The 57,671-nt window shown below is 33.3% G+C and carries 56 protein-coding genes (1 of these 56 only partly in view); 42 read left to right on the top strand and 14 right to left on the bottom strand.

Annotation, left to right across the window (positions count from 1 at the left end):
- Positions 1-1,715: the end of an efflux RND transporter permease subunit gene (locus ACFQ0S_RS10475; RefSeq protein WP_379757325.1), read on the top strand. It extends 1,747 nt beyond the left edge of the window; 1,715 of the gene's 3,462 nt are visible here — the last part of the coding sequence; its start codon lies off the left edge, out of view; the stop codon is at positions 1,713-1,715.
- 287 nt (positions 1,716-2,002) lie between these two features.
- Here ACFQ0S_RS10475 and ACFQ0S_RS10480 read toward each other — a convergent pair whose 3' ends face one another.
- Positions 2,003-2,347, bottom strand: coding sequence for a toxin-antitoxin system YwqK family antitoxin (locus tag ACFQ0S_RS10480; protein ID WP_379757328.1), 345 nt, complete (start codon positions 2,345-2,347; stop codon positions 2,003-2,005).
- A 216-nt stretch (positions 2,348-2,563) separates the two neighbouring features.
- Here ACFQ0S_RS10480 and aspS point away from each other — a divergent pair, with 216 nt between their 5' ends.
- The 20 genes from aspS to ACFQ0S_RS10580 all read left to right on the top strand — a co-directional run bounded on the left by aspS (position 2,564) and on the right by ACFQ0S_RS10580 (position 21,719).
- The gene (gene aspS, locus ACFQ0S_RS10485; RefSeq protein WP_379757331.1) at positions 2,564-4,345 is read left to right on the top strand and encodes an aspartate--tRNA ligase; all 1,782 of its coding nucleotides are present in this window, start codon (positions 2,564-2,566) and stop codon (positions 4,343-4,345) included.
- A 130-nt stretch (positions 4,346-4,475) separates the two neighbouring features.
- On the top strand, positions 4,476-4,676 hold the full coding sequence (locus tag ACFQ0S_RS10490; RefSeq protein ID WP_151106850.1) for a cold-shock protein: 201 nt from the start codon (positions 4,476-4,478) through the stop codon (positions 4,674-4,676).
- Positions 4,677-4,953: 277 nt separating this feature from the next.
- Complete coding sequence (locus ACFQ0S_RS10495; RefSeq protein WP_379757334.1) at positions 4,954-5,319, top strand: NADH-quinone oxidoreductase subunit A; 366 nt, start codon at positions 4,954-4,956, stop codon at positions 5,317-5,319.
- A gap of 74 nt (positions 5,320-5,393) precedes the next feature.
- Positions 5,394-5,942 (top strand): NADH-quinone oxidoreductase subunit B, encoded by a 549-nt coding sequence (locus tag ACFQ0S_RS10500; protein WP_151106852.1) that lies wholly within the window; start codon positions 5,394-5,396, stop codon positions 5,940-5,942.
- 4 nt (positions 5,943-5,946) lie between these two features.
- On the top strand, positions 5,947-6,465 hold the full coding sequence (locus tag ACFQ0S_RS10505) for an NADH-quinone oxidoreductase subunit C (protein ID WP_379757338.1): 519 nt from the start codon (positions 5,947-5,949) through the stop codon (positions 6,463-6,465).
- A 26-nt stretch (positions 6,466-6,491) separates the two neighbouring features.
- The gene (locus tag ACFQ0S_RS10510; RefSeq protein ID WP_379757341.1) at positions 6,492-7,730 is read left to right on the top strand and encodes an NADH-quinone oxidoreductase subunit D; all 1,239 of its coding nucleotides are present in this window, start codon (positions 6,492-6,494) and stop codon (positions 7,728-7,730) included.
- A gap of 3 nt (positions 7,731-7,733) precedes the next feature.
- Positions 7,734-8,264, top strand: coding sequence for a complex I 24 kDa subunit family protein (locus ACFQ0S_RS10515; protein WP_379757344.1), 531 nt, complete (start codon positions 7,734-7,736; stop codon positions 8,262-8,264).
- Between the two features lies 1 nt (position 8,265).
- The gene (gene nuoF / locus ACFQ0S_RS10520) at positions 8,266-9,633 is read left to right on the top strand and encodes an NADH-quinone oxidoreductase subunit NuoF (RefSeq protein ID WP_379757347.1); all 1,368 of its coding nucleotides are present in this window, start codon (positions 8,266-8,268) and stop codon (positions 9,631-9,633) included.
- Positions 9,634-9,639: 6 nt separating this feature from the next.
- Complete coding sequence (locus tag ACFQ0S_RS10525) at positions 9,640-10,395, top strand: hypothetical protein (RefSeq protein WP_379757350.1); 756 nt, start codon at positions 9,640-9,642, stop codon at positions 10,393-10,395.
- A 90-nt stretch (positions 10,396-10,485) separates the two neighbouring features.
- Positions 10,486-11,535, top strand: coding sequence for a 2Fe-2S iron-sulfur cluster-binding protein (locus ACFQ0S_RS10530; protein WP_379757353.1), 1,050 nt, complete (start codon positions 10,486-10,488; stop codon positions 11,533-11,535).
- Positions 11,528-12,580, top strand: coding sequence for an NADH-quinone oxidoreductase subunit NuoH (gene nuoH, locus ACFQ0S_RS10535; RefSeq protein WP_379757356.1), 1,053 nt, complete (start codon positions 11,528-11,530; stop codon positions 12,578-12,580). The genes ACFQ0S_RS10530 and nuoH overlap by 8 nt, the downstream gene beginning before the upstream one ends.
- Positions 12,581-12,692: 112 nt before the next feature.
- The gene (locus ACFQ0S_RS10540) at positions 12,693-13,238 is read left to right on the top strand and encodes a NuoI/complex I 23 kDa subunit family protein (protein WP_379757359.1); all 546 of its coding nucleotides are present in this window, start codon (positions 12,693-12,695) and stop codon (positions 13,236-13,238) included.
- A complete protein-coding gene (locus ACFQ0S_RS10545) occupies positions 13,238-13,750 on the top strand; it encodes an NADH-quinone oxidoreductase subunit J family protein (RefSeq protein WP_379757363.1) in 513 nt (170 codons plus the stop codon). The genes ACFQ0S_RS10540 and ACFQ0S_RS10545 overlap by 1 nt, the downstream gene beginning before the upstream one ends.
- A gap of 1 nt (position 13,751) precedes the next feature.
- Entirely contained in the window at positions 13,752-14,072 is a 321-nt protein-coding gene (gene nuoK / locus ACFQ0S_RS10550) for an NADH-quinone oxidoreductase subunit NuoK (RefSeq protein WP_151106862.1), read from the top strand.
- 6 nt (positions 14,073-14,078) lie between these two features.
- On the top strand, positions 14,079-15,962 hold the full coding sequence (gene nuoL, locus ACFQ0S_RS10555) for an NADH-quinone oxidoreductase subunit L (protein WP_379757366.1): 1,884 nt from the start codon (positions 14,079-14,081) through the stop codon (positions 15,960-15,962).
- A 10-nt stretch (positions 15,963-15,972) separates the two neighbouring features.
- The gene (locus ACFQ0S_RS10560; RefSeq protein WP_379757369.1) at positions 15,973-17,412 is read left to right on the top strand and encodes a complex I subunit 4 family protein; all 1,440 of its coding nucleotides are present in this window, start codon (positions 15,973-15,975) and stop codon (positions 17,410-17,412) included.
- Between the two features lie 11 nt (positions 17,413-17,423).
- Positions 17,424-18,794, top strand: coding sequence for an NADH-quinone oxidoreductase subunit N (locus tag ACFQ0S_RS10565; RefSeq protein WP_379757372.1), 1,371 nt, complete (start codon positions 17,424-17,426; stop codon positions 18,792-18,794).
- 128 nt (positions 18,795-18,922) lie between these two features.
- Positions 18,923-19,918 (top strand): Gfo/Idh/MocA family protein, encoded by a 996-nt coding sequence (locus ACFQ0S_RS10570; RefSeq protein ID WP_379757375.1) that lies wholly within the window; start codon positions 18,923-18,925, stop codon positions 19,916-19,918.
- A gap of 95 nt (positions 19,919-20,013) precedes the next feature.
- Positions 20,014-21,288 (top strand): Y-family DNA polymerase, encoded by a 1,275-nt coding sequence (locus ACFQ0S_RS10575; RefSeq protein WP_379757378.1) that lies wholly within the window; start codon positions 20,014-20,016, stop codon positions 21,286-21,288.
- Entirely contained in the window at positions 21,279-21,719 is a 441-nt protein-coding gene (locus ACFQ0S_RS10580) for a LexA family protein (protein ID WP_379757381.1), read from the top strand. The genes ACFQ0S_RS10575 and ACFQ0S_RS10580 overlap by 10 nt, the downstream gene beginning before the upstream one ends.
- Before the next feature lie 174 nt (positions 21,720-21,893).
- Here the strand turns inward: ACFQ0S_RS10580 and ACFQ0S_RS10585 are convergent, their stop codons facing one another.
- From ACFQ0S_RS10585 to ACFQ0S_RS10595, 3 genes are all read right to left on the bottom strand, one after another.
- Positions 21,894-22,553 (bottom strand): aspartate kinase, encoded by a 660-nt coding sequence (locus ACFQ0S_RS10585; RefSeq protein ID WP_379757384.1) that lies wholly within the window; start codon positions 22,551-22,553, stop codon positions 21,894-21,896.
- 65 nt (positions 22,554-22,618) lie between these two features.
- Positions 22,619-22,978, bottom strand: coding sequence for a YraN family protein (locus tag ACFQ0S_RS10590; protein WP_379757387.1), 360 nt, complete (start codon positions 22,976-22,978; stop codon positions 22,619-22,621).
- A 7-nt stretch (positions 22,979-22,985) separates the two neighbouring features.
- Positions 22,986-23,957 carry a S66 peptidase family protein gene (locus ACFQ0S_RS10595; protein WP_379757390.1) on the bottom strand — a complete coding sequence of 324 codons (972 nt, stop codon included), beginning with the start codon at positions 23,955-23,957 and terminating at the stop codon, positions 22,986-22,988.
- Positions 23,958-24,109: 152 nt separating this feature from the next.
- Here ACFQ0S_RS10595 and metG point away from each other — a divergent pair, with 152 nt between their 5' ends.
- The 4 genes from metG to ACFQ0S_RS10615 all read left to right on the top strand — a co-directional run bounded on the left by metG (position 24,110) and on the right by ACFQ0S_RS10615 (position 29,039).
- A complete protein-coding gene (metG, locus tag ACFQ0S_RS10600; RefSeq protein WP_379757393.1) occupies positions 24,110-26,200 on the top strand; it encodes a methionine--tRNA ligase in 2,091 nt (696 codons plus the stop codon).
- Positions 26,201-26,251: 51 nt separating this feature from the next.
- Positions 26,252-27,757, top strand: coding sequence for a hypothetical protein (locus tag ACFQ0S_RS10605; RefSeq protein ID WP_379757396.1), 1,506 nt, complete (start codon positions 26,252-26,254; stop codon positions 27,755-27,757).
- A 12-nt stretch (positions 27,758-27,769) separates the two neighbouring features.
- A complete protein-coding gene (locus ACFQ0S_RS10610) occupies positions 27,770-28,462 on the top strand; it encodes an HAD family hydrolase (RefSeq protein ID WP_379757399.1) in 693 nt (230 codons plus the stop codon).
- A 64-nt stretch (positions 28,463-28,526) separates the two neighbouring features.
- Positions 28,527-29,039, top strand: a complete 513-nt coding sequence (locus ACFQ0S_RS10615) for a ferritin (RefSeq protein ID WP_379757402.1) — start codon at positions 28,527-28,529, stop codon at positions 29,037-29,039.
- Positions 29,040-29,363: 324 nt separating this feature from the next.
- Here the strand turns inward: ACFQ0S_RS10615 and ACFQ0S_RS10620 are convergent, their stop codons facing one another.
- On the bottom strand, positions 29,364-29,696 hold the full coding sequence (locus tag ACFQ0S_RS10620; protein WP_379757405.1) for a single-stranded DNA-binding protein: 333 nt from the start codon (positions 29,694-29,696) through the stop codon (positions 29,364-29,366).
- A gap of 228 nt (positions 29,697-29,924) precedes the next feature.
- On the opposite strand from ACFQ0S_RS10620, the gene ACFQ0S_RS10625 reads away from it, so the two are divergent.
- The 8 genes from ACFQ0S_RS10625 to ACFQ0S_RS10660 all read left to right on the top strand — a co-directional run bounded on the left by ACFQ0S_RS10625 (position 29,925) and on the right by ACFQ0S_RS10660 (position 38,137).
- The gene (locus ACFQ0S_RS10625) at positions 29,925-30,275 is read left to right on the top strand and encodes a hypothetical protein (RefSeq protein WP_379757408.1); all 351 of its coding nucleotides are present in this window, start codon (positions 29,925-29,927) and stop codon (positions 30,273-30,275) included.
- Positions 30,276-30,378: 103 nt separating this feature from the next.
- Positions 30,379-30,888, top strand: coding sequence for an ORF6N domain-containing protein (locus ACFQ0S_RS10630; protein WP_379757411.1), 510 nt, complete (start codon positions 30,379-30,381; stop codon positions 30,886-30,888).
- A gap of 3 nt (positions 30,889-30,891) precedes the next feature.
- Positions 30,892-31,695 (top strand): NAD(P)H-binding protein, encoded by an 804-nt coding sequence (locus ACFQ0S_RS10635; protein ID WP_379757414.1) that lies wholly within the window; start codon positions 30,892-30,894, stop codon positions 31,693-31,695.
- On the top strand, positions 31,695-32,639 hold the full coding sequence (locus tag ACFQ0S_RS10640) for a DMT family transporter (RefSeq protein WP_379757417.1): 945 nt from the start codon (positions 31,695-31,697) through the stop codon (positions 32,637-32,639). Before ACFQ0S_RS10635 ends, ACFQ0S_RS10640 begins: the two co-directional genes overlap by 1 nt.
- A gap of 72 nt (positions 32,640-32,711) precedes the next feature.
- The gene (locus ACFQ0S_RS10645) at positions 32,712-33,389 is read left to right on the top strand and encodes an SCO family protein (protein WP_379757420.1); all 678 of its coding nucleotides are present in this window, start codon (positions 32,712-32,714) and stop codon (positions 33,387-33,389) included.
- 71 nt (positions 33,390-33,460) lie between these two features.
- Positions 33,461-33,694: a FeoA family protein gene (locus ACFQ0S_RS10650; protein ID WP_379757423.1), complete on the top strand. Its 234-nt coding sequence runs from the start codon at positions 33,461-33,463 to the stop codon at positions 33,692-33,694.
- Between the two features lie 6 nt (positions 33,695-33,700).
- Entirely contained in the window at positions 33,701-35,803 is a 2,103-nt protein-coding gene (gene feoB / locus ACFQ0S_RS10655; protein WP_379757426.1) for a ferrous iron transport protein B, read from the top strand.
- A gap of 105 nt (positions 35,804-35,908) precedes the next feature.
- Positions 35,909-38,137 (top strand): TonB-dependent receptor family protein, encoded by a 2,229-nt coding sequence (locus ACFQ0S_RS10660; protein ID WP_379757429.1) that lies wholly within the window; start codon positions 35,909-35,911, stop codon positions 38,135-38,137.
- 176 nt (positions 38,138-38,313) lie between these two features.
- On the opposite strand, the gene ACFQ0S_RS10665 is transcribed toward ACFQ0S_RS10660, so the two are convergent.
- Both ACFQ0S_RS10665 and ACFQ0S_RS10670 read right to left on the bottom strand, forming a co-directional pair.
- Positions 38,314-39,132 carry a ZIP family metal transporter gene (locus tag ACFQ0S_RS10665; protein ID WP_379757432.1) on the bottom strand — a complete coding sequence of 273 codons (819 nt, stop codon included), beginning with the start codon at positions 39,130-39,132 and terminating at the stop codon, positions 38,314-38,316.
- A gap of 2 nt (positions 39,133-39,134) precedes the next feature.
- Entirely contained in the window at positions 39,135-39,782 is a 648-nt protein-coding gene (locus tag ACFQ0S_RS10670) for a metal-dependent transcriptional regulator (RefSeq protein ID WP_379757435.1), read from the bottom strand.
- An 89-nt stretch (positions 39,783-39,871) separates the two neighbouring features.
- Between ACFQ0S_RS10670 and ACFQ0S_RS10675 the strand changes: the two genes are divergently transcribed.
- From ACFQ0S_RS10675 to ACFQ0S_RS10715, 9 genes are all read left to right on the top strand, one after another.
- The gene (locus ACFQ0S_RS10675) at positions 39,872-41,923 is read left to right on the top strand and encodes a TonB-dependent receptor plug domain-containing protein (protein WP_379757438.1); all 2,052 of its coding nucleotides are present in this window, start codon (positions 39,872-39,874) and stop codon (positions 41,921-41,923) included.
- A gap of 46 nt (positions 41,924-41,969) precedes the next feature.
- Positions 41,970-43,112, top strand: coding sequence for a lycopene cyclase family protein (locus tag ACFQ0S_RS10680; protein ID WP_379757441.1), 1,143 nt, complete (start codon positions 41,970-41,972; stop codon positions 43,110-43,112).
- 100 nt (positions 43,113-43,212) lie between these two features.
- The gene (locus ACFQ0S_RS10685; RefSeq protein ID WP_379757444.1) at positions 43,213-43,623 is read left to right on the top strand and encodes a BrxA/BrxB family bacilliredoxin; all 411 of its coding nucleotides are present in this window, start codon (positions 43,213-43,215) and stop codon (positions 43,621-43,623) included.
- 212 nt (positions 43,624-43,835) lie between these two features.
- Complete coding sequence (gene trhO, locus ACFQ0S_RS10690; protein WP_379757447.1) at positions 43,836-45,221, top strand: oxygen-dependent tRNA uridine(34) hydroxylase TrhO; 1,386 nt, start codon at positions 43,836-43,838, stop codon at positions 45,219-45,221.
- Between the two features lie 149 nt (positions 45,222-45,370).
- Entirely contained in the window at positions 45,371-46,642 is a 1,272-nt protein-coding gene (locus ACFQ0S_RS10695) for a PSP1 domain-containing protein (protein ID WP_379757450.1), read from the top strand.
- Positions 46,626-47,108, top strand: a complete 483-nt coding sequence (locus tag ACFQ0S_RS10700; protein ID WP_379757453.1) for a gliding motility lipoprotein GldH — start codon at positions 46,626-46,628, stop codon at positions 47,106-47,108. Before ACFQ0S_RS10695 ends, ACFQ0S_RS10700 begins: the two co-directional genes overlap by 17 nt.
- Positions 47,109-47,114: 6 nt before the next feature.
- Positions 47,115-49,406 carry a penicillin-binding protein 1A gene (locus ACFQ0S_RS10705; RefSeq protein ID WP_379757456.1) on the top strand — a complete coding sequence of 764 codons (2,292 nt, stop codon included), beginning with the start codon at positions 47,115-47,117 and terminating at the stop codon, positions 49,404-49,406.
- 99 nt (positions 49,407-49,505) lie between these two features.
- Positions 49,506-50,204: a CoA transferase subunit A gene (locus tag ACFQ0S_RS10710; RefSeq protein WP_379757459.1), complete on the top strand. Its 699-nt coding sequence runs from the start codon at positions 49,506-49,508 to the stop codon at positions 50,202-50,204.
- A 146-nt stretch (positions 50,205-50,350) separates the two neighbouring features.
- On the top strand, positions 50,351-51,007 hold the full coding sequence (locus ACFQ0S_RS10715) for a CoA transferase subunit B (RefSeq protein ID WP_379757462.1): 657 nt from the start codon (positions 50,351-50,353) through the stop codon (positions 51,005-51,007).
- On the opposite strand, the gene ACFQ0S_RS10720 is transcribed toward ACFQ0S_RS10715, so the two are convergent.
- The 7 genes from ACFQ0S_RS10720 to hemB all read right to left on the bottom strand — a co-directional run bounded on the left by ACFQ0S_RS10720 (position 50,997) and on the right by hemB (position 57,611).
- Positions 50,997-51,386 carry a hypothetical protein gene (locus ACFQ0S_RS10720; protein ID WP_379757465.1) on the bottom strand — a complete coding sequence of 130 codons (390 nt, stop codon included), beginning with the start codon at positions 51,384-51,386 and terminating at the stop codon, positions 50,997-50,999. The genes ACFQ0S_RS10715 and ACFQ0S_RS10720 overlap by 11 nt on opposite strands.
- 93 nt (positions 51,387-51,479) lie before the next feature.
- Positions 51,480-53,081: a fumarate hydratase gene (locus ACFQ0S_RS10725; RefSeq protein WP_379757468.1), complete on the bottom strand. Its 1,602-nt coding sequence runs from the start codon at positions 53,079-53,081 to the stop codon at positions 51,480-51,482.
- 272 nt (positions 53,082-53,353) lie between these two features.
- A complete protein-coding gene (locus ACFQ0S_RS10730; protein ID WP_379757471.1) occupies positions 53,354-54,793 on the bottom strand; it encodes a nucleoside recognition domain-containing protein in 1,440 nt (479 codons plus the stop codon).
- Positions 54,794-54,937: 144 nt separating this feature from the next.
- Positions 54,938-55,651 (bottom strand): 3'-5' exonuclease, encoded by a 714-nt coding sequence (locus ACFQ0S_RS10735; protein ID WP_379757474.1) that lies wholly within the window; start codon positions 55,649-55,651, stop codon positions 54,938-54,940.
- A gap of 68 nt (positions 55,652-55,719) precedes the next feature.
- On the bottom strand, positions 55,720-56,190 hold the full coding sequence (locus ACFQ0S_RS10740) for a methylated-DNA--[protein]-cysteine S-methyltransferase (RefSeq protein ID WP_379757477.1): 471 nt from the start codon (positions 56,188-56,190) through the stop codon (positions 55,720-55,722).
- A gap of 53 nt (positions 56,191-56,243) precedes the next feature.
- Positions 56,244-56,618 (bottom strand): c-type cytochrome, encoded by a 375-nt coding sequence (locus ACFQ0S_RS10745; protein WP_379757480.1) that lies wholly within the window; start codon positions 56,616-56,618, stop codon positions 56,244-56,246.
- A gap of 3 nt (positions 56,619-56,621) precedes the next feature.
- On the bottom strand, positions 56,622-57,611 hold the full coding sequence (gene hemB / locus ACFQ0S_RS10750; RefSeq protein WP_379757483.1) for a porphobilinogen synthase: 990 nt from the start codon (positions 57,609-57,611) through the stop codon (positions 56,622-56,624).
- Between the last annotated feature and the right edge of the window lie 60 nt (positions 57,612-57,671).

Below are 57,671 nucleotides of genomic sequence, written 5' to 3' on the forward strand. Positions count from 1 at the left end.
GTAAAATTCTAAAAGGTAGAAATGCTTGGTTTGCACTAGTAGGAATTATTGGAATGTTATTTTTATCTGTTTTTCTTTTAGGTCTTTTTCCAAGAAAAGTATTGTTTTTCCCCGATAATATTCCAAGACAAATCATTACTTACATCGAATACCCTCAGGGGACTGATATTCAAAAAACAAACAAAGCCACTTTGTTCGTAGAAAAACAAGTGTTTGAAATAATGAATAAATATATCGATCCAACAACCGATAAAAACTTCTTGGCTGAAAGTATCGTTTCGCAAGTTGGTATTGGCGCAGGAAACCCAAATGTAGATGCGGGTTCGGCTAATGAAACTCCTTTTAAAGGAAAAGTTACCGTTAACTTCTCTGAATTTAAATTCCGAAGAGGCATCAATACTTCTGACGTTTTAGATGAAATTAGAAATCGTGTAAAAGGAATTGCTGGCGCAAAAGTAACCGTTGAAAAAGATGCCAATGGGCCACCAGCTGGGTATCCAATCAGTATTCAATTAACAGGTTCTGCCGGTGCAGATTATGATGTAATGCTCAAAGAAGCTGACAAGATGATTGCTTTTATCGATTCTAAGAAAATTCCTGGTATAGAACGATTAAATGTTGATGTTAACAAAGAAAGCCCTGAACTTGAAGTAAAGGTTGACCGAGTTAATGCTGGAAGTTTAGGTGTTTCGACAGGTCAATTAGGATTTAATTTGCGTCGCTCTGTTTATGGTCAGGAAATTTCTACTTTTAAAGAAGGTGATGACGATTATAATATTGTGGTTCGTATGCAAGACGACCAACGCAAAAACGAAAACATTCTTTTCAATCAGTCGTTAACGTTTAGAAATCAGACTAACGGTCAAATGATGCAAGTGCCCATTTCTGCGGTTTCTAATACTGAGAAAACGAACACCTATAATCAAATAAAAAGAAAAAACTACAAACGAATAATGACCATTTATTCCAATGTATTAAGCGATGCTAATGGCGATGAAATTACGAAACAAATAGCAATCGAATTAAAAGGATATCAATTACCAAAAGGAATTTCCTATTCTTTCTCTGGCGTGCAAGAAGAGCAAGGCAAAAACCAAAGCTTCTTGATGTATGCGCTTTTCCTTGCCATGGCAGGAATAACAATAATTATAGTTTTACAATTTAATTCAGTTTCAAAAACGTTAGTAATCTTATTTACGGTATTGTTGAGTTTTAGTGGTGTTTTTTATGGTTATGTAATTGCCAACATGGATTTTGTAATCCTAATGACCATGATGGGAATCATTTCCTTAGCGGGAATTGTGGTTAAAAACGGAATTGTATTAATGGACTTCTTCGTATTGCTTTTAGATAAAAAAGTTGCCGATAAAGGACTAGAAAGCCACAATGATTTATCACTAGTTGAAATTGAAGAAATCATTATTGAAAGCGGTAAAAACCGTCTGCGACCAGTTTTGTTAACTGCATTAACCGCGATTTTAGGATTAATTCCGCTAGCAATTGGGTTAAACTTTGACTTTTTTGGATTGATTACCGATTTAAATCCGCATTTATATATGGGTGGCGATAATGTTATTTTCTGGTCGCCGTTAGCATGGACAATTATTTTCGGATTGACTTATGCAACAATCCTAACATTAGTAATGGTACCAGTAATGTTCTTCCTAGTAAAACGAACGAAATACTGGTTGAGAGATAGACGAAATGTTGCTTAAATTAAAATAGAATAAAAAACAAAACCGTCTCGAAATTATATTTTGAGACGGTTTTGTTTATGTAAAAACTAATTCAGACTATTTAACATTTACTAAACGAAACGATTCTTTTGAAAAAAGGCAACAGTACTAACATTAGTATTGGTTCCCGTGAAATTCTTCATGAAAATTACTTTAATATTGGCTAAGTAAAAAAATGAATTTGTACCCAAAAATCATTTTAGAAGTAGCCACAAAAAAACCCGAAACAATTAAATTATTTCGGGTTTATATTTAAAACGTAAAAATTAATTTACCGCCAATGATTCTTGTTTCCAATTCTTAACAAATGTAATTTGATTATTAGAATAATCTACTTCACTCAAGATAACGTCATTCCAAAAAAACCAACTTCCTGTTTTTTTACCGTTTTTATATTCACCAACCGATTTTTTGTTTCCTTTCATATCAAAAGCAACCCATTTACCTTCTAATTTTCCGTCTTTTAGAAATCCTTGTTGCTGAACTTGACCATTATCATAGTAATATGTTGCTTTTACTTCATTTCCAACTACCTCTAATTTTGGCTGTTTTGCTTGTGCGAAAATCATACTTGAAATTAACACTGCTCCGATAATCATATACTTTTTCATAGTGTAGGTTTTTAATAGTTCATAATAACATAACAAATATAATAATTAATTTACAATAAAAAAACTTTTGCTTAACAATTTGGTAACATTGAGCAAAAACTTAACATTGGAATATTTACATAATAATTAAATCTAGGCTAATAATTTAAAAACTCAAACAAAAAATTGATATTTAATACTAAATTTGCCACCAAATCGAAATAAAAATTCAAAGTAATGCATAGAAGTCATAATTGTGGAGAACTTAACGCCTCCCACATCAATACCAATGTTACACTTGCCGGTTGGGTGCAAAAATCGCGTGATAAAGGATTTATGAATTGGGTTGATTTAAGAGATCGTTATGGCATTACACAATTGGTTTTTGATGAAGGTCGTACCCAAAAAGCGGTTTTCGAATTGGCTAAAACCCTTGGTCGCGAATTTGTGATTCAAGTAAAAGGAACTGTTATTGAGCGTGAAGCCAAAAACAAGAAGATGATTACTGGCGATATCGAAATTTTAGTTTCTGAATTAACGATACTAAATGCTTCAATTACCCCTCCGTTCACTATAGAAGACGAAACCGATGGCGGAGAAGATATTAGAATGAAATACAGATACTTAGACATAAGAAGAAATCCTGTAAAAAACAGTTTGCTTTTTCGTCATAAAGTAGCACAAGCCGTCAGAAATTACCTTTCAAATCTAGATTTTTGTGAAGTTGAAACGCCTTACTTAATAAAGTCTACACCTGAAGGGGCAAGAGATTTCGTAGTGCCAAGCAGGATGAACGAAGGGCAGTTTTATGCTTTGCCGCAATCTCCTCAAACCTTCAAACAATTGTTAATGGTGGGTGGCATGGACAAATATTTTCAAATCGTAAAATGTTTTCGTGACGAAGATTTACGTGCCGACAGACAACCGGAGTTTACACAAATAGATTGCGAAATGGCTTTTGTTGAGCAAGAAGATATTTTAAATGTATTTGAAGGCTTAACCCGTCATTTACTGAAAGAAATAAAAGGCATAGAAGTAGATAAATTTCCAAGAATAACTTATGATTACGCCATGAAAACCTACGGAAATGACAAACCAGACATTCGTTTCGGTATGGAGTTTGGCGAATTAAATGCTTATGCAAAACATAAAGATTTCCCCGTTTTCAATGGCGCAGAATTGGTTGTCGGAATCGCCGCCCCTAATTGTTCAACATACACACGTAAAGAAATAGACGCTTTAATTGATTGGGTAAAACGGCCTCAAGTTGGTGCGTCAGGTATGGTTTATGTAAAATGTGAAGCAGATGGAACATTCAAATCATCTGTAGATAAGTTTTACGATCAATCTGATTTGCAACAATGGGCTTCAATTACAGGTGCTAAAGCCGGCGATATGATTTTTGTGCTTTCTGGTCCAGCCGACAAAACGAGAACCCAACTTTCTGCACTTAGAATGGAATTAGCAACTCGTTTAGGATTGCGTAATCCAGCCGAATTTGCACCACTTTGGGTTGTAGATTTTCCTTTATTAGAATTGGATGAAGACCCGAGCCAAACTGGCGAACAGGCGCAGCATTCTGGAAGATGGCATGCCATGCACCATCCGTTTACATCACCAAAACCAGAAGACATGCACTTATTAGCAACCAATCCAGGAAAAGTTCGTGCTAATGCGTATGATATGGTTTTAAACGGAAACGAAATTGGCGGTGGTTCTATCAGAATTCACGATAAAGCTACACAACAATTAATGTTCAAATATTTAGGATTTACTGAAGAAGAAGCAAGAAATCAATTTGGTTTCTTAATGGATGCTTTTCAATACGGAGCACCACCACACGGCGGATTGGCTTTTGGATTAGACCGATTGGTTGCTATCTTAGGAGGACAAGAAACCATACGTGATTTTATAGCGTTTCCAAAAAATAATTCAGGAAGAGATGTTATGATTGATGCACCATCAGTTATTGATGAAAGTCAATTGAAAGAGTTGCACATTCAATTGGATTTAAAGTAATCTTCACCCATTTCAATGAACCGAAAACGCTGACTATCAATAATTTTTATAAAAATTTAAGGTCTAGTTGTCTTTCGTATTGTATTAAAGATTACATTTGCGACATTATAAATTATTTATTACTATTACAATGCGTACAGGTACAGTTAAATTTTTCAATGAATCTAAAGGTTACGGATTCATTACAGACGAAGAAACAGGAAAAGACATTTTTGTTCATGCTTCAGGAATCAACGCGGAAGAACTTCGTGAAGGTGACAGAGTGAGCTATGAAGAAGAAGAAGGTAGAAAAGGGAAAGTTGCTGCCAAAGTAGCAGTTCTTGAGGACTAAAATATATAGATTATTTTTGTTACCCAAAATTTTTAAACGTTTCGATTTACTTCGAAACGTTTTTTTTTGATAAATAAATAAAACTATTTTCTTTCAATAACTATGATAATCAACAAAGGTTAAAAAGTTCTTAAACCAAACTTAATTTGTTATTTATAATTAATAAAAATTGTAAATTTACCGCTTAACTGATAAAAGGATTTTTCAATTTTTATTGCTAATTAATTATTGACTGTTATCTTTGTGGCAAAAATAAAATTGAATTAAAAATTACTTTATGCATTCAACTCAATTAGATTATTTTCCTATATTACTTCAATTCATTTTAGCTGTCGGTTTTGTTGTTGGAATGATTATTATTTCTGGTAAATTAGGCCCAAAAAGAAATTCAGCAATAAAAGATAAAAACTTTGAGTGCGGCATAGAATCTATAGGAAACGCACGTATTCCTTTTTCTGTAAAATATTTTCTAGTCGCAATTTTGTTTGTTCTATTCGATGTAGAGGTAATCTTTCTTTATCCTTGGGCAATAAACTTCAAGGAATTGGGAATGGAAGGAATGGTTAAAATGGTCTTATTTATGGCTTTGCTTTTAGTTGGTTTTTTCTATATCATCAAAAAGAAAGCATTAGAATGGGAATAAAAAATTAAGATTTAATAGAAATGGTTTGTTTTTAGTATTAATCCTAAATTTAAATCCTAAATCTAAAATTAAATATGAGTGATTCAAATATAAATATGGTTGCGCCACCTGAAGGAGTTGTTGGGGAAGGTTTTTTTGCAACAAAACTAAACGATGTAGTAGGATTAGCTAGAGCCAATTCACTTTGGCCGTTGCCATTTGCCACTTCCTGTTGTGGAATTGAATTTATGGCAACAATGGCGTCACATTATGATTTAGCACGTTTTGGTTCTGAAAGAGTAAGTTTTTCGCCTCGTCAGGCCGATATGCTAATGGTGATGGGAACTATTTCTAAAAAAATGGGACCTATTTTACGTCAAGTATACGAGCAAATGGCTGAACCACGTTGGGTAATTGCCGTTGGAGCTTGTGCTTCATCTGGAGGAATTTTTGACACATATTCTGTATTGCAAGGTATAGATAAGGTAATTCCTGTAGATGTATACGTGCCAGGTTGCCCGCCAAGACCAGAACAAATTGTAGACGGCGTAATGAAATTGCAGGAATTAGTTAGAACAGAATCTGTTCGAAGAAGAAGCTCTCCTGAGTATCAAGAATTATTAGCCTCATATAACATCAAATAACGAAATGGCTTTAGAAAATTCAGACATTCAAAATAAATTAACCGAAACATTTGGTGAAAATGTTTTCAATTTTCAACAAGAAAAAGACATTTTTTCTTTTGAAATAAAATCGGATAAAAACACAGCAGTGATTTTATTTCTAAAAAACGACCCAACTTTACGATTCCATTTTTTAACCGACTTGTGTGGTATTCATTATCCAGATAATGATGAGAATCATCAGTTTGCAGTAGTGTATCATTTGCATAATTGGTACGAAAACAAACGAATTAAAATCAAAGCCTATCTTAACGAAACTCCTTCTATAAAAACAATTTCAAACATTTTCCTAAGCTCCAATTGGATGGAAAGAGAAACTTGGGATTTTTATGGTATTGATTTTATTGGTCACCCGCAATTGAAACGTATTTTGAATATGGATGAAATGATTTCGCATCCAATGCGAAAAGAATTTCCGATGGAGGATTCAGGAAGAACAGATAAAGACGATCGTTTCTTTGGAAGAACAACAACTAATAGCTAAAAAATATAATTTTTCACATTCTATAAATGTCAGAACTATTATTACCACCAGAGCATCGATATGCTAAAATTATAAAAGAGAAACTAAATGATGACGGAAGCGAGCTTTCCATTCTGAATTTAGGACCGACTCATCCTGCAACACATGGCATTTTTCAAAATATTTTGTTGATGGATGGAGAACGAATTCTTGAAGCCGAACCAACTATTGGTTACATTCATCGTGCGTTTGAAAAAATTGCTGAAAACCGCCCATTTTACCAAATCACGCCTCTTACTGACAGAATGAACTATTGCTCCTCTCCTATTAATAATATGGGGTGGTGGATGACTTTAGAAAAATTACTAGACATTGAGGTTCCTAAAAGAGCACAATATCTTAGGGTTATTGTAATGGAGTTAGCAAGAATTACCGATCATTTAATCTGTAATTCTATACTTGGTGTAGATACTGGTGCCTATACTGGCTTCTTGTATGTTTTTCAATTTAGAGAAAAAGTATACGAAATCTACGAAGAAATTTGTGGTGCACGTTTAACTACAAACATGGGAAGAATTGGTGGTTTCGAAAGAGATTGGTCGCCAAAAGCCTTTGAGTTATTAAATACATTCCTTGAAGAATTTCCGGTTGCTTGGAAAGAATTCGAAAACTTATTTGAAAGAAATAGAATTTTCATTGATAGAACTGTAAATGTAGGAGCAATCTCTGCCGAAAAAGCCATGGCTTACGGATTTACTGGTCCAAATTTACGTGCAGCAGGTGTCGACTATGATGTTCGAGTTGCACAACCTTATTCTTCTTATGAAGATTTTGATTTTATTGTTCCCGTAGGAAAATCAGGTGACACTTACGATCGTTTTTGTGTTCGTAATGCCGAAGTTTGGGAATCATTAAGTATCATTAAGCAAGCCTTAGCAAAAATGCCAGCTGGTAACGAATATCACGCTGACGTTCCAGATTACTATCTTCCTCCAAAAGAAGATGTATATCATAATATGGAATCATTGATTTATCATTTTAAAATTGTAATGGGAGAAGTTCCTGTTCCAGTTGCCGAAATTTACCATCCCGTAGAAGGAGGAAACGGAGAAATAGGTTTTTATCTAGTTACCGATGGAAGTAGAACTCCTTATAGATTACATTTCAGAAGACCTTGCTTTATTTATTATCAAGCCTATCCAGAAATGATAAAAGGAGCATTATTATCTGATGCGATAGTAATTTTGTCAAGTTTAAATGTTATTGCTGGAGAATTAGACGCATAAATTATGGAACATACACACTACAAACAAGAAATAAATATAACTGATGCATTGATGACTCGAATCAATGAATTGATTAGTCATTATCCAGAAGATAAAATAAAATCGGCTTTATTGCCAGTTTTACATGAAGTTCAAGATGCCCATGACAATTGGTTGAGCATCGAATTGCAAAATAAAGTTGCCGAAATACTTAAAATAAAGCCTATTGAAGTATATGAAGTGGTAACTTTCTATACCATGTTTAATCAACGTCCCATAGGAAAATACATGTTCGAATTTTGTCAAACTTCTCCTTGTTGCTTAAACGGCGTGGAAGATTTGATGGATTATACCTGTTCTAAATTAGGCGTAAAAATAGGAGAACCAACATCTGATGGTCTATTTGAAGTTCGTGGAGTAGAATGTTTAGGTGCTTGTGGTTATGCCCCAATGATGCAATTGGGAGATTTTTACAAGGAACATTTGAATAAAGAAAAAGTAGATCAACTAATTGCTGATTGTAAAGACAATAAAATAGTTTTACACGATAAATAATATGTCACAAAAAATATTATTAGACAAAATAAACGTTCCCGGAATTAAAACCTACGAAGTGTATCGCAAAGAAGGCGGGTATGCATCTGTAGAAAAAGCCATAAAAAAAATGACTCCTGATGAAGTAGTCGAAGAAGTAAAAACTTCTGGATTACGAGGTCGTGGTGGAGCTGGTTTTCCAGCTGGAATGAAATGGAGTTTCATTGATAAAAAATCTGGGAAGCCAAGACATTTGGTTTGCAATGCTGATGAATCAGAACCAGGCACTTTTAAAGACCGATATTTGATGGAATTTATTCCTCACTTATTGATTGAAGGGATGATTACATCTAGTTATGCTTTAGGAGCAAATCTATCCTATATCTATATTCGCGGAGAGTATATGTGGGTTTATAAAATTTTAGAAAAAGCCATTGCAGAAGCAAAAGCTGCAGGTTGGTTAGGAAAAAATATTTTAGGTTCAGGTTACGATTTAGATTTGTACGTTCAAATTGGTGGAGGTGCCTACATCTGTGGAGAAGAAACCGCATTAATTGAATCTTTGGAAGGAAAAAGAGGAAATCCTCGTATTAAACCACCTTTTCCAGCAGTTTCAGGACTTTGGGCAAATCCAACAGTAGTAAATAATGTAGAAACTATTGCCGCTGTGCCATGGATTGTGAATAATTCTGGTGCCGATTATGCAAAAATTGGTATTGGGCGTTCTACTGGAACTAAATTAATTTCGGCTTCAGGACATATCAAAAACCAAGGTGTTTACGAAATTGAATTGGGATTAAGTGTTTATGAGTTTATGAATTCTGATGAGTATTGTGGTGGAATGAGTTCAGACAGACCTTTGAAAGCATTCGTGCCGGGAGGAAGTTCTGTGCCGGTTTTACCAGCCCATTTAATATACAAAACTGCCACTGGAGAAGATCGATTAATGTCCTATGAATCTTTATCCGATGGGGGATTTGCAACTGGATCTATGTTAGGATCTGGAGGATTTATTGTTTATAACGACACTTCTTGCATCGTTCGTAATACTTGGAATTTTTCTCGTTTTTACCACCATGAAAGCTGTGGACAATGTTCACCTTGTCGTGAAGGAACAGGTTGGATGGAAAAAGTATTGCACAGAATAGAAAACGGTCACGGTCGTGAAGAAGATATTGATTTGCTTTTGAGTATTCAAAGTAAAATTGAAGGAAATACCATTTGTCCGCTAGGAGATGCGGCAGCTTGGCCAGTGGCAGCAGCAATTCGTCACTTTAGAGAGGAGTTTGAATACCACATCCGTTTCCCAGAAAAAATAAAAAATAGAGACCATTTTGTTGCAGAGCCATTTGAAAGTGTAAAGCACATGATAACTAAGGAAACAGTTTAAAATATTATGAAAGAATTTATAAAGTATATTTTTATAGTAATAATTGTAATTTGTTTTTTTGAGTCCTGTAGTAAATCTGATGATGATAATGACTCTAAAAAGAAAGTTATTGCAAAAATTACATTAAAATCATTAGATGATATTGATAATGGTGTGGAAATATATGCTAATCAAACTTTTAATTTTTCATATGTAAATGGGGAAGTAAGTAAAATTGAATCAGATAATTACGTGACTTCCTTTAATTATGACAATAAAAAACTATTAAGTGTAACATATGGTAAGGAAAATATAGATACAAAAAAAATAAGCTATTCCAATAACAAAATAATACAAACTATGACATTGGAAACAATGACTGAATTCTTTTATGATGAAGCAAATAAATTAAATGAAATACAATCATCATATATAGAAAGCAATTTTTTAAAAAAGTATAGCACTAAATATTTTTTTTTAGAAAACAATATAATTAGAACTTATAAAGAGCCTTTTATAAATCCTAATGTTGAAGAAATAACTTATAAATATGACAACAAAAACAATCCTTATAAGAATCATAATATTAATTTCAGATTAATATGGGGATTTGAGACATATAATCTCTCCGAAAATAATGCAATTGAAGAAATTAATGGAAATAAAACTATAGATTATTCGATAATTTATGATTCTGAAGATTATCCTATAAAAGTAACAGGAACTGATAAAAAAACAGGAGAGTTATGGACAGAATATACATATGAATATATAAAGATATAAAACAAAATAAAGCAGTTTCAAGTTTCGAATTTTTTTAGTTTCAATTTAAAAACCTGAAACTTAAAACCTGAAACTTAAAAATAAAATGAAATGAAAGTAACGATAGACGGTCATAGTATAGAAGTAGCGCCAGGAACAACCATCCTACAAGCTGCACGCATGATTGGTGGAGAAGTAGTTCCGCCAGCGATGTGTTATTATTCAAAACTAAAAGGAAGCGGAGGAAAATGTCGTTGTTGTTTGGTTGAAGTAGCAAAAGGAAGTGAAGCAGACCCAAGACCCATGCCAAAATTAATGGCATCTTGCGTAACGGGCTGCATGGACGGTATGGAAGTAAATAGTAAATCATCTCCTAGAGTACAAGAAGCAAGAAAATCAGTAACGGAATTTTTGTTGATTAACCACCCTTTGGATTGCCCTGTTTGTGATCAGGCTGGAGAATGTGATTTGCAAAATTTAAGTTTCGAACACGGAAAATCTGAAACTCGTTTTATAGAAGAAAAAAGAACTTTTGAACCAGAAGATATTGGTCCAAATATTCAACTGCACATGAATCGTTGTATTTTGTGTTACCGTTGTGTAATGGTTGCCGATCAATTAACTGACAATCGTGTTCACGGTGTGATGGACAGAGGTGATCATTCTAATATTTCAACCTGTATTTCAAAAGCGATTGACAATGAATTTTCAGGAAACATGATTGATGTTTGTCCTGTGGGTGCCTTGACAGACAAAACTTTCCGATTCAAATCGAGAGTTTGGTTTAACAAACCCTATAATGCACATCGAGATTGCGACAAATGTTGCGGAAAAACTACGGTATGGATGTTTGGAGACGAAATACAAAGAGTTACAGGCCGAAAAGACGAATACCACGAAGTAGAAGAATTTATTTGTAACGGTTGTCGTTTTGACCATAAAGACATTAATGATTGGGTAATTGAAGGGCCAAGAAAATTTGAAAAAGATTCTGTTATTAACCAAAATAATTATACTCAAAAATTGAACAAGGTAGAAATTGCTACTGAAAAAACGATTTTGATGGGTAGAGATATAGATCGTAAAAAAATCAGTATGCCAGCCATTGCTTTGACAGAAGAGGACATTATTAACCAACAAAGCTTAAGCGATAATGAATAGTACACTTATTATAGACAAAAGCGTTATTGTTTTTATAGTTTTTGCTGTCACCATGCTTATGGCTATGTATTCTACATGGGCAGAACGTAAAGTAGCTGCTTGGTTACAAGACCGAATTGGACCAAACAGAGCGGGTCCTTTAGGGCTTTTACAGCCTCTTGCTGATGGCATGAAGTTGTTTGCAAAAGAAGAGTTTGAACCCAATACTCCAAATAGATTTTTGTTTTTTGTTGGACCTGCAATTGCCATGAGCACCGCATTAATGACAAGTGCTGTAATTCCTTGGGGCGATAAATTTCACTTATTTGGAAGAGATATAATCTTACAAGCAGCTGATATTGATGTCGCTTTATTGTATATTTTCGGAGTGCTTTCTGTTGGTGTTTACGGAATAATGATTGGCGGCTGGGCATCAAACAATAAGTTTTCATTAATAGGTGCAGTTCGTGCCGCTTCTCAAATGGTATCGTATGAAATTGCCATGGGTCTTTCTGTTATAGCTTTGTTAATGATGACAGGTACTTTGAGCTTGAGAGAGATTTCTGCACAACAAGCGGGAATGAATTGGAATGTGTTTTATCAACCGCTTTCTTTTTTAATATTTTTGATTTGTGCTTTTGCAGAAACCAATAGAACTCCTTTTGACTTAGCAGAATGTGAAACTGAACTTATTGGAGGCTATCATACCGAATATTCGTCGATGAAAATGGGATTCTTTTTATTTGCTGAGTATGCCAATATGTTTATATCCGCAGCTATTTTGTCTATTTTGTTCTTTGGCGGATACAATTATCCTGGAATGAGTTGGGTTATTGAAAATTGGGGCGGAAACCTAGCCAATGTTTTAGGAATCGTTGCTTTGTTTATTAAAATTTGTGGGTTTATATTTTTCTATATGTGGGTACGTTGGACGATTCCGAGATTTAGATACGACCAATTAATGCATTTAGGATGGAGAATATTGATTCCGCTTTCGATTATTAATATTGTAATTACTGGAATTGTAATTTTGAGAGCAGATATCGCTGCCTATTTTGGGTTTTAAATAAAATTGTATTGGGCTAGCCCTGATAGCAGTGAAAATCCTTTTGTGCCGGAGTTCGGCAAAAAAGATTGTAACGAATAGCAGGATTAGCTTCAAAAAAATAAAAATAAAAATGTCAATAGAAACTATATCATTATCGGGCAGAAAAAAAGTGGTCTCAAATAAAGAGATGACTTTTTTAGAACGCTTGTATCTTGTAGCCATTATTAAAGGTTTATGGATAACCATTAAGCATTTGTTTACTAGAAAAGTAACGATTCAATATCCTGAACAGGTAAGAACCATGAGTCCTGTTTATCGCGGTCAACACATGTTGAAAAGAGATGAACAAGGTAGAGAAAACTGTACTGCTTGTGGTTTGTGCGCCTTGTCTTGTCCTGCCGAAGCTATAACGATGACCGCTGCTGAGCGCAAATCTGACGAAAAACATCTGTATAGAGAGGAAAAATATGCTTCTATATATGAAATCAATATGTTGCGTTGTATTTTCTGCGGTTTGTGTGAAGAAGCTTGCCCGAAAGACGCTGTTTATTTAACTACTTCGAAAGTATTGGTACCTTCAAGTTACGAAAGAGAAGATTTTATTTTTGGAAAAGATAAATTAGTTATGCCTTTAGAAATGGCACTTAAAAATACTCAACTTAAAAACGCTAACTAATGTCAATTGTACTTATACTATTTTGTATATTATCTGCGGTAACTTTAGCCACAGCCTTTCTTACTATTTTTAGTAGAAACCCTATACATAGCGCCATTTATTTGGTTATTTGTTTTTTTTCTATTGCGGGACATTATTTGCTGATGAATTCTCAGTTTCTAGCAATTGTGCACGTTATTGTATATTCGGGCGCTATAATGATTTTGTTTTTATTTACCATCATGCTGATGAATTTGAATAAAGAAAATGAAGTTCATAAACCTAGAATTACCCGTTTAGGAGCTATTGTTTCTTTTTGTTTAATATGTTTTGTGCTTATTCTTATTTTTATAAATTCAAATCCTATTGTTGGAGAATATATAACTACTGGCGAAGATTTTCAATCTATAAAAGTACTTGGAAAAGTGTTGTTAAATGAATATATGGTTCCGTTTGAATATGCATCGATATTGCTTTTAGTTGCCATGATTGGAACTGTTTTATTGTCTAAAAAAGAAAAACTAGAAAAATAGTATGAACAATATTTTAAACCAAATAGGTATTGAAAATTATATTTTCCTATGCGTAATACTTTTCTGTATTGGCGTTTTTGGAGTATTATACAGACGAAATGCCATTATTGTATTTATGTCAATAGAAATCATGTTAAATGCTGTTAACTTATTATTTGTAGCCTTTTCTACCTACCATCAAGATGCACAAGGTCAAATTTTTGTGTTCTTTTCGATGGCAGTTGCTGCAGCAGAAGTAGCCGTTGGTTTGGCAATTTTAGTGTCAATATTTAGAAATTCAGGCACAATTGATGTGGCTAATTTAAAAAACTTAAAAGGATAATTTTCAATGGATACCAATTTAGCTTTAGTCTTACTTTTAACTCCTTTGCTTGGATTTCTAATCAATGTTTTCTTTGGTAAACAATTAGGAAAATCAGTTTCAGGCACAATCGGGACACTTACAATTGTTGTTTCATTTGTGGCTTCGATTTATTTTTTCTTACAAATAAACCAAAGCAAACAACCAATAACTATAGATTTATTCGATTGGATGACTATTAGTAATTTTAAAGTTAACTTTGGATTGCTACTAGACCAATTGTCGATTTTATGGTTGCTTTTTGTAACCGGAATTGGTTCATTGATTCATTTGTATTCCATAAGTTATATGCATGATGATGAAAACATACATAAATTTTTTGCTTATTTGAATTTATTCGTATTCTTCATGATTACTCTAGTTATTGGAAGTAACTTATTAGTAATGTTTATTGGTTGGGAAGGCGTTGGTCTTTGTTCGTATCTATTAATAGGATTTTGGCATAAAAACCAAGAGTATAACGATGCCGCTAAGAAAGCCTTCATCATGAATAGAATTGGAGATTTAGGTTTATTAATTGGAATATTTATTTTAGGAGTATTGTTTTCAACCGTAGATTTTACAACTTTAAAAACTTCTATAGAAACTACTACAACTCTAAATTCGTATTGGATTGGAATCGCTGCATTTGCATTGTTTATTGGAGCTTGCGGAAAATCAGCGCAAATACCATTATATACTTGGTTGCCAGACGCTATGGCTGGCCCAACACCTGTTTCTGCTTTAATTCACGCTGCTACAATGGTTACTGCGGGAATCTTCATGGTTTCAAGATTAAATTTCCTATTCGATTTAGTACCAAATATACAAAACATTATTGCCATTGTTGGAGCTATTACAGCTTTAGTAGCAGCAACAATTGGTTTAGTTCAGAATGATATTAAAAAAGTTTTGGCCTACTCTACCGTTTCACAATTAGGACTTATGTTTTTGGCTTTAGGGGTTGGCGCCTATGAAGTAGCCATATTTCATGTTATTACCCATGCATTCTTTAAAGCTTGCTTGTTCTTAGGTTCAGGTTCAGTAATACATGCTTTACACGGTGAGCAAGACATGCGAAAAATGGGCGGATTGAAAAAGGTTATGCCAATTACTTATCTGACAATGTTAGTTTCATCATTAGCCATATCAGGAGTTCCTTTATTCTCAGGTTTTTTCTCAAAAGACGAAATTTTATTGGTAGCTTTTGAACATAGCATCCCGCTTTGGATTATTGCTTCTATTGCTTCAATAATGACAGCGTTTTATATGTTTAGGTTGATGTTTCTAACGTTCTTCAACACCTTTAGAGGAACCGAAGAACAAAAACATCATTTACACGAAAGCCCTAGTTTGATTACTTATCCATTGATTGTTTTAGCAATACTTGCCACTATTGGAGGTTTGATTAGCTTACCGGGTCACAGTTGGTTAAATGAATACCTTATTCCAATTTTACCCAAATTAGCTACAGCCGAGCATCATTTAGATGCAACAGCATATATTCTTATGACTATTGCCGTAATTGGAGGAATCGTAGGTATTGTTTTAGCCTATATTAAATACAACAAACAAAATACTGTGCCAGAATCAGACGAAGCTATTATAGGTTTCTCTAAAGTTTTATACAACAAATATTATGTGGATGAGGCTTATACTGTTCTTTTTGTAAACCCTATAAATGCATTGTCACGCTTTTTTAGAGATTATATTGAAACTTTTATTTCGTCTCTTATTTTTGGATTAGGAAAAGTAACCATTGCATTAAGTGCTCAAGGCAGAAAACTACATAATGGTAGTATTGGACTGTATCTTTTTGTTTTTGTTATTGGAATATGCGCCATAATTTCTTATTTATTTTTAGCTCAATAATTCTTTTATTATGAATGTAACTCTTATATTAATTTTACTTTTAGTTGGCTCATTTGCAACTTTCTTAGCAGGAGATAAACTCGCCTCTAAGATAGCATTGTTCTTTAGTGTATTGTCTCTAGGCTATTCTATAGTATTATTAAATCTTTTTAATGCTGGCGAGAATATTAGTTTTATAAGCCAATGGATAGCTCAGCCTAATATTTCTTTTGCACTAAAAGCAGATGGTCTTTCGCTAGCCATGATTTTATTGACAACTGTTTTAACGCCTTTGATCATTTTTTCTTCTTTTGGCAATGAATATAAAAACTCCAAATCGTTTTATGCTTTAATCTTATTTATGGCATTTGCAATGGTTGGAACCTTTCTTGCTGCTGACGGTTTGTTGTACTATATTTTTTGGGAATTAGCATTAATACCTATATACTTTATTGCGCTTTTGTGGGGTAATGGCGATGCCGAAGATCGTAAAAAAGCGGTTGTAAAATTCTTTATCTACACTTTAGCCGGATCATTATTTATGCTAGTGGGTTTCGTTTATTTATACCAAAAAGCAGGAAGTTTACTACTCGATGATTTGTATAAATTACAATTATCCGATGCAGAACAATTATGGATATTCTTAGGTTTCTTTTTAGCGTATGCTATCAAAATTCCGATTATACCTTTTCATACTTGGCAAGCAAAAGTGTATCAGAAAGCACCAACCGTTGGAACTATGTTGTTATCTGGAATAATGCTTAAAATGGGATTGTACAGCATCATTCGTTGGCAGTTACCGATTGCCCCATTAGCTTCAAAACAGTATCTATTTATTTTTGTTGGACTAGGAATTGCAGGAGTTATTTACGGATCGATTGTTGCTCTACGCCAAAAAGATTTAAAAAAATTATTGGCTTATTCTTCGTTAGCTCACGTAGGATTAATTGCTGCAGGAACCTATACCCTTACTCTTGATGGATTGCGAGGAGCTGTTTTGCAAATGATAGCGCATGGTTTCGTAGTAGTTGGATTATTCTTTGCTGCAGAAATCATTTATAGAAGATATGAAACTAGAACCATTGCAGAAATGGGTGGTATTCGCTCTCAATCGCCAAAATTTACTTCAATGTTTATGATATTAGTATTAGCATCAGTTGCTTTGCCTTCTACGTTTAACTTTATTGGAGAATTTACTGTACTATATAGTTTATTTCAAATAAATATTTGGTTTGCTATTTTAGGCGGAACAACAATCATTTTGGGGGCATATTACATGTTGAAAATGTTTCAACACGTTATGTTAGGAGCAACAAATTCGAAAATTTTTGCAGATGTAACTATCAATGAAGGAATAACATTGATTACAATTATTGCTGTTTTATTCTTCTTCGGATTGTATCCAAAACCTATCACAGATTTGATAACACCAAGTCTAGAAAATATCCTAACTATAATAAACCGTAACTAGTCAAATAAAAAATGAATACATTAATAGCTATAACAGGATTAGGTGTTTTATGCCTTTTATTTGAAATTTTTAACCTAAGAAAGGGAATTATTCCAATTACAGTTATTGGATTATTAGCCATCCTTGGATTAACAGTATCGGAATTTAATACTCCAGGAAGTTTTTATCACAATATGATTGTAGTAAACAAATTTTCAGTGGCTTTTTCGAGTCTATTTATAGTGCTGACAATATTCTTAGTGACATTAAGCCATAATTTTTATGAAAATCATCAAACAAAACTATCCGATTATATTGCCATAAAAATATTTTTATTATCTGGTGCTGTTGCGATGGTTTCTTTTGGAAATTTAGCGATGTTCTTTTTAGGCATCGAAGTTTTATCCATATCCTTATACATTCTAGCGGCAAGCAATCGTTTGAACTTAAAAAGTAATGAAGCTGGAATGAAATACTTTCTAATGGGATCTTTTGCTTCAGGAATTATATTGTTCGGTATCTGTTTGATTTATGGAGCGATGGGAAGTTTCGATGTTGTTGAAATTAATGAGTTATCACAATCGGCCGAATTGCCTATTTGGTTTCCAATAGGTATTGCAATGGTAACCATCGGAATGCTTTTCAAAATAGCTGCAGTTCCGTTTCATTTTTGGGCACCCGATGTTTATGAAGGTTCCCCAGCGCTTACAACTGCAACAATGAGCACCCTTGCTAAAGTGGTGGCAATGGCCACTCTATTCAAATTACTAGTGGCAATGAATGCAGATATCTCTTATTCTTTTCAAATCATCATTGTGGTAATCTCAATTGCTTCTATGACCGTTGGAAATATTATGGCGTTACGACAAGCAAATGTAAAACGAATGCTGGCTTTTTCAGGGATTTCTCATGCAGGATTTATGTTAATGACCTTGTTGAGTTTATCCTCTTCGGCAAGTAGTTTATTGTATTATGCTTCGGCATATACGCTATCAGGAATTGCTGCATTTAGTGTTCTCTTATACGTTTGTAAAAATAGAGACAATGAAGATATTGTCAACTTCCATGGATTAGGAAAAACCAATCCGTTACTAGCAGCGATACTGACAGGTGCATTACTTTCTATGGCAGGAATTCCTATTTTCTCAGGATTTTTTGCTAAGCTAATCTTGTTTAATCAAACTATTCAAGCAGGCTATTTAGTGGTGGTAATCGCTGCAGTTATTAACTCCATTATAAGTGTGGGTTATTATTTTAAACTTATTTTGGCCATGTATACAAAAGAGCCTAACGAAACACGAACAGGAACGCCAATACTTATTTATGCTGTTGCCGTAATTGCAATTGTATTAAATATTGCTTTGGGATTATTTCCTTCACTAGTATTAGATGTATTAGGATAAATTTTATTCAAAATAGACTTAGAACCATCCCATACAAGGATGGTTTTTTATTGGATTGAATCAACACTTAACTTTTTAAATTAAATTTGTTTCTAAATAGTTTCCAAAACACAAAACATCTCAAAACAATGAATGATAATAATACTCTGAAAAATATTCGTTGGGGCATTTTAGGATGCGGAAATGTTACCGAAATAAAAAGTGGCCCTGCTTACCAAAAAACAGAAGGATTTCAGGTCGTTGCTGTAATGAGAAGAGATGCTGTGAAGGCTGCCGATTATGCTCAAAGACATGGAATTAGTAAATATTACACAGATGCAGATGCACTAATTAATGACCCAGAAATTGATGCCATATATATTGCTACTCCTCCTGACAGTCATAAATATTACGGACTAAAAGTAGCTCAAGCAGGAAAGATCTGTTGCATAGAAAAACCCCTTTCACCCAGTTATAAAGATAGTTTAGCCATTTGCGAAGCTTTTCAAGAAAAAAATATTCCGCTTTTTGTTGCCTATTACAGACGTTCGTTACCGCGTTTTAATCAAATAAAAAAATGGATTATCAACAATGACATTGGAACCATAAGACATATTAGATGGCATTTAAGTAAATCGGCGTCTCCATTAGATTTAAGTAAAAACTACAATTGGCGTACCGATGCAACTATAGCAACTGGAGGCTATTTTGATGACTTAGCCAGTCACGGCCTTGACCTATTTACTTATCTTTTAGGAAACATAAAAGACGTTTCAGGCATCAGCGTCAACCAACAAAATTTATATTCTGCTAAGGATGCCATAACCGCTTGTTGGCTTCATGAATCGGGAGTTACAGGATCGGGGAGTTGGAATTTTGGCTGTAGTACTCGAGAAGATATTGTAGAAATTTTTGGGAGTTCTGGTAAAATAACATTCTCCGTTTTCAATGATGAACCTTTGCTATTGTTAAACGAAAAAGGAAAAACCGAACTCTTCATCGAAAATCCTGAAAACATACAATTGTATCATGTAGAAAATATGCGCAATCATCTTTTGGGTAAAACAATACATCCTTCTAGCGGGCGAACTGCGGCACATACTAACTGGGTTATGGATAAAATTATTGGGAATCATTTGGAGTAAAATGATTACTTCTATTCATTTTTACTTATCAACAATCCAAAAAAATTAACTTTTGTCGTTCTGTAACATAATTGACTATTCTGTAAATTTACAAGATGTATGCTTTAGTCGATTGTAACAATTTTTATGCTTCGTGCGAACGGGTATTTCAGCCTCAATATATTGGGAAACCAGTCGTTATTTTGTCTAATAATGACGGTTGTGTCATTTCAAGAAGTAACGAAGCCAAGGCTGCTGGTGTTGCTATGGGTACGCCAGAATTTAAAATCAGAGACTTAATCAAAGAAAAAAATATAAAAGTATTCTCTTCCAATTATCCTTTATATGGTGACTTGAGCAATCGTGTGATGAAAACTTTAGAAGGGTTTACACCAAATCTTGAAATTTACAGCATCGATGAGGCTTTTCTAAACTTCAACGGAATGCGAATTACCAATTATCACGATTATGGGTTACAAATAAAAAATCGAGTACAAAAATGGGTAGGCATCCCTACTTGTATTGGATTTGCACCTACAAAAGCGCTTTCAAAAGTAGCCAATAGAATTGCTAAAAAATTTCAACAACGAACACAAGGAGTCTACGTAATAGATACTGACGAAAAACGCATCAAAGCGTTGAAGTGGACTAAAATTGAAGATGTATGGGGAATAGGTTTTCGTTTAAGAAAAAAAATGATTGCCCACAATATTCTTACCGCTTACGATTTTACAAAACCGCAACATGAGGCTTGGATTAAAAAAGAGATGGGAGTTATTGGCATGAGATTAAAATATGAATTAGAAGGAAAATCTGTTTTAGAATTAGAACCCATTCGAGAGCAGAAAAAAAGTATTGCAACCACAAGAAGTTTTCCAAAACAAATTTCAGAATTTGATGACTTACGAGAACGCATAGCGACATTTTCGGCAGTTTGTGCCGAAAAATTACGCAAACAAAAATCGTGTTGTCATACTATTATTGTGATGTTAGTCATTGATAAACATAAATATGAATCTCAAAAATATTATTTCAACAAAGCAGTAACTTTACCTTATGCAACCAACTCGACTCTAACGATTTCAAATGTAGCCATATCCATGTTAAAGGATTTGTATAAAGGAAATGAGGGTGTAAAATTCAAAAAAGCAGGAGTAATAGTTACCGAGTTAATTGATGAAGACAAAAAGCAATTGCAATTGTTTGAAGAAGAAAATCCGAAACATTTGGCATTAATGAAGGCTATGGATTTTTTAAATGCTAAAATTAGTGACCGAAAAGTAAAATTAGGCACACAAAATTTGAATCTAACTTGGAATATGAAGCAAAATCATTTGTCACCAAGATTTACCACACGATTTAACGAAATTCTAGAAATAAAATGCCTTTAAAAAAAGATCCAACACTATCATTTTTTCGTCCTGATTTCGAAAGTGACATCAGAATTCCTTATATAAAAGAAGGAGTTTCTGCTGGATTTCCTTCGCCTGCCACCGATTTTACAGAAAACAATATCGATTTAAATAAAGAATTGTGTAAAAATCCTTTGTCTACATTTTACATCAAAGTCAAAGGCAATTCTATGATAAATGCAGGCATAAACGATAAAGACATTTTAATAGTTGATAAAAGTCTGGAGCCAAAAAATAACAAAATAGCGGTTTGTTTCATCGATGGAGAGTTTACCGTAAAACGAATTAATGTAGAAAAAGAAGGCGTGTACTTAATGCCCGAAAACGAAAACTACCAACCCATAAAAGTAACCGATGAAAACGAGTTAGTTATATGGGGAATAGTTACTTATGTGATTAAAACTTTGTAATGTTTTCTAGAGCAATGTTGTAAAAGCAGTTAATTTTTTCATTTATTGAAATTTCATCCATCTGAAAAAAGTATGAAACGAATTTCAATAAAGTTTTAGAAACATCCAGTTTTATAATGACTTACGTCATTTTACCAGATATTTTTGACTATTAAACCTTACATAATTTTCAAACTACAAAGATTTTAAATCCTTAATGACTCTAAAGGCAACGTCAACCACATCTTCACTTACTAAAATAGTAAACTCATTTGAGGTAGAAATTACTTCGTTTATTATAATTCCTTCCCACGCCAATCGCTGGAAAATAAAATAGTAAATTCCCGGAATTACCACATTATCATTAGGAAGTTTTACAGTAATCGATGCTAGATTTTCTAATTTTTGAACCATTTTTTCATTAGCAAAATGTTTGTCTACTAAATGACTGACACTTTCACTAATGATAATATTGGTTTCGCTAACACCTCTTGAGGAGGTGTAAAAAATATCCGAATAATTATGAATCTCCGTAATTAATTCAGCTTGATTGTTTAATATACTATCTGAAACCGCAAAGGCATAATCTGTTAGTGATGAACGAACGGTTATCTCTCCTAAATTTTTTAAAACTTTTACAATTTTGTGATTTAGCCTAAAATCTAAATCTACCGAAAGTCTTTTTAATGCCATTACAATAGCACCTTGTTTTACTTCTTTCCCAAACTCACTTTCCAACTCTACCATCATATTTCTAGATAAAGAAGTTAAGTTAATTATTCCTTGTGACAAGGCACTTAATAAAAAAGGTTTGGTTTTAATGTAGTTTTCTACGATAGAAGAGACCGTTTTCATGTTTTTTTTGTTTGAAATAGATTGCAAATGTATTTAAAAAAACATTTTGTTACAAATAAAACATTTTAAAAATAATGAAAAGCGTCTTCTAAATGCTCTATTATGAATTTTTTTCCTTCTTTGTGTAAAGCGATAATGTCAAAACGAACTTCTAGTTCCAAATCATTGGAAATAACATATTCATTTACGGCTTTTACTAAAAGTTGAATTTTCTTAGGTTTTACAAAATCTTGCGGTAAACCAAAATCGATACTCGATCGGGTTTTTACCTCAACAACGGCTAAAATAGTTTCTTTTTGAGCAATAATATCTATTTCTGCTTTTTGAAAAGTCCAGTTCGTTTCTAGAATGGCATAGCCGTTTTTTTGCAAGTACTCGACAGCAAGTGACTCTCCTAGTTTTCCTAGTTCGTTGTGTTCGGCCATTTATTGATTATTCAAATTTTAGAATCGTATTTTTATCATTTGCATCAAGTGAAACTTTTCTTCCAAAAACCAAGGTGTTGTTATTGTGAATGTGACCTGAAGGGAAATTATAAACCACAGGAAAATTATAATTTTTAGTAATGTCAGCAATAATTTGATTAGCTGTTTTTCCCCAAGGAATTTCGTTATCATGCATTTTTATAAAACTTCCAACAACTAATCCTTTTAAACCATCGAAACAACCGCAACGTTTTAAACTCAACATCATTCTGTCTATATGATACAAATATTCATCTAAATCTTCAAGAAAAAGTATCTTTCCTCTACAATCAATTTGCGATTTTGAACCCATTAAACTGTATAAAATAGATAAATTACCACCTAGCAATTCGCCAGTAACTTTTCCGAGTTTATTTTCGTTTTCGCAAGGCACCGTATAACTAAGTGGCAATCCAAAAAGTGCTTTTCGAAGCGTTTCTTCCACTTCTGGTGATGCTTTTTCTACATTTACAGGCATAATTCCGTGAATGGTTGCAAAACCCAAATTATTTAAATGACTGTGTAAAACGGTAACATCGCTAAAACCAACAATCCATTTTGGATTATTTATAAATTTAGAAAAATCAACTAAATCAATCATTCTTGCTGTTCCGTATCCTCCACGAACACACCAAATAGCATGAATATTTGGATTGTCAATCATGTTTTGAAAATCAGAAGCACGCTGCTCATCAGTTCCAGCCAACTGATTGTTATCTAGTCCTATAGAGTTCCCTATAACGACTTCTAAACCCCAGCTTTTTGCCAATTGAATTGCTGGTTTCAAATTATCATCAATGTTTTTTCTGGCGGTTGCTACAATAGCTATGGTATCGCCTTTTTTTAAATGGGGAGGAAGTGTCATATTTTGTTGAGCTTGGCTGTTTGACATCAAAAAAATCAATAAAAATAAAAAGCTAATTGTTTTTAGATGTATCATGTTGTTTTAAAAATCTTACGGACAAATATATAAAAAGTATGTGTAAATCAGGTTCGAATAAAAACCTTAAACCTAAGTGTCGAGACTCAAATCTATTGCTTATTTTTGCATAAATTCTGAAATATATTTTAGAAGCACATCAAACAATTTTTATGTTACAAGACCCAACCCCAGGCAACGCCAAACTCAGCGGAGCTAAAAGATTTACAATTACAGCAGCATTGCCTTATACAAACGGACCTATTCACATAGGCCATTTGGCAGGGGTTTATGTGCCAGCAGATATTTATTCTAGATATTTACGATTGCAAGGAAAAGACGTTCTATTTGTTTGCGGCAGCGACGAACACGGCGTTGCTATTTCTATGAAAGCTAAAAAAGAAGGCGTTACACCGCAAGAAGTTATAGATAAATACGATGGTATTATTCGTAAATCATTTTCGGATTTCGGAATTTCGTTTGACAATTATTCGAGAACATCGGCAAAAATTCATCACGATACCGCTTCAGAGTTTTTTAAAAAATTATACGACAATGGCGATTTTATTGAAGAAGTTACCGAACAATTATACGATGCAAAAGCCAATCAATTTTTAGCCGATCGTTTTGTAGTGGGGACTTGCCCAAAATGCGGCAACGAAGAAGCGTATGGTGACCAATGTGAAAAATGCGGTTCGACTTTGAATGCTACCGATTTAATAAATCCAAAATCGACAATTACAGGCGAAACTCCTATTTTAAAATCAACGAAACACTGGTTTTTACCTTTGAATCGGTATGAAGATTTCTTGAAAGAATGGATTCTTGTAGGACATAAAAATGACTGGAAACCCAATGTTTACGGACAAGTAAAATCATGGATTGATAGCGGATTAGAACCTCGTGCGGTAACTCGCGACCTCGATTGGGGGATTGACGTTCCTGTTGCAGGTGCTGAAGGAAAAAAATTATACGTTTGGTTTGATGCTCCAATTGGTTATATCTCGTCTACTAAAGAATGGGCGCAAAGAGAAGGAAAAGATTGGGAACCGTATTGGAAAGACCAAGACACAAAACTAGTTCATTTTATAGGTAAAGATAATATCGTTTTTCACTGTATCATTTTCCCTGCGATGCTAAAAGCAGAGGGAAGTTATATTTTGCCTGACAATGTTCCTGCAAACGAGTTCTTAAATTTAGAAGGAAACAAATTATCGACTTCAAAAAACTGGGCGGTTTGGTTGCACGAATATTTAGAAGAATTCCCAAATCAGCAAGATGTTTTGCGTTATGCATTGACATCAAATGCGCCAGAAACCAAGGATAATGATTTTACCTGGAAAGATTTTCAGGCAAGAAACAACAACGAATTGGTTGCCATTTACGGTAATTTTATAAATCGTGTGGTGGTTCTGACTAATAAATATTATGATGGAATTGTTCCAAGTCCAAACGAACTTTCAGAATTGGACGAAGCGACTTTAACTGAATTAAAAGCCTATCCAGCCGTAATTTCGAGTTCTTTAGAAAGATACCGCTTTAGAGAAGCTTTAAGCGAATTGATGAATGTAGCTCGATTGGGTAATAAATATCTCGCTGATGAAGAGCCCTGGAAAATGGTAAAAACCGACCCCGCTCGAGTGCAAACCCAGATGTATGTGGCTTTGCAAATTGCTGCGGCATTAAGTTCACTTTGCGAACCTTTTTTACCTTTTACTGCTGCAAAACTATCTAGAATCTTAAAAATTGATTCCCCATTGAATTGGAAAACAATTGCTGACACTTCTGATTTGCTTCCATCTGGACACCAAATTGGAGAAGCAGAATTGCTTTTTGCTAAAATTGAAGATGAAGAAATACAAAAACAAATAGACAAATTGGAAGCTACAAAAACCGCAAATAACGCTGAGAATAAAGTAACAGAACCACAAAAAGAATTGATTCAATTTGATGATTTCTCCAAAATGGATTTGCGGGTGGGAACGATTCTTGAGGCCGAAAAAATGCCAAAAGCCAACAAACTATTGATATTAAAAGTAGATACTGGAATTGATGTTCGTACGATTGTTTCAGGAATTGCCGAGAGTTTTAAACCAGAAGATATTATTGGGAAACGAGTGACTGTTTTAGTAAATTTAGCACCAAGAAACCTTCGAGGAGTTGAAAGCCAAGGCATGATTTTAATGACGAATTTACCAGACGGAAAATTAGTTTTCGTAAATCCTGATGCTGATGGTGTTGGGAATGGAGAGACGATTAATTAAAAAATCGTTACTAGCAGTATTACTGCGTTCAAAAAACATATATTTAAAACCATGAAAAATCTATATTTATTCTTAATGTTGTTTTCTTTATCACTAACAGCTCAAAATCACGTTGGTTCAATTGATATTGATTACAAAAATTCTTTTTATAGTGATAAAGAGTCTATAAATATTTCTAATGATAAAACTAATGAATTGGTTTTTTTAGTAGACGATACAGACAAAACGATTATCACTCTTTTAGATAATCAATTCAAAAAAATCAATACTTTGGAAACAGAAGAATTGAATAATAAGTTTAAAAAATTTATTGGATATTCCATTTCTGGAGATACCTACACTGTTTTTTTTAAAGATAATAAAGATAAAAAATTTGGTTACGTCGACTTTAATTTCAAAACCCAAAAAGTAACTCAATCCAAAATAGAATTAAAATTCGAATCAGAAAAATTTGTAGAAGGGATTACGCATAATAATATTTTTTATTTAATGACTGTGGATAAAAAAACCGATAATGTGAACTTTTATGAATTTACAAATGATAAAAGTTTTCTCAAACACCCTGTCTCTTTTTATCATGCGGTTTATACCAGCGATGGAATGGGATCAACTAAACATCCCTATGAAATATTGACTTCTAGTGCATGGAGTGGAAATAGTGGTTCGCTTACTAAAATTGATTTAAATATGCCAAATTCAATCGAAACTACATCGGATAAAGTCAAACTATATCAAATCGAGGATGAATTGATTTTTACTTTTGATAATCAGAATACCAAAACCAAAGTAATTAGTATCAATACAAAAGATTTTACGTCAAAAGAATATGATTTTGATAAACCTAAATTAATGGATGATAGTTTTTCGAGTTCTGATAATTCATTTATCAATAACGGGATACTTTACCAAGCCATTTGTTCGTCTGATGAGATGATATTAACAGTCAAATATTTAAAAAACAACAACTTGATTAAAGAATTCACAGTCTATAATGACATTGATACTATTGAATTTAAAAATTCTCCCATTATTCAAGAAAACAGTTCCATTTGGTTCAAAGACAATAAAAGAGTAAGGGAACTTGAAAAATCTTCCAAGTTTTTAAGAAAAGTGAGTAACGGTAAATTAGGAATTGTTGCTTTCCCTTTAAACAATAATATTCAGCTAACTATTGGAGGTTACACGGAACGTTCTGGCGGAGGTTTTGGAGGAATGCCAATGATGGGTGGAGGAATTCCAATGGGCGGATTTGCTTTGGGAGGCGGATTCACAGGGACAATGTCATTCAACCCGTTTATGAGTGCTTATAATAGTTATTCGTATACTAAGTCCACACGTATTGAATGTCTTTTTGACACTAGTTTTAATCATGTTGAAGGTGAAATTAGCAAAAATATTTTTGACAAAATTCATGAACACGAAAAAATTATAGAAGTAGAAAAACGTTATGATTTGGGATTAAATCGTAAAAATGTTTTTCGCCACAACAATCGTTTCTATTTGTCCTATATTGATGAAAGAAATAAAAAATATCATATCATAGAATTTTCAGAATAATATAATTCTAAAATGAAAAACCTAAAAGTAATCGCCTTCGACGCCGACGACACACTATTCGTTAACGAACCGTATTTTCAAGAAACGGAACAAAAATTTTGCGCCTTAATGCAAGATTATCTCTCGCATCAAGGTTTGTCTCAGGAATTGTTTAAAACCGAAATCGATAATTTAGATTTATATGGCTACGGGATAAAAGGCTATATTCTTTCTATGATTGAAGCTGCGATGCGTATTTCAAACAATACAATCTCTATTGAAATTATAGAACGAATTATTGAACTAGGAAAAGAATTGCTTCAAAAACCAATTGAATTGTTAGATGGTGTTGAAGATACTTTAAAAGCTTTGCATGGTAAGTACAAATTGGTAGTGGCTACAAAAGGCGACTTAAAAGACCAACAAAGCAAATTACATCGTTCAGGTCTTGGTCCTTATTTTCATCATATTGAAGTGATGGCTGACAAACAAGAAATTAATTATGAAAAATTACTAAAGCGTTTAGAAATTAAACCCAATGAATTTTTTATGATTGGAAATTCTCTAAAATCAGATGTATTGCCCGTTTTAGCTATTGGCGGTCATGCGGTTCACATTCCTTTTCATACTACTTGGGAACATGAAAAAATTAGCCATAAAGTAGAACATAAGAATTTTAGAACATTAGAAAAAATTACCGATGTTTTAAAGATTATAAAACATTAAAAAAATCTTAACTACGGTTCTTGTATTGAATTATTATTTTTAAATTTACTTAAAAAATTATATTATGTTAACTAAAAATATTGAAAACGCACTAAACAAACAAATTCGCATTGAAGCTGAATCTTCACAAACCTATCTTGCCATGGCTTGTTGGGCAGAAGTTAGCGGTTTAGAGGGGATTGCACAATTTATGTTTACCCAATCTGACGAAGAAAGAGCACACATGCTTAAATTGATAAAATATGTGAACGAACGCGGAGGTCACGCTCTAGTTTCTGAATTAAAAGCACCTACAACTACTTATGGTACTTTCAAGGAAATGTTTGAAGCTTTGTACAAACATGAAGTTTTTGTTTCGGATTCCATTAATGAATTAGTACACATTACTTTTGCTGAAAAAGATTATGCTACTCATAATTTCTTGCAATGGTATGTTGCCGAACAAATAGAAGAAGAAGCTACTGCCAAATCTATTTTAGATAAAATAAATTTAATTGGTGACGACAAAGGAGGATTGTATTTATTTGACAGAGATATACAACAAGCAGCTATAGCAGCAGCAATTCCTAAAGTGTAACTTTTTTGTTAAATTTATTTAGAATAGATAAAAATAATATATTTTTGTGCTGGAATTAAATTTTTACAATTGAGCACAAAGTCTAAAAAGAAAGATAAAATAAAAGTTCTTACTAAAATTAAGGTTTCTGAAAACTGCAAGTCTAACTGTTGTAAGAAATTTAAAAAAGGAGAAGATAAAAGATGCAAGCGATGTCCGATGTTTGATTTATTTAAAAAGGCATCATAGTTTAATAAGAAAAGGCTTTTTCACTATCGGTGAAAAAGCCTTTTTAGTTCATGGATTAATTTCTTTATAAAAATTTGAAGTTGCCAAAAGCCACTTCTATTTTCCTAACATGAGTAAATCACTCACTACAATTTCAGTAATATAACGTTTTTCTCCGTTTTTGTCCTCGTAGCTTCTGTGAGAAAGCTTTCCTTCTATAGCGACTTGATTGCCTTTAGTAACATATTTTTCAATAATTTCGGCAGTTTTTCCCCAAGCCACTACTCTATGCCATTCGGTTTGTTCTACTTTTTCTCCTTTGTCGTTTTTGTAACTGTCGTTTGTTGCGATAGTCAAATTTGCTAATTTTTTTCCTCCTTCAAGATTTTTAATTTCAGGATCATTACCTACGTTTCCGATTAACTGTACTCTGTTTTTAATTGCATTCATGGCGTGTAAAAATTTAATTGTTTATAAAAATGATTTTTGTTTCGTGTCGATATTTGTTTGATTTCGACATGGCAAAGATGCGACGGTTGCCAAAATTTATTCGGTTACTAACTGTTTACTTTCGGTTGTAATTGTTTGTAACCGTTTGTAAATGGAAAAATTTGTTTATATTTGATTGATTTTAAGTTTTTTACTGATTTTAAAATAAAACTTATAAAATAACAAAATATGACTAAAACCTGCCTAGAATGCAACGAAAAAATCATCGGTCGTGAAGATAAAAAGTTTTGTAGCGACGGTTGCCGTAATGCATACAACAACAAAATAAATAAAGACAGTACCAACTTCATGCGTAACATCAATAACAAATTGCGTAAAAATTACAGAATTCTTTCTGAAATTAACATTGAAGGGAAGTCAAAAACCACGAGAGCAAAACTTTTGAGCAAAGGTTTCGATTTCGAATTTTTTACCAATATTTTAGAAACTAAAACAGGGAATACTTATTTTTTTGTTTACGATCAAGGTTATCGTATTTTAGAAGAAGACTATTATATGTTAGTAAAAAAAGAAATATAAGAAACATCCCTAAATTTGCCTCGAAAAATGTTAGTCTAATTTTAATTGAAAGATAAAATATATGCGGTCACAATTTGTGACCATTAATCTACACGCCTCATTTATGCAAATAACTACATTACAATCTAAGATATACGAAATTCGGGGTCAAAAAGTCCTTCTTGATTTCGATTTAGCTTTACTCTACGAAGTAGAAACTAAAGTGTTAAACCAAGCGGTTAAAAGGAATGTTAAAAGATTTCCTGTTGATTTTATGTTTCGATTAACTATTGAAGAATCGGAAAATATGCGGTCACAAATTGTGACCGCATATCAAAATAAAAGAAATATAACAGCAACTCCTTTTGCTTTTACTGAACAAGGAGTAGCTATGTTAAGCGGTATATTAAATTCTGATGTGGCTATAAATGTAAACATTGCAATTATGAGAACTTTTGTAATGATTAGAAAATATGCTCTAGAACACAAGGAATTTAATGAAAAATTACTTGAAATGGAAACAAAATATGACAAAAAGTTCAGTGATGTGTATGATGCTTTAAACTACCTTATAAAAAAAGAAGAGAAGGAAACAATCCAAAAAGAACGCAAACAGATTGGTTACAAAAAATAAAAAATGACAAAAATTAGTATTTTAGGTTGTGGATGGTTGGGTTTTCCTTTAGCAAAATCGTTACTAAAAAAAGGTTTTTATGTAAAAGGTACTACAACTTCATTAGAAAAATTGACTGTTTTAGAGCAAGCCAATATTGATGCTTTTTTGATTTCGCTTCATAGCGATAGTATTGTTGGTGATATTGAAACATTTTTAAATGATTCTGAAATACTAATCATTGATATCCCACCAAAATTAAGAGGCATTAATAACGAAAGTTTTGTAGACAAAATAAAAACGTTACTAACGTATATAGAAAAATCTTCAGTTAAGAATGTACTCTTTGTGAGTTCAACTTCAGTTTATGCTGATGAAAACAGAATAATTACTGAAGAAACTACACCAAATCCAGAAACTGAAAGTGGCAAACAATTATTGCAATCTGAACGGTTTTTACAAAAGAGCACTAAATTTAAAACTACGATTTTACGTTTTGGTGGATTAATTGGTGAAGACCGCCATCCTATTCATTCGCTTTCTAAAAAGGACAATGTCGAAAATCCAGATGCTGTTATCAATCTTATTCATCAAGAAGATTGTATTGGAATAATTGAAAAAATAATTGAAAAAAAATCATGGAACGAAACCTATAATGCAGTTAGTCCGTTTCATCCCTTAAGAGAAACCTATTATACTCAAAAAGCTATTGAATTAAATATAAACGCGCCCAAATTCAATCATTCTAAAACATCTAATGGGAAAACCATTTTAAGCAACAAAATACAAAAAGAACTTGACTATCAATTTATTAGAATATCACTTTGATGCTAATTAAAATAAAAAATGCTTTTTCAACCAAAGTAAACGCTATAGGTTTACCTATAATTGCATTGTGTTGGGTCTGTTTTTTTTGGGGTACTACATGGATAGCTTCTAAAGAAGGAGTTCGGAACATGCCTGCGCTTCAATTAGTAGCCATTAGACAATTTATTGGAGGATTCTTATATGTTGTTTATTTTTTATATAAAAAAACACCTTGGCCAAAAGGGAAACAATGGAAAACTATCTTGATACTTACGTTTCTTAATTTTGTAATGAGTAATGCGCTCAGCACTTGGGGAGTAAAATATATTAGTAGTGGTTTAGGAGCCATTATTGGCGCAATTGTCCCTTTATGGATCGTAATTATTGGCTTATTTAGAGGAGAACGATTGTCAAAAATAACGATTGTAGGATTAATTATTAGTTTTAGCGGTATTTGCATTATTTTTTATGACCACTTAAATGATTTTTTAAACCCCAATTTTCGATTTGGAATCATTATTTCTATAATAGCAACCATAACTTGGGCGTTTGGGAGTTTGTATACTAAGAAAAAGGCCGCTACTTTTAACCCCTATTTTAGTATAGGTTTACAAATGTTTATTTCAAGTATTTTTATTTTTGCTTTGCTTGGAGCAACGGGAACTGCAGTTAGTTTAAGTGCGATTCCAGCTATCTCTTGGTGGTCTATTGCTTATTTAGTGGTGTTTGGAGCTATTCTTACATTTATTGCTTTTATTTATGCACTTCAAAATCTTCCAGCAGAAATCAGTAGTGTTTATGCCTATATTAATCCTATTGTAGCAGTAGTTCTTGGTGCGCTTATTTTTGGAGAGTCGCTCAACACTGCAATTGCAATTGGTGGCTTTGTAACTTTAGTCGGATTATATATTGTAAATTATGGTTTGCCTAAAATTCTTAAACTAATCAATCCTTTTAAAAGTTAAAGATTAACTAATAAAAGAATAACTGATACCAATTCAAAAACTCTTTTTCTATTTTTGTTGCAAATTCAGATTATGAAATCCCTTTTATCTAAATATCGAATATTCATCATATTTTTTTTAGTTTTTTCTGTAGTTACAATTGGACTGTTTTATTCGGCATTAAAACCTGCTAAATCACTTCCTATTTTTAATCCCGCAGATGTAAACCCAGAAATGGTTGATAGTACAGTACAATATAAAACGAAATACCATACAATATCCGACTTTTCGTTTACGAATCAAAACGGAAAAACAATAACTCAAAAAGACTATGAAGGAAAAATTTATGTAGCCGATTTTTTCTTTACTACTTGCGGTTCTATTTGTCCAAAAATGACAACAAATCTTGTAGAGGTTCAAAAAGCTTTTAGCAACAATCCTAAAGTTATGATTTTATCTCACTCAGTTTTGCCAGATGTTGATGATGTTTCAAAACTTAAAGCCTATGCCTTAAAAAACGGAGTAAATGATCAAAAATGGAATTTAGTTACAGGCGATAAAGCTTCTATTTATGCTATGGCTAGAAAATCATACTTAGCGGTAAAATTAGGAAAACCTAACGAACTTTATGATATGGTTCATACCGAAAATTTTGTTTTAGTCGATACTAAAAAAAGAGTTCGAGGCTTTTATGACGGAACAAATAAAGAAGAAATTCAACGATTAATAACTGATATCAATTGGCTTTGTCAAGACAATAAAAAGGAGTAACCCTGATATTTATCAATAATTATTCTATTTTTATCTTTACTTTTGCAATCTTAATTCAATCTAAATAAGATTTGAAAACAACAATTTCCAGTTTAAAAAAAGGCGAAAAAGCCATTATCTCTGCATTTGATGTAGAATCTATTCCATTAAAATTATTGGAAATGGGTTGTTTGCCTGGAAATAGAGTAGAGCTCCTTCAGATTGCTCCGTTTGGAGATCCATTGTATTTAAATATTAATGGATCACATGTAGCTATTCGATTAGAAACTGCCTGTGAAATTGAAGTTGAAATTTTAACAAAGTAAGCAGTAATGATTAATAAACAAAATATTAATGTTGCATTAATCGGAAATCCTAATACTGGAAAAACATCAGTGTTTAACCAATTAACTGGCTTAAATCAACAAGTTGGGAATTATCCTGGCATTACGGTCGAAAAAAAAATAGGCTTTTGCAAATTACCCAATAATTGTAAAGCAAATATTCTTGATTTACCCGGAACTTATAGTTTAAATGCTAGTTCAATTGATGAAAATGTCGTTATAGAGTTATTGCTAAACAAAAAAGACAAATTATATCCTGATGTGGCATTGGTAGTCACTGATGTCGAAAATTTGAAGCGAAACCTGCTTATATTTACTCAAATAAAAGATTTAGAAATTCCAACTATTCTTGTCATTAATATGGCTGATAGGATGAAGCAAAAAGGGATTTCTCTTGATATCCCGTATTTAGAGAGCCATTTAAAAACTAAAATTACCTTGGTCAGTTCGCGAAAAGGGTTTGGTATTGATGATTTAAAAAACTTAATTGTCAATTATAAATCCATTTCAAACGAACCTTGTTTAAACGCTTCAAGTATTGATTCTGAATATTTCGATAGTCTTCGAAAAACATTTCCTAATCAACTATTATATAAATTATGGTTGGTTATAACTCAAGATGTTAACTTTTTAAATTTAGAAAGAAATGAGATTCGGAGTTCGTTTACTAAATCACATTCCGATTTAAAGCGCTTACAACAAAAAGAAACTATAAAACGCTATCAGTTTATTAATGACGTTTTAAAAGAAGGTCAAAAAATAGATACTTCTGTTGCTATAGATTTTCGAAGCAAATTAGATAGGATTTTAACTCATAAAATTGGTGGTTATATAATTTTCTTTTTAATTCTTTTTGTGATTTTTCAATCTATTTTCGAATGGTCTAAAATTCCTATGGATTTTATTGATAGTACTTTTGCTTCTTTAAGCTCCATCGCAAGTGAAAAATTACCTGCAGGTGTTTTAACTAATTTGATATCGCAAGGAATTATACCTGGCATTGGTGGAATTCTTATTTTCATTCCACAAATTGCATTCTTATTCATGTTTATTTCAATATTAGAAGAAAGCGGCTATATGAGTAGAGTAGTTTTTTTGATGGACAAGATTATGCGTAAATTTGGTTTATCGGGCAAGAGTGTTGTACCGCTAATTTCGGGAACTGCTTGTGCTATACCTGCAATTATGGCCACTCGTAATATAGAAAATTGGAAAGAACGATTAATTACGATTTTGGTTACACCTTTTACAACTTGTTCTGCTAGACTACCTGTTTATGCCATAATCATAGGATTAGTAATTCCTGACGAACGCCTTTTTGGAATCATTAATATGCAAGGATTAACTTTGATGTTATTGTATCTTTTAGGATTTGGTATGGCTATCTTCTCGGCCTATGTACTAAATAAAATACTAAAAATTAAAGGAAAAACTTATTTTGTTGTAGAAATGCCTAATTATAAATTACCGCTATTCAAAAATGTTTTTATTAATGTAATCGAAAAAACGAAAGCATTCGTTGTAGGAGCAGGAAAAATCATTTTAGCTATTTCTATAATTTTGTGGTTTTTAGCTTCAAACGGATCAGGTGCTAGCTTTAACGATGCTGAAAAAATAATTACTGCAAAACATCAAAAAAATCATTTATCTGAATTAGAGTTTAAAAATGAAGTAGCTTCACAAAAACTAGAAAATTCTTATATTGGTTTAATGGGTAAATCTATAGAACCTGCTCTAGAACCATTAGGTTATGATTGGAAAATTGGCATTGCAATTATTAGTTCATTTGCTGCTAGAGAAGTTTTTGTTGGTACACTTGCAACTATATATAGTGTTGGTGGAAGTGATAATGAAACCACAATAAAAAACAAAATGCAAGCCGAGATGAATCCCAAAACCGGAACAAAAATTTTCAATTTTGCTTCTGGCATCTCATTGCTTTTGTTTTATGCTTTTGCCATGCAATGTGCCAGTACGCTTGCTATTACAAAGAAAGAAACCAATTCTTGGAAATGGCCATTAGGACAACTCATTTTTATGAGCGGTTTTGCTTACCTCATTGCGCTTATTGCTTATCAACTTCTAAATTAAGTATTTACATATTATTTTAAAAATAAATTAAAAATTTATTATTTATAATTTGTCTAAATAAAATTAAGGTTTTACTTTTGCTGTGTAGAATTAATCTAAATAACAATGAAAAACCCATTTATTTACTTCCTATTACTGACTGCGTTTTCTGTTTCGGCTCAAGAAACACAAGTACAATCTAACGACACTATAAAAAATCTTAAACCTGTTTACATTATTTCTAAACAGCAAAGTCCTGAAAGAATGCCAGAAACAAAAGACAATGTTTTGTTTTCCGGCAAAAAAAATGAAGTGTTAAAACTCTCAAATATCAACGGGAATTTAACCAATAATAATGCCCGTGAAATTTTTGCAAGAATTCCAGGAGTAACCGTATGGGAAAATGAGGGTTCCGGTTTGCAAATAAATGTAGGTGTCCGTGGTTTAAGTCCAAACAGAAGCTGGGAATTAAATACCCGTCAAAATGGTGTTGACATTTCTGCAGACGTATTTGGTTATCCTGAAGCCTATTACAACCCTCCTTTAGAAGCAGTAGAAAGCATTCAAATGGTTCGTGGTGGTGCATCATTGCAATTTGGACCGCAATTTGGCGGAATGCTAAATTATGTTTTAAAAAGAGAGAAAGCACAACCTTTCACATTCGAAACTCAAAATACAGTAGGTAGTTATGGATTGCTAAGCTCTTTTAATGCTATAGGTGGTAAATATAAAAAATGGTCGTACTATCTTTACAATCATTCGCGAAGCGGAAAAGGATGGAGAGAAAATAACAGATTTGAATCTAGAAACACCCATGCTTTTGTTGAATATCGTTTCTCAGAAAAAACAAAAATTTCAGCAGAATACACTAACTCTGATTATGAAATGCAACAACCAGGTGGCTTAACTGATGCACAATTTAAAGCTAATTCAAGACAATCTAATAGAGAACGAAACTGGTTTGGTGTGCCTTGGAATATTTTTTCTGTGAATTTTGATACAAAAGTAAATGCCAATTTTGATGTTAACGTAAAAGCTTTCGGATTATTAGGAGAACGAAATAGCGTAGGTTTTACAAGTGCTGCGAATTTTGAAGATGTAATAAATACTACCACAAATCAATATGCAAACCGAAGGCTTGACAGTGATGAATATAAAAATCTTGGTGTAGAAAACAGAAATATTTACCGTTACACTTTAGGGAAAGCAAAACAAAATCTTGCATTTGGAGCACGCTTGTATCAATCTAATACAAATCGTTTTCAAAATGCAAAAGGTTCAACAGGCACAAATTTTAATATGTCTCCCGAAGGAAGATACCAAAAAGATTTACAGTTTACTACAAAAAACGTTGCTCTTTTTGCTGAAAATCAATTTAAGGTTACTGATAAATTTAGTGTAACTCCTGGAATTCGTTACGAACACATTACCTCAACAGCAATTGGAAGAATTGATATTGCCGAAGGAAAAGATGTTAACTTTGATCAGCAAACTCGAGTTAGAAACAAACCTCTTTTTGGCGTAGGTTTTGAATACAAATGGAAACAAACTAATGTATATGCTAATATATCACAAGCCTTTCGTCCAGTATTATTCAGCGATTTAACGCCTGGTGTCATAGTGGATGTAATAGATCCAAATTTGAAAGATGCAAGTGGATACAATGCCGATTTTGGTTACCGTGGCATTTATAAAGGCTTTTTAAACTTTGATATTGGCCTTTTCTATCTAAGTTATAACAATCGAGTTGGAGGCTTAACACAATTTATTAATAACGACCCAACACAAGGCACTTATTTGTTTAGAACTAATCTAGGCGAAACCCTCAACAAAGGAATTGAAAGTTTTTTTGATTTGAATATTACTAAAATGGTTGGTATTGAAAAACCTTATGGTAACTTAGATATTTTTGCATCGATGTCATTTATAGACAGTCGCTATGTAGATGTAAAAGTAATAACACCATCAAAAACAGATCCAAATTCACTTATAGAAACCAATTTAGCAGGTAACCGAGTAGAAAATGCGCCGAGATACATTCATAACTTTGGTTTATCGTGGGGGAACACTAATTTTTCGGCAACGGTGCAATACAAAATGTCTGGAAGGATTTTTACAGACGCTAACAATACTGTGACACCTTCAGCCAACGGTCAAACAGGAATTCTTGATGGATACGAAATTTTAGATTTTTCGTCAGAATATAAATTCTTAAAACACTATAATATACGTGGCGGAGTTAATAATTTATTAAATAAAGATTATGCTACTAGACGAGCTGGAGGATATCCAGGTCCTGGAATATTACCAGGAGAAGGAAGGACTTTTTATATTTCGATAGGTGCTAAGTTTTAATAATAAAATCATAAAAGGTTCTCTAATTATTGAGAACCTTTTTATTTTTGTAGTATGAATTTTCAAGAAGTCATAGTTTATTGTACTGTAGCACTGTCATTAGCTTTCCTAATTAGGAAATTTATTTGGAAACCTAAGTCTAAAAGAAAATGTGGTAACGAAGATTGTGGATGTAACTAACCTAAAGCAACATCAAGTGTCATCATAACAATAAAACCACCTATAAATCCCAAAGTAGCAATATCAGTATTATTAGCCTGCTGTGTTTCAGGAATCACTTCTTCAATCACAACAAAAATCATTGCGCCGGCTGCAAATGCGAGTGCATAAGGCAATAATGGTGTAAAAAAAGTTACAGCAACAGCCCCTAAAACACCCGCTATAGGCTCAACAATAGCCGATGATTGACCATACATAAAACTTTTTCTTCTGCTCATTCCCATTCGTCGCAATGGCATTGAAACAGCAATTCCTTCTGGAAAATTTTGAATTCCAATTCCAATGGCCAATGTAACAGCTCCTACAATTGACGCTTCGGGAATTCCTGCAGCTACGCCACCAAACAAAACTCCTACTGCCAATCCTTCTGGAATATTGTGCATGGTAATGGCTAAAACCAACAAAGTGGTACGCTGCCATGGCGATTTTACACCCTCGGTTTCTTTAAAATTGATATGTAAATGTGGAAGTAACTTGTCTAATACAAAAATAAATAGAGCGCCTAAGGCAAATCCGCTTGCGGCAGGAATAACTTTAATAAATCCTTCGCCTTTAGACATTTCGATTGAAGGGGCCAGTAAACTCCAAAAACTTGCCGCTACCATGACGCCACCCGTAAATCCTAACATTCCATCGAAAACGGTTCGGTTCATTTCTTTAAAAAAGAAAACAAATGAAGCGCCTAAAGCCGTTACAAGCCATGTAAATAATGTCGCATAAAATGCTGCTAATATTGGACTGATGCTTGTAAAATAATCAATTATTGATTGAAACATAATTATCGTATAAATAAGTTAGTTGCTATTTTATTCGAAATTGTAATTTGTTTTTTGTTTACTGAAACTAGAAATGTTCCATCAAAACTTTCAATTTCATGCACTTTAATCGTTGCTCCCAAAGAAATATTTTGCTTGTCTAAATATTGTAAAAAAGCAGCTGATGAATTTTTAACCCCAACAAAAACATAGTCCATGCCTAAAACCGCGTCTGTAACTAATAATTTATCCATTTTTACAATTTCTCCTTTTTCGTTAGGAATTGGATCTCCATGTGGGTCAAAAGTTGGAAAATTTAAAAAAGAATCCAGCTTATTTATCAATGCTTCAGATTTAATGTGTTCCAATTCTTCAGCTATTTCGTGTACTTCATCCCAAGCAAAACCTAATTTATCTACCAAGAATACTTCCCAAAGGCGATGTTTTCTAACGATTATTTTTGCCGATAGAAACCCATTTTCAGTCAAAGTTACGCCTTGGTATTTTTGATAAGAAACTAAATTTTTATCTGATAATTTTTTTAACATATCGGTAACGGAAGAAGCCTTTGTTTCTAGCATGCCTGCAATAGCATTGGTATTAACTCCTTTTGGAGAAACCAATGATAGATGGTATATGACTTTTAAATAATTTTCTTCTGATGTAGTCATTTATAAAAAGTTATTAAATACAAATAAAAGAAAAAAATTTCATTGTTTGAAAATAAATTTTTAGTTTTGTCTAAATTTTAATTTCGTAATTGAAAAAAATAATCGCGTTGTTATTGCTTATAAACAACTATTCGTATTGTCAAACAACAGTTGACACACTTTCTAAAAAAGAAAAGAATGAGTTACAGCTAGAAGAAGTTGTAGTTTCTGGCACATTAAAAGCAATAAAAAGATTGGAAAACTCTGTGCCTGTCGAAATTATTACTTCTACATTTTTAAAACAAAATCCAACAAGTACTATTTTTGATGCTTTGCAAAACGTAAACGGTTTGCGTCCGCAAAACAACTGTAATGTTTGCAATACTGGCGATATCAGAATTAACGGCCTAGATGGTCCCTATACAATGGTTACTATTGACGGAATGCCAATAGTGAGTGCTCTTGGCACAGTTTATGGATTATCAGGAATTCCAAATTCAATGATTGACAGAATTGAAGTAGTAAAAGGCGCAGCTTCTACTTTATTCGGGAGCGAAGCTGTTGGAGGTTTAATTAACATTATTACAAAAAAATCTAAAACAGCACCTTTATTTACCGCAGATATGTTTTCTACATCTTGGTTAGAAAACAATATCGACTTAGGTTACAAAGCATCTATTGGTAAAAAAATTGATGCTCTTGTTGGTGTTAATTTTTTCAATTATAATAATCCTATCGACAACAATAACGATAATTTTACAGATATTGCTTTACAAAATCGGATTTCAGTTTTCAGCAAATGGAATTTCGATCGAAAATCAGGAAAAGAATTCAGTATTGTTTCTCGCTATTTATATGAAGATCGTTGGGGTGGCGAAATGCAGTGGAACAGGAGTTTTCGTGGTGGTGAAGAAGTATATGGAGAAAGCATTTACACCTCACGTTATGAACTTTTAGGAAAATACCAATTGCCTGTTACAGAAAAAATGTTTTTACAATTATCTTTTATTAGTCATGATCAAAACTCGGTATATGGAAATTCCCTTTATTTAGCCAATCAAAAAATCGGGTTTGGACAATTCCTTTGGGATAAAAACATAAAAAAACACTCGCTCCTTTTTGGAAGTGCTTTTCGATACCAATTTTATAACGACAACACTCCGGCAACAGCTACTTCTGACCATTCTAAAATTTATAGTATGTTTGTTCAAGACGATTTAAAAATCTCCAATAAAACAGGAATCCTTATAGGCACACGCTACGACTATAATTCTGCTCATGGTTACATTTTAACGCCAAGAGTTGCTATTAAATGGAAACCAACACATGATGATATTTTGCGATTAAACTTTGGCACGGGCTTTAGAGTAGTCAATCTATTTACCGAAGACCATCAAGCGTTATCGGGAGCAAGAGATGTTATTCTAGTAGGAAATTTAAAACCCGAAACCTCCTACAATGTTAATTTAAATTATTTAAAAAAATATAAATTAGAGAATTTAGGAGTTCTGAATTTAGAAATGTCTTCATGGTATACCTATTTCACAAATCGAATTTTTGCCAATTATGATATCAATCCAAATCAAATTATTTATGACAACTTGAATGGCTTTTCTAAAATTTTTGGCTGTAGTGCTAATGCCGATTGGATATCGCCTTTTGGTTTAAAAGCTACAGTTGGCGCCAGCTATTTTGACCCAATAACCAAACAAGATAGTGTATCGATTGTACCTTTGTTTACAGAAAAATATTCCTTGAATTGGGCGATAAATTATGAAATTCCTAAATGGTTTCTTTCATTTGATTATACTGGGAATGTTACTGGACCTATGAGATTACCGTTATTGGGAGAACTCGATCCAAGACGCGAAAATTCTCAACCTTTTAGTGTTCAAAACATTCAATTCACTTATAAAAAATTTAACAATCTAGAAATATATTCTGGTGTAAAAAACCTTTTTAATTGGACACCCAATAGAGGAAATCCTTTTTTGATTGCTCGAGCCAATGATCCGTTTGACAAAAATGTGCAATTTGATGGAAACGGAAATGCAATTCCAACTGTGGATAATCCTTATGGATTAACATTTGATCCAACCTATGCCTATGGCCCTAATCAAGGAAAACGCTTTTTTCTAGGAATTCGATATCATATTGATTAACATTTATTTGATTTTTTATACGGCATAGAATCATTACTTTTGAACCATGCAACATTATAATTATATCTTTACTGGTTCAGGTTTATCGGCTTTAATGACCGTTTATGAAATGATTCAATCTGGAAAATTTGTTGATAAATCCATTTTATTGATAGATCAAAACCTGAAAAAAAGTAACGATAGGACATGGTGTTTTTGGGATAACGGTAATTTATTCGAGCCTGTTATTTCAAAAAAATGGGACATAGCATATTTTGCAAACGAAAATTTTCAAAGAAATCTTGAATTGAATCCCTATCAATACAAAATGATTCGTGGTATCGATTTTTATAATTTGGTTTTCGAGAAAATAACAAAACATAAAAGCATTCAATTTCACAACGAACAAGTCCTTTCTTATGAACAACTAGAAAACCATTGTTTGGTAAAAACTGAAAGCTCAAGTTTTAGTTGCGATAAGATTTTCAATTCTATTTTTATTCCAGAAGTTGTAAAAACCCAAATGAAATATCCTTTACTTCAACAGCATTTTATAGGTTGGTTTATAAAATCTAAAGAAGATACTTTTAATCCAAATTTGGCTACATTTATGGATTTTTCTATCGAACAAAAAGGAAATACAAGGTTTATGTATGTTTTGCCGACCTCAACAAACGAAGCGTTGCTTGAATACACACTTTTTTCTGCTGATTTATTGCCAAAACAGGAATACGAAACCGAAATTATAAACTACATTAAAAAACTCGGAATTACCGACTATGAAATTATAGCAAAAGAACAAGGTAATATACCCATGACATCCTACCCTTTTTGGAAACACAACACCAAAAACATCATTAACATTGGTTCGGCTGGTGGTTGGACCAAAGCCAGTACTGGTTTTACGTTTAAAAACACTATCAAAAAATCAAAACAATTAACTCAATTTCTTGAAAACGAAACCGATTTTAGAAAATTTCATAAAAAAGATAAATTCTGGTTCTATGATTTACTTTTTATAGATGTATTATTTAAAAATAATGCGCTAGGATCAAGTGTTTTCTCCTCTTTATTTCAAAAAGGAGATCCAAAATTAATTTTTAAATTTCTTGATGAACAAACTTCTCTTTTAGAAGATTTTAGCGTAATGCTCAAATGTCCAACTATTCCATTTATGAAGGCTTTAATTTCTCGATTGTTCCGGTTTTAGATATATTTATCAAACAATAACAAATCTTTATCGTTTATATTTAAAAGGCAACTTAAAAACTTTGTAACTTTGCAATTCATTAACTTTGAATCTTAAAAATATGTATCCAGAAGAAATGGTAAAACCAATGCGAGCAGAACTTTCAGCAGCAGGTTTTCAAGATTTATATAACGCAGAAGCGGTAGAAAAAGCAATAAATGCTGAAGGAACTACTCTAGTTGTGGTAAATTCAGTTTGTGGTTGCGCAGCAAGAAATGCCCGTCCAGGAGCAAAAATGAGTTTAGATGGTGCAAAAAAACCAGACCATTTAGTAACCGTATTTGCAGGTGTGGATAAAGATGCTGTTGATGCAGCTCGCCAACACATGTTTCCTTTTCCTCCATCATCACCAAGTATGGCTTTGTTCAAAAATGGCGAATTGGTTCACATGCTTGAACGTCACCATATTGAAGGTCGTCCAGCTGAAATGATTGCTGAAAACTTGAAAGACGCTTACGCAGAATTCTGTTAGTTTTTGAACCACTAAACTCACAAAGAAAGCACTAAGAGCACTATTAATTTAGCGCTCTTTTTTGTTTTTATACTTTGTGGTCTTTGTGCCTTCTTCGTGCACTTTGTGTTTAAATAAAAAAAACTAAATTTGTACTCGAATTCTTCCACTTAGAACTCACAACATATTTCTGAACTGACGCACTAAAGTGCGCCGCTAAAAACGTTTATAGCATGCAACTGTATAACACCTTAAGCGCAGAAGAAAGAGCAGAGCTTATAGACCAAGCTGGCGAACAACGACTTACGTTGTCTTTCTATGCGTATGCCAAAATTAAAAATCCAAAACAATTTCGCGACAATTTATTTATTGCTTGGAATGCCTTAGATGCATTAGGTAGAATTTACGTTGCACACGAAGGAATTAATGCTCAAATGAGTATTCCTGCCCAAAACATCGAAGCTTTTAGAGAAACATTAGAAGCCTATGATTTCATGAAAGGAATCCGTTTAAACGTTGCTGTAGAACACGATGATCATTCTTTTTTAAAACTAACCATAAAAGTTCGTGAAAAAATTGTAGCCGATAGTTTAAACGACGAAACTTTTGATGTAACAAATATTGGAGTACACTTAAAAGCAAAGGAGTTCAATGCAATTTTAGAAGATTCAAATACCATTGTAGTTGATTTTAGAAACCATTACGAAAGTGAAGTTGGTCATTTTAAAGGCGCCATAACTCCAGATGTAGAAACTTTTAGAGAGAGCTTGCCCATCATCAACGAACAATTAAAAGAATATAAAGAAGATAAAAACCTAGTGATGTATTGCACTGGTGGAATTAGATGCGAAAAAGCTTCTGCCTATTTTAAACATCAAGGTTTTAAAAATGTATTTCAATTAGAAGGCGGAATTATCAATTATGCCAAACAAATTCAGGAAGAAGGTTTGGAAAGCAAATTCATTGGTAAAAATTTCGTTTTCGACCATCGACTTGGCGAAAGAATTACTGATGATATCGTTTCACAATGCCATCAATGTGGAAAACCATGTGACAATCATACCAACTGTGAAAACGAAGGTTGCCATTTATTATTCATTCAATGCGATGATTGCAAATTAGCAATGGAAAATTGTTGTTCGTCTGAATGTCAAGAAACCATTCACCTATCATTAGTTGAACAAGTAAAGTTACGTCGTGGTATAAAAAATGGCAATAAGATTTTTAGAAAAGGAAAATCGGATAAGCTGTTATTTAAACATTCCGGAGAACTATCAGATAAATCATTGGCATTAGCAAATTCTGCCCATGTCAATTTAGAAAAACTTGATCCTAAAGATATTCGCAAAAAAATTTCCATTAAGAAAATATTAGTCGGTAAGGGGGAGCACTACTATCCAAAACCACAAGTAGCCTTGTTTTCTATAGAAAATCACGATTTAAATCTTGGAGACAAAATTTTAATATCCGGACCAACAACAGGAAATCAAGAGATAATTTTAGAAAAAATGCTTGTTAACGGTTGTGATTCTGAAACTGCAAAAACTGGAGATAAAATTACTTTGCATTTGCCATTTAGAATTCGATTGTCTGATAAATTATATAAAATTCTTAACTAAATCAATAAAAATAAACCAGCCTTGGGACGAGTTTTTCTTTTTTGAAAAAATCTGAAATCTGAAATCTGAAATCTAAAATCTTTACTATCTTTACCCATTAATCGTTTAAGAACTTAAATTGTGTTCATCGCAATACTACATATATAATTATGGCATGTACGAGTTGTTCAACTTCTGATGGTGGTGCACCTAAGGGTTGTAAAAATAATGGGACTTGTGGCACCGATAGCTGCAATAAATTAACGGTTTTCGATTGGTTAGCCAACATGAGTCTTCCTACCGGAGCAGCGCCTTTTGATTGTGTTGAGGTTCGTTTTAAAAACGGAAGAAAAGAATTTTACAGAAATACCGAAAAACTAACTTTAAGCATTGGTGACATTGTTGCCACTGTTGCTTCTCCTGGACATGATATAGGAATTGTAACTTTGACTGGCGAATTGGTAAAAATTCAAATGAAGAAAAAAGGAATCAACCATTTAAGTAATGAAATTCCTAAAATTTACAGAAAAGCTTCTCAAAAAGATATTGATATTTGGTCTGCTGCTAGGGATCGTGAAGAGCCAATGAAGGTTCGTGCTCGAGAATTGGCAATTGCTCAAAAACTAGAAATGAAAATTTCAGATATCGAATTTCAAGGAGACGGTTCTAAAGCAACTTTTTATTATACTGCTAATGATCGAATTGATTTTCGTCTTTTAATTAAAGATTTTGCTAAAGAATTTAGCACCAGAGTCGAAATGAAACAAGTAGGTTTTCGTCAAGAAGCAGCTCGCTTAGGAGGAATTGGTTCTTGTGGCAGAGAATTATGTTGTTCTACATGGCTCACCGATTTTAGAAGTGTAAATACATCCGCGGCGCGGTACCAACAATTGTCTTTAAACCCACAAAAATTAGCCGGACAATGCGGTAAATTAAAGTGTTGTTTAAATTATGAATTAGACACTTATATGGATGCACTTCAAGGTTTTCCTGATTTCGATACAAAATTAGTTACCGAAAAAGGAGATGCTATTTGCCAAAAGCAAGATATTTTTAAAGGCTTAATGTGGTTTGCTTACACTAATGATTTTGGGAATTGGCATGTTCTTAAAATAGAACAAGTACGAGAAATTATTGCTGAAAATAAAGAAAAAAAGAAAGTTTCTTCTCTTGAAGATTATGCCTTAGAAATTGTTACAGAGCCTGAAAAACATTTTAACAATGCTATGGGGCAAGAGAGTTTAACACGTTTCGATCAGCCGAAGAAAAAGAAACGCCCTAACAAAAATAAAAAACCAGCGATTCAGAATGCAACACCTGGAACGAATAAACCTACAGGAGAAAGAAATTCTAATGACACGAAAATTAGACCAGCTGAAAACAAAATAGTTCCTAATCCTAACAAAATAATACCTGTTACTAAAAATGAGCCTAAAAAGTAGACTTCTGTTTTTTGTCTTAACAATTCTCTTTTATTCTTGTGATAAAAAAAGAGTTTTTGACGAATATAAATCGGTTGGAAAAGGTTGGAACAAAGATAGTATTGTGAGTTTTGATTTGCCAAAAATGGATATTTCAAAGTCCTATAATTTATTCTTAAATGTTAGATGTAATAACGATTATCCATTTAATAATTTGTTTTTAATTGTTTCTCTTGAGCAACCAAACAAAATAACAAAAGTAGATACTTTAGAATATCAAATGGCTGATGTAGATGGAACACTACTCGGAAACGGTTTTACTGACATTAAAGAAAGTAAGCTTTATTACAAAGAAAAAATGAAATTCGTTAATGGAAATTATAAAGTTCACATCAAACAAGCTGTTAGACAAACGGGTAAAATACCTGGAGTAGAAAAATTATATGGAATTACTGAAGTAGGTTTTAGAATAGAAAAATTAGATTAAATAAAGATGGCTACGGTAAAAAAAAACAATCAAGTTAAAGACATTAATTACTATAAAAAGAAGTTTTGGAAAATTTTCTTCTACAGTTTAGGAGGGCTTTTTTTGTTTTTTATCCTTGCTTCATGGGGACTTTTTGGCTCGATGCCTTCTTTTGAAGACTTAGAAAACCCCGATTCTAATTTAGCTACCGAAATTATCTCTACAGACGGTGTAACTATCGGAAAATTTTATAACGAAAACAGAACTCAAATAAAATACAACGATTTGCCAAAACATCTCGTAGACGCCCTAGTTTCAACTGAAGACGAACGTTTTTATGAACACTCCGGAATTGATGGAAGACGCACCCTTGGAGCAGCGTTACGTCTAGGTACCAACGGAGGCGCAAGTACTTTAACACAACAATTGGCTAAATTATTATTTCATGGTGAAGGCTCACGATTTCTTCCGCTTCGAATAATTCAAAAAGCAAAAGAATGGATAATCGCCATAAAATTAGAGCAACAATATACTAAAAACGAAATCATTGCAATGTATCTAAACAAAGCCGATTTTGTAAATACAGCCGTAGGAATTCGATCAGCTGCAAAAGTATATTTCGGAAAAGAACCACGAAATTTATCTATCGAAGAAGGCGCTATGCTCATAGGAATGCTAACCAATCCTTCATTATTTAATCCTGTTAGAAGGCCTGAAAGAGTGCAAAACCGAAGAAATATCGTTCTTGGTCAAATGGTAAGAAATGGGTTTCTGGAAGAGTCCGATAAGTTAGCATTAGAAAAAAAACCTATTGTTTTACACTTTCATCCTGAAAGTCATATTGATGGTATAGGAACCTATTTTCGGGAATACCTCAGAGATTTTATGAAAAACTGGGTAAAAGAAAATAAAAAATCCGACGGCTCTGATTATGACATTTATCGAGACGGTTTAAAAATTCATACCACTATCGATTCTAGAATGCAATTGTATGCAGAAGAAGCAGTAACCGATCATCTAAAAAACTTACAAATTGAGTTAGATAATCAACATAAAAACAGTAAAAATGCTCCTTTCGTAAACATTTCTGAAGCTGAAACAAAAAAATTGTTGTTAAAAGCAATGAAATCTTCAGAAAGATGGCGCGTTCTAAAAACAAAAGATTTAAGTGATGAAGAAATAATTAAATCATTTGATGTAAAAACAAAAATGACTGTATTTACTTGGAAGGGTGAAAGAGATACTGTAATGACTCCAACCGATTCTATTCGTTATTACAAAGGATTTTTACAATCTGGCGTTATGGCAATGGAGCCACAAACGGGTCATATAAAAGCTTGGGTTGGTGGAAACAATTACAAATATTTTCAATACGATCACGTAGGTCAAGGCGCACGACAAGTAGGCTCTACGTTTAAACCATTTGTATATGCTACAGCAATAGAACAATTAAACATGTCTCCTTGTGATTCAATTATAGACAGTCCTTTTATGATTCACAAAGGGCGTCATCATGTTACTGAAGATTGGGAGCCTAAAAATTCTGACAATAAATACCGCGGAATGGTTACTCTGAAAAAAGCTTTAGCCAATTCCATAAATACGGTATCAGCAAAGCTAATAGACAAAGTTGGGCCAGAAGCCGTAGTAGAATTAACACAAAAATTAGGAGTAAATTCTGAAATTCCTGTTCAACCTTCTATTGCTTTAGGAGCAGTAGAAATTACTGTTCAGGATATGGTTGCTGCCTATAGCACTTTTGCAAATGAAGGAGTGTATATTAAGCCTCAGTTTATTACAAAAATTGAAGACAAAAATGGAGTTGTTATTTACGAACCCATACCAGAATCTCATGATGTATTAAATAAAGATATTGCATTTGCCGTTATCAAATTATTAGAAGGTGTTACAGAAGGTGGTTCTGGTTCACGATTAAGAACAGAAGGCGGGGGAGCTGGTGACAATCGTTGGACAGGTTATCCGTACTCGTTTACAAACGCAATTGCAGGAAAAACAGGAACAACTCAAAACCAATCTGATGGTTGGTTTATGGGAATGGTACCAAACCTTGTCACTGGAGTTTGGGTAGGTTGCGAAGATCGGTCAGCCCGATTCAAAACAATTACTTATGGTCAAGGAGCAACCGCAGCACTGCCTATTTGGGGAATTTTTATGAAGAAATGTTATGCCGATTCCTCACTTAACGTTTCTAAAAGCGATTTTGAAAGACCGGCAAATCTTTCTATAAAAGTTGATTGTTGGGCTCCCGTAAAAGACACCACTGATTTTGAGCAAAATACCGATGAGTTCGAATTATAATTTAATTATTTGAAGCTATTCCAGCTGTTCGCTAAATCTTTTTCATGCTAAAGAAGCAAGAAAAAGGATATCGCTGCCATCTGGGCTAAAAAACTCAAAATGATACCAAAAAAAGTTAATACGGTTCAGGAGGCACTTAACGGAATTGAAAATGGAATGACAATCATGTTCGGCGGTTTTGGTTTGTGTGGAATCCCAGAAAACTGTATCGCTGAACTAGTAAAAAAAGAAACCAATAATTTAACCTGTATTTCAAACAATGCTGGAATAGATGATTTTGGACTTGGTTTGCTACTCCAAAAAAAACAAATCAAGAAAATGATTTCCTCCTACGTTGGAGAAAATGCCGAATTTGAGCGCCAAATGCTTTCCGGCGAACTAGAAGTAGATTTAATACCACAAGGAACATTAGCTGAACGTTGTCGAGCTGCACAAGCAGGAATTCCTGCATTCTTTACCCCCGCTGGTTTCGGTACCGAAGTAGCTATTGGAAAAGAAACCCGAGAATTTAACGGTAAAATGCACATTATGGAACATGCATTCAAAGCTGATTTTGCCATTGTAAAAGCTTGGAAAGGCGATACGGCAGGAAATTTAATTTTTAAAGGAACTGCAAGAAACTTTAACCCTTGTATGTGCGGTGCTGCCAAAATAACCATTGCTGAAGTAGAAGAACTTGTTGAAGCCGGTACACTTGACCCTAATCAGGTACATATTCCCGGTATACTAGTCCAACGTATTTTTCAAGGAGAAAAATATGAGAAAAGGATTGAGCAACGAACAGTACGGAAAAAATAATATTAAGTATTCTGTGGCAGTACTCAGTTTAAAAACAAAACTACTATAATCTTTTGTTATAGGATTCAAAAGATAATTGCTTGTAGACAGTTTGATTTATTAAAACTTAATTTATCTTAAATTTCTTAATGGTTTAAAATATTTTTATGTTAACAAAAGAACAAATCGCAAAACGAATCGCCCAAGAAGTCAAAGACAAATACTTTGTAAATCTCGGAATTGGCATCCCAACTCTTGTTGCTAATTTTATCCCAAAAGGAATTGACGTCGAATTTCAAAGCGAAAACGGAGTGCTTGGAATGGGCCCGTTTCCTTATGATGGAGAAGAAGATGCCGATGTTATAAACGCAGGAAAACAAACGATAACTACGCTTCCTGGAGCCTCTTTTTTTGATTCTGCAACTAGTTTTGGAATGATTCGAGGGCAGCACGTAGACTTAACCATTCTTGGTGCTATGGAGGTTTCTGAAAATGGCGATATTGCCAACTGGAAAATCCCAGGGAAAATGGTTAAAGGTATGGGAGGGGCAATGGATTTAGTGGCATCTGCTGAGAATATTATTGTAGCTATGATGCACGTCAATAAAGCAGGTGAATCTAAAATTTTAAAAAAATGTACTTTGCCTCTAACTGGAGTTGGGTGCGTAAAAAAAGTAGTAACCGAACTAGCCGTTTTAGAAATTACTCCAAAAGGTTTTAAATTATTAGAACGTGCCCCTGGAGTTTCTGATGAACATATTATTGCATCAACTGAAGCTAATTTAATTATTGAGGGTAAAATTCCCGAAATGATTATTGATTAAGATAATCCAATAAAACTTCCGAAGCATTTCCGAAAGTATTCCCTTTTTCAGTAATACTAACCGCTCTTTTTTTATTCAGTTTATAGGTCGAATCGAACTGAGTTGTAAATAAAATTGCCGACATAAATGGATTATTGATGTATTGTACCAAAACATCTTTTGCCTTATCAATAGAATGAATTTCAACTTGTTCCTCTTGTTGGAATTTGAATTTGAGTTCCATTTTCAAAATGCCTTCTTCAACAATTGGGCGAACATAAATATTCATCAAATCTGTATTTCCAATAGTTTTTGCTAAAGTTAATTTGGCAAAAGTTCCATCTTCTAAACTCAATTTAACTTTGGTATAAAACTTGGAAAAGGTTTCTTGAAACGACATAGAATTCAGTTTTTATTAAAAGTTAACCGCAAATTCGCAAATTATAAAATCCTCAATAGATTAAAATTTGTGAATTTGCGGTATTTTATTTAATTATAAATTAGCAAAAAAATCATTTCCTTTATCATCGGTAATAATGAAAGCAGGGAAATCTTTTACAGTTATTTTTCGAACGGCTTCCATTCCGAGTTCTTCAAAATCAACTACTTCCACTTTTAAGATATTGTCTTGAGCTAAAATTGCTGCTGGTCCTCCAATGGAACCTAGATAGAAACCACCATAGGTTTTACAAGCATTCATTACTTCTTTGGTGCGGTTTCCTTTAGCCAACATAATCATACTTCCACCTGCTTTTTGAAATTCTTCAACATAAACGTCCATTCTACCAGCTGTTGTAGGCCCAAAACTTCCAGAAGCCATTCCTTCGGGAGTTTTTGCTGGTCCTGCATAATATATCGGATGGTTTTTGAAATAGTCAGGCATTGGTTTTCCTGCATCTAATAATTCTTTGATTTTAGCATGTGCAATATCTCTTGCTACGATTAGAGTCCCGTTTAATTTCAAACGCGTTTTAATTGGATATTTTGATAATTCTGCTAAAATTTCTGCCATAGGGCGATTCAAATCTACCTCAACTGCAGCTTCTAAATGTGGTGGAACTTTAGGTAAAAACTGCTGCGGATTTACTTCTAATTGCTCTAAGAAAATACCATCCTTTGTAATTTTCCCTTTAATATTTCTATCAGCAGAACACGAAACACCTAATCCAACCGGACAAGAGGCAGCATGTCGTGGCAAACGAATAACACGTACATCATGTGCAAAATATTTTCCTCCAAATTGGGCTCCAATAGCACTTTCCTGACAATACAATAATACTTTTTTCTCCCATTCTATATCGCGAAAAGCTTGACCTGCCATGTTACCAGAAGTAGGTAAATGATCAAAATAACCTGCTGACGCTTTTTTTACAGCGGCTAAATTGGCTTCGGCGGATGTGCCCCCAATTACCAAAGCCAAATGGTAAGGCGGACAAGCTGAAGTTCCTAAATCTTTAATTTTATCTCGAACAAATTCCTCCATTGATTTGTCATTCAACAACGATTTTGTTTTTTGATATAAGAATGTTTTATTGGCAGAACCTCCTCCTTTTGTTAAAAACAAAAACTCGTATGAATTTCCTTTTTTGGCATAAATATCAATTTGCGCAGGCAAATTTGAACCCGAATTTTTTTCCTCAAACATTGAAATAGGAACAATTTGCGAATACCTTAAGTTTTTATTTTGAAACGTATTAAAAATTCCTTTCGACAACCACTCGGCATCATCTACTCCTGTGTATACATTTTCGCCTTTTTTGGCCATAACAATGGCTGTTCCTGTATCTTGACAGGATGGTAACTGTCCTTCTACCGCTACTGATGCATTTTGTAATAAGTTATAGGCAACAAATCGGTCATTATCTGTAGCTTCAGGATCGTTTAGAATGTTGTTGAGCTTTTGTAAATGAGCTGTTCTAAGCATAAAAGAGACATCGTTCATTGCCTCTTGGGCTAGTAATTCCAAACCTTTTGGATCTACAGTTAAAATTTCTCTTTCGCCTAATTTTTGAACGGAAACGTAATCTGAAGATAGTTTTTTATATTGTGTATCGTCTTTTAAAATTGGATACGGATCTTGGTATATAAAGTCCATTTTTGATGTGTTTTTAAGGAAGTTCAAATATAAGAATTGTATCTCTAATCAAACCTGATTAATATCAATATCTAATTTAAAATTGACTAAATTTATTTCAAAGAAAAATAAATAAGAAAACCTAAAATTACTGACATCTATACTCCTAAAATTTGATTATCTTCTTTAGCAATATCTTCCATTTTCTTTTGTCCACCGTAATACATCCACATCGAAATATTACCGACCCACAAAAAAAATTAACTTTCTGAATAAAGGAGTCATAATTTATCTTAAAAAAACCATCCTGCAACAAAAATCGCCGTAATTACACAAATCACATCTACAAGAAGCATGGTTCCTAATGCATAACGGGTGTTTTTTATATTTACGGAACCAAAATAAACCGCAATTACATAAAAGGTGCTTTCGGCACTGCACTGAAAAATACTGCTAAGTCTTCCTGTCATAGAATCGGCACCAAAAGTATTCATAGAATCTATCAGAAAGCCTCTTGATCCTGCCGAACTAAATGGTCTAAGAAGAGCCACTGGCAAAGCATCAGTGATTTCTTTGCTTACCCCTATATTAGAGAAACCAAAAGAAATCCAGTGGCTTATGATTTCGAATAAACCACTATTTCTAAATAACGAAATCGCCACTAACATACCCAAAACATAAGGAAAAATAGTAACTCCTGTTTTTACACCATTATTAGCTCCTACAACAAAAGTTTCATAAACAGTAGTTTTAGCTTCTGTAAATTTCTTTTCTTTGATAAAGGAAAAAACTAAGGTGAAACCTATAATCACTACTAATATTAAAGAGGAAAGATTAGAGGTAAAGTAGTTTTTGCCAATTAAATCCAAATGGTTTACATACATTAACAAACCAACAATTGCTGCAATTAACACCATCAATCCTAGAACCAAAGAAGCACTTTTGAAATTAATTTTTTGCTTAATCCCTACAATAAGAAAAGCAGCAATAGTCCCAATAAATGAGGTAATGATACAAGGTAGCATCACATCGGCTGGATTTGTTGCATTGGCGGCAGCTCGATAGCCTATGATTGAAGTTGCAATTAAAGTTAGCCCTGAAGCATGCAAGCACATAAACATAATTTGGGCATCACTCGCTTTGTCTTTTTCCGGATTTATAGTTTGCAAACTCTCCATCGCTTTAAGTCCGAATGGCGTAGCGGCTGAATCTAAGCCTAAAAAATTGGCGGCAAAATTTAAGGTCATGTAAGAAATAGAAGGGTGGTTTTTAGGAATACTCGGAAACACTTTTACAAACACCGGACTCAATACTTTAGCTAATTTCCCGGAGGCTCCAGAAATAATTAAGAGTTCCATCAAACCACAGAAAAAGGCCAAATATGCCATTAATGGTAAAATTAAATCAAACAAGGTAGCTTTACATGTGGGCAAAAGTCCATCTGATTTTTGAACGCCGCTAAATATTTTTACTGTTTTATTTTTAAAAACATAAGTTGTATCGGCATTTAAAGTATCTCGGTTTACGACCATCGTTTGGTCTGGAGCATTTTTAATGCTGTCTTTAATGAATACTGGAACTTCGGAAATATATTTTTCGGAAAGTAAAATAGGATCTTCTTTTTTTCCGTTTAAAACATAATCTATTGTATAGCTGTTGCCAAAGAACAAATTAAAAACTACAAAAACAATTGAAGAAATAAAAATAGCGAGCCAAAATCTACTTAATACCATAATTTATAATTTTTGTAAATGTAATAAATCAATAACAATTACAAAATTCAATAGCAATGTCGATAAAAGAATTTGAAAGTCAATCAAAATCAAAAATCGAATATATTTACATATTGTTATTGCATTTTGCCATTGCCATTGTTATTACACATGAATTATCTCATCATCAATCAACAACTCTTCTCTTCGTAATCGCAAGAAAATTTGAGCTACAGCAATCGTGTCTTTCTCGCAGTAGGTTACAATGCGGTCAATGTCTTTTTCTACATAAAAAACATGACCTACTTGACTGCCATCGATATCGCCTTTTGGAGAAGGAATCCCAAGTATTTTAGTCAATAGTTTCAAAGAAGTAAAATGCTTGTAATCACCAAATTTCCATAATTCTAAAGTGTCTAGATGTGGGATTTCCCATGGCTTTTTGCCAAATAAATTCAGCTTGTTTGGAATAGCGATTTGATTAATAATCATTCGACGAGCAATGAACGGAATGTCAAATTCCTTAGCATTATGCCCGCACAAAACATGCTGTGGCTGATTGAAGTGATTGTTTAAAAGATTGATGAAATCATGAAGTATTTTCTTTTCATCACCAAAAAAAGAAGTGACTCTAAAGTTTCTAATATCACCTTTCAAGGTAAAATAGCCAACTGAGATACAGACGATTTTACCAAATTCGGCCCAAATCCCAGCTCTTTCATAAAATTCCTCGCCTGAAAATTCCTCTTTGCGCTGGTATTGGGTTTTAAGCTCCCAAAGTTGTTTCATTTCGGCATCAAGCGAATTGAAATTTTCTTCTTCTGGTACGGTTTCAATATCTAAAAAAAGAATGTTATCTAATCGGATTTTTTCTATCATGGTTTAGGCTTTTAGAGATTTATACTTATTACAAATCTAATAAATCTAAGCAATCTAAATTGTTTGTTTTAAAATAAACTTTGTTGATTGGTTGGATTTTCGTGTTCTAAGAGCCATTTTTTGCGCCATAAACCTCCTGCATAACCAGTAAGTGAACCGTTAGTGCCAATCACTCGATGACAAGGAACGACAATCCAAAGTGGGTTTTTACCGTTTGCTGAAGCTACTGCTCGAATACCCTTTGCGTCGCCTAATTTTTTAGCCAAATCTAGATACGAAATAGTGGTTCCGTAGGGAATATGAAGTAATTCCTGCCAAACTTTTTGTTGAAAATCGGTTCCTTTTGCATTAGTTTTGAAAGTAAACTCGGTTCTTTCATTTCTGAAATAGTCTTGAAGTTGTACAACTGCCTCTTGCAAAACAGACGGAATTACAGCCGAAATAGTGCCTTCTTCTAAAATTGAAATTGCTGAAATACCGTTATCATCACCTGCAATTTTGGTAATTCCAAGAGGTGAATTTATAAAACAGGTTTCCATGAATGTGAAAATTTAAGCGCAAAGTTTTTAGCAAAGAGCACCAAGAAATTATTTTATTTTGAATGCGAGTAAATGTAAGTTTCAATGGCGCTCAACTCTTTGTCTGACATTGCTTTGGTAATGGTAAAATTGGTTTTCATGACTTCATACTGACTTGGATCAACAATAGGTTTGGCATCATTTTTAAGAAAATCAATCATGTTACCCTTTTGATCTTTATATATTTTTGCAATTTCTTGAATACTTGGTCCAATTACTTTTTGATCTACTAAATGGCAGGCAACACAATTCCCTTTTCCTTCAAAAAGTTCCTTGCCTAAATCAACTGAATTTTGAGGAACTTTAGTAGCAGTTTCTTTCGTTTCCTCTTTTTTACAAGACACAAAAATTAGTGAACTGGCGAAAGAAATAAAAATAATTTTTTTCATTTTTTAAGAAATTAACTTTACCACATCTTTTGCAAAATAACTGGCTATTAAATCGGCACCGGCTCTTTTGATAGCTGTAACTTGTTCCATCATAACCGCATCGTGGTCAATCCATCCTTTTTCAGCTGCGGCTTTAATCATGCAATATTCACCCGATACTTGGTAAACCGCTACTGGAACTTCTGACATGTTTTTCACTTCACGAACAATATCCAAATAAGCGATTCCAGGCTTGACCATTACTATATCGGCGCCTTCTTCTATATCCATACGCGTTTCGCGAATAGCTTCAAGTCGGTTGTGATAATCCATTTGATAGGTTTTTTTATCTTTTGGAATGTTTTGCAAATCTACGGGAGCGCTGTCTAAAGCATCTCTAAACGGTCCGTAATGTGCCGAAGCATATTTTGCTGAATAGCTCATGATTCCGGTATTGATAAAACCATTGTCTTCTAAAGCTTCCCGTATTTCAAGAATTCGGCCGTCCATCATATCGCTTGGCGCTACAATATCTGCTCCAGCTTGTGCATGAGCAACACTCATCTCTGCTAAAAATAAGGATGTTGCATCATTAGCTATTTGTCCATTTTCGATAATTCCGTCATGACCATAAACAGAATAAGGGTCTAAAGCCACATCGGTCATCACAATCATTTCTGGACAAGCATTTTTAACGGTTTTAATGGCACGTTGCATCAATCCATTCGGGTTTAAAGCTTCTTTTCCTTGATTGTCTTTTAAATTATCTGGAACTTTTACAAACAACAATACCGATTTTAAACCCAATTTCCATAATTCTTTGACTTCTTTTTCGAGATGGTCTAAACTCAAACGAAAGTAATTTTGCATGGAAGGAATTTCTTCTCTAACATTCGAACCCTCCACTACAAAAAGCGGTACGATAAAGTCATTTGGCGAAATAATGGTTTCACGAATTAGACTTCTGATGCTTTCGTTGGAACGTAAACGACGGTTTCTTCTTAGTGGGAACATTTGATTTATGATTTTAGATTAGCGATTGCTGATTTATGATTTAAAACAAATTGATGAAGA

It is taken from the genome of Flavobacterium myungsuense (genome assembly GCF_042677265.1).
GTDB lineage: Bacteria > Bacteroidota > Bacteroidia > Flavobacteriales > Flavobacteriaceae > Flavobacterium > Flavobacterium myungsuense.

Excerpts from the sequence above, each read along its gene's own strand:
- ACFQ0S_RS10480 (WP_379757328.1), bottom strand. The coding sequence starts at position 2,347 with ATGAAAAAGTATATGATTATCGGAGCAGTGTTAATTTCAAGTATGATT.
- aspS (WP_379757331.1), top strand. The coding sequence starts at position 2,564 with ATGCATAGAAGTCATAATTGTGGAGAACTTAACGCCTCCCACATCAAT.
- ACFQ0S_RS10490 (WP_151106850.1), top strand. The coding sequence starts at position 4,476 with ATGCGTACAGGTACAGTTAAATTTTTCAATGAATCTAAAGGTTACGGA.
- ACFQ0S_RS10495 (WP_379757334.1), top strand. The coding sequence starts at position 4,954 with ATGCATTCAACTCAATTAGATTATTTTCCTATATTACTTCAATTCATT.
- ACFQ0S_RS10500 (WP_151106852.1), top strand. The coding sequence starts at position 5,394 with ATGAGTGATTCAAATATAAATATGGTTGCGCCACCTGAAGGAGTTGTT.
- ACFQ0S_RS10505 (WP_379757338.1), top strand. The coding sequence starts at position 5,947 with ATGGCTTTAGAAAATTCAGACATTCAAAATAAATTAACCGAAACATTT.
- ACFQ0S_RS10510 (WP_379757341.1), top strand. The coding sequence starts at position 6,492 with ATGTCAGAACTATTATTACCACCAGAGCATCGATATGCTAAAATTATA.
- ACFQ0S_RS10515 (WP_379757344.1), top strand. The coding sequence starts at position 7,734 with ATGGAACATACACACTACAAACAAGAAATAAATATAACTGATGCATTG.
- nuoF (WP_379757347.1), top strand. The coding sequence starts at position 8,266 with ATGTCACAAAAAATATTATTAGACAAAATAAACGTTCCCGGAATTAAA.
- ACFQ0S_RS10525 (WP_379757350.1), top strand. The coding sequence starts at position 9,640 with ATGAAAGAATTTATAAAGTATATTTTTATAGTAATAATTGTAATTTGT.
- ACFQ0S_RS10530 (WP_379757353.1), top strand. The coding sequence starts at position 10,486 with ATGAAAGTAACGATAGACGGTCATAGTATAGAAGTAGCGCCAGGAACA.
- nuoH (WP_379757356.1), top strand. The coding sequence starts at position 11,528 with ATGAATAGTACACTTATTATAGACAAAAGCGTTATTGTTTTTATAGTT.
- ACFQ0S_RS10540 (WP_379757359.1), top strand. The coding sequence starts at position 12,693 with ATGTCAATAGAAACTATATCATTATCGGGCAGAAAAAAAGTGGTCTCA.
- ACFQ0S_RS10545 (WP_379757363.1), top strand. The coding sequence starts at position 13,238 with ATGTCAATTGTACTTATACTATTTTGTATATTATCTGCGGTAACTTTA.
- nuoK (WP_151106862.1), top strand. The coding sequence starts at position 13,752 with ATGAACAATATTTTAAACCAAATAGGTATTGAAAATTATATTTTCCTA.
- nuoL (WP_379757366.1), top strand. The coding sequence starts at position 14,079 with ATGGATACCAATTTAGCTTTAGTCTTACTTTTAACTCCTTTGCTTGGA.
- ACFQ0S_RS10560 (WP_379757369.1), top strand. The coding sequence starts at position 15,973 with ATGAATGTAACTCTTATATTAATTTTACTTTTAGTTGGCTCATTTGCA.
- ACFQ0S_RS10565 (WP_379757372.1), top strand. The coding sequence starts at position 17,424 with ATGAATACATTAATAGCTATAACAGGATTAGGTGTTTTATGCCTTTTA.
- ACFQ0S_RS10570 (WP_379757375.1), top strand. The coding sequence starts at position 18,923 with ATGAATGATAATAATACTCTGAAAAATATTCGTTGGGGCATTTTAGGA.
- ACFQ0S_RS10575 (WP_379757378.1), top strand. The coding sequence starts at position 20,014 with ATGTATGCTTTAGTCGATTGTAACAATTTTTATGCTTCGTGCGAACGG.
- ACFQ0S_RS10580 (WP_379757381.1), top strand. The coding sequence starts at position 21,279 with ATGCCTTTAAAAAAAGATCCAACACTATCATTTTTTCGTCCTGATTTC.
- ACFQ0S_RS10585 (WP_379757384.1), bottom strand. The coding sequence starts at position 22,553 with ATGAAAACGGTCTCTTCTATCGTAGAAAACTACATTAAAACCAAACCT.
- ACFQ0S_RS10590 (WP_379757387.1), bottom strand. The coding sequence starts at position 22,978 with ATGGCCGAACACAACGAACTAGGAAAACTAGGAGAGTCACTTGCTGTC.
- ACFQ0S_RS10595 (WP_379757390.1), bottom strand. The coding sequence starts at position 23,957 with ATGATACATCTAAAAACAATTAGCTTTTTATTTTTATTGATTTTTTTG.
- metG (WP_379757393.1), top strand. The coding sequence starts at position 24,110 with ATGTTACAAGACCCAACCCCAGGCAACGCCAAACTCAGCGGAGCTAAA.
- ACFQ0S_RS10605 (WP_379757396.1), top strand. The coding sequence starts at position 26,252 with ATGAAAAATCTATATTTATTCTTAATGTTGTTTTCTTTATCACTAACA.
- ACFQ0S_RS10610 (WP_379757399.1), top strand. The coding sequence starts at position 27,770 with ATGAAAAACCTAAAAGTAATCGCCTTCGACGCCGACGACACACTATTC.
- ACFQ0S_RS10615 (WP_379757402.1), top strand. The coding sequence starts at position 28,527 with ATGTTAACTAAAAATATTGAAAACGCACTAAACAAACAAATTCGCATT.
- ACFQ0S_RS10620 (WP_379757405.1), bottom strand. The coding sequence starts at position 29,696 with ATGAATGCAATTAAAAACAGAGTACAGTTAATCGGAAACGTAGGTAAT.
- ACFQ0S_RS10625 (WP_379757408.1), top strand. The coding sequence starts at position 29,925 with ATGACTAAAACCTGCCTAGAATGCAACGAAAAAATCATCGGTCGTGAA.
- ACFQ0S_RS10630 (WP_379757411.1), top strand. The coding sequence starts at position 30,379 with ATGCAAATAACTACATTACAATCTAAGATATACGAAATTCGGGGTCAA.
- ACFQ0S_RS10635 (WP_379757414.1), top strand. The coding sequence starts at position 30,892 with ATGACAAAAATTAGTATTTTAGGTTGTGGATGGTTGGGTTTTCCTTTA.
- ACFQ0S_RS10640 (WP_379757417.1), top strand. The coding sequence starts at position 31,695 with ATGCTAATTAAAATAAAAAATGCTTTTTCAACCAAAGTAAACGCTATA.
- ACFQ0S_RS10645 (WP_379757420.1), top strand. The coding sequence starts at position 32,712 with ATGAAATCCCTTTTATCTAAATATCGAATATTCATCATATTTTTTTTA.
- feoB (WP_379757426.1), top strand. The coding sequence starts at position 33,701 with ATGATTAATAAACAAAATATTAATGTTGCATTAATCGGAAATCCTAAT.
- ACFQ0S_RS10660 (WP_379757429.1), top strand. The coding sequence starts at position 35,909 with ATGAAAAACCCATTTATTTACTTCCTATTACTGACTGCGTTTTCTGTT.
- ACFQ0S_RS10665 (WP_379757432.1), bottom strand. The coding sequence starts at position 39,132 with ATGTTTCAATCAATAATTGATTATTTTACAAGCATCAGTCCAATATTA.
- ACFQ0S_RS10670 (WP_379757435.1), bottom strand. The coding sequence starts at position 39,782 with ATGACTACATCAGAAGAAAATTATTTAAAAGTCATATACCATCTATCA.
- ACFQ0S_RS10680 (WP_379757441.1), top strand. The coding sequence starts at position 41,970 with ATGCAACATTATAATTATATCTTTACTGGTTCAGGTTTATCGGCTTTA.
- ACFQ0S_RS10685 (WP_379757444.1), top strand. The coding sequence starts at position 43,213 with ATGTATCCAGAAGAAATGGTAAAACCAATGCGAGCAGAACTTTCAGCA.
- trhO (WP_379757447.1), top strand. The coding sequence starts at position 43,836 with ATGCAACTGTATAACACCTTAAGCGCAGAAGAAAGAGCAGAGCTTATA.
- ACFQ0S_RS10695 (WP_379757450.1), top strand. The coding sequence starts at position 45,371 with ATGGCATGTACGAGTTGTTCAACTTCTGATGGTGGTGCACCTAAGGGT.
- ACFQ0S_RS10700 (WP_379757453.1), top strand. The coding sequence starts at position 46,626 with ATGAGCCTAAAAAGTAGACTTCTGTTTTTTGTCTTAACAATTCTCTTT.
- ACFQ0S_RS10705 (WP_379757456.1), top strand. The coding sequence starts at position 47,115 with ATGGCTACGGTAAAAAAAAACAATCAAGTTAAAGACATTAATTACTAT.
- ACFQ0S_RS10710 (WP_379757459.1), top strand. The coding sequence starts at position 49,506 with ATGATACCAAAAAAAGTTAATACGGTTCAGGAGGCACTTAACGGAATT.
- ACFQ0S_RS10715 (WP_379757462.1), top strand. The coding sequence starts at position 50,351 with ATGTTAACAAAAGAACAAATCGCAAAACGAATCGCCCAAGAAGTCAAA.
- ACFQ0S_RS10720 (WP_379757465.1), bottom strand. The coding sequence starts at position 51,386 with ATGTCGTTTCAAGAAACCTTTTCCAAGTTTTATACCAAAGTTAAATTG.
- ACFQ0S_RS10725 (WP_379757468.1), bottom strand. The coding sequence starts at position 53,081 with ATGGACTTTATATACCAAGATCCGTATCCAATTTTAAAAGACGATACA.
- ACFQ0S_RS10730 (WP_379757471.1), bottom strand. The coding sequence starts at position 54,793 with ATGGTATTAAGTAGATTTTGGCTCGCTATTTTTATTTCTTCAATTGTT.
- ACFQ0S_RS10735 (WP_379757474.1), bottom strand. The coding sequence starts at position 55,651 with ATGATAGAAAAAATCCGATTAGATAACATTCTTTTTTTAGATATTGAA.
- ACFQ0S_RS10740 (WP_379757477.1), bottom strand. The coding sequence starts at position 56,190 with ATGGAAACCTGTTTTATAAATTCACCTCTTGGAATTACCAAAATTGCA.
- ACFQ0S_RS10745 (WP_379757480.1), bottom strand. The coding sequence starts at position 56,618 with ATGAAAAAAATTATTTTTATTTCTTTCGCCAGTTCACTAATTTTTGTG.
- hemB (WP_379757483.1), bottom strand. The coding sequence starts at position 57,611 with ATGTTCCCACTAAGAAGAAACCGTCGTTTACGTTCCAACGAAAGCATC.